The sequence below is a fragment of the Psychrobacillus faecigallinarum genome, assembly GCF_014836595.1.
Lineage (GTDB): Bacteria > Bacillota > Bacilli > Bacillales_A > Planococcaceae > Psychrobacillus > Psychrobacillus faecigallinarum.
On sequence record NZ_JACSQO010000003.1, the window covers coordinates 282,333 to 340,003 of the forward strand.

The window sequence follows — 57,671 nt, forward strand, 5'->3', positions numbered from 1 at the left end:
GACATTCCAAACTTTTGCAAATCCATTTTGCACTAGTGTTTGTGCTGCAAGATCGCTTCGCTTGCCTGTTCTACATATCACATAAACCGGCAAGTCTTTATCAAGTTCATCCATTCTTTCTTCTAACTCGCCCATTGGAATAGACTTAGCTCCATCTATGTGTCCAAAAGCAAACTCAGCAGTCTCGCGAACATCTAAAATTGTTCCTCCATCTGCCACTTTTGCTATTAGTTCATCCAAGGCAATGATTTCTTGATGCTGATTTTCTTCCATAGCCTCATTTGAACATTTACGAATGTAATGCTTTAGTACATCCCCATCTTCAATTGTTCCAATGTATTGATGCCCCACTGTTTTAGACCACGCGGCAAGATCTGCCTTAGAGCCCTTGTCCGTAGCTGAAACTTCTAAAATTTGACCATCTTCTAAACCAGCCATGACCTTTTTTGTCTTTACTATAGGCATTGGACAAGCCAAACCTTTTGCATCTAATTGAACATCTGCTTTTAAACTCATTTATACTCTCCTCCATACCTAATAGGGTATTATATTTTAGAAAAAATTTTTTTAGTTTATTTCACCTTCCCAAGCTAACATTCCACCAGTCATATTTGTAACATCATAGCCTTGGCTATCTAAAAACTGTGTGGCACGTCCACTTCTACCTCCAGATCGGCATACAATAACGTAGGAATCTTTTTTCGAGAGCTCATTCATACGAAATTCTAACAGACCTAGTGGGATGTGAATAATCCCTGGTATTGCTCCTTGCTCCACTTCATCTACTTCTCGCACGTCAATTAAATTTACTTTCTCACCCTTTACTAGTTTTTGTTCTAATTCTTTTGCTGTTATCTCTTTCATTTAAACTTCCTCCTCTTATCTCCATGCACTCATGCCACCACGGACATTTGTGACACGATCATAGCCTATTTTTTTTAATTGTTTACACGCATTACTACTACGCATACCACTTTGACAAATCACTACAATCTCTTTATCCTTCGGTAGCTCATCCAATTTAGATCCCAATGGGATATTTTTAAACTGTCGAATGTTTCTCCCTTTATATTCAGCCGGAGTCCTTACATCTATGAAGAATTTATCTTTGTCATTTAATATATTTTTCAGCTCTGTAGTAGTAATATTTTTAATACCTTTTGCAGGCAACATCTTCCATGCAAAAAATACTACTACCAATGCAACAAATATCCATTCCATTTGTCTCTCTCCTATATAAATAGATTTACAGTGCCATCTTCAGCGTCAGCCAAGTACGCTGCTACTCCCGCATACTGAACACCATCGAGTAATTCTTCTTGTTGTAATCCCAGCAAATCCATCGTCATAGTACAAGAAACTAATTTTATATCTTGCTCCTGTGCCATCTCTATTAACTGAGTTAAAGAAAGTGCATTATGCTTTTTCATGACATGCTTAATCATTTTAGGTCCCATACCAGCCATCTGCATTTTAGATAGTCCAAGCTGCTCTGCTCCCCTCGGCATCATTTTGCCAAACATTTTTTCTAAAAATCCTTTTTTAACCTCAATATGCTGTTGTTTACGTAGCGCATTTATTCCCCAAAATGTGTGAAATATTGTAACCTCATGATCGTAAGCTGCTGCACCGTTTGCAATAATGTATGCTGCCATCGCCTTATCATAATCACCACTGAATAAAACTATCGTAGTTCTTTTCTTTTCCATCTCAATCTCCTTCATACCTGACGGGGTATTATTTTATTTAAATAAAAAAGCCGGACTATCGGCTCTTTACAACTAAATTCATTGCCTCTTGAATAACAGAATTCATTTTATCTTTATTTCCTTCTGCTTCTTGCACACATTCTAAAAGATTGTTACTAACAATTACACCAATTGTACGATCTGCTGCAGAGCGAACTGCTGAAAGCTGGGTAACGACTTCCTTGCAGTCCTTGCCCTCCTCCATCATCCGTAAAATTCCACGAAGCTGGCCTTCCATTCGTTTAATACGATTAATAGTTTTTGCATCGTATGCCAACAAGCACACCTCCTTCTGAAAATTTGATGAATGTTATAACCGTTATATTATACCCCTCTAGGTATTTTGTCAACACCAATATAAAAAAGTAATTTTGTCCCTTAGTGATAATTTCCCTTATATATCTGCAAAAAGGTATGTGTACTAAACACTAGTTGATAAATTAATTATTTATTTTTAATCAAAAAAAGATGGATTGTTTAATTTACATATATGTTGTAAGATTCACTAGTTATATTAAAATATTTTTACTTACTTTAACACACTTAATCTAAAGGTAAGGTGAACTATAGATGAATACGAAAGCTTTTTTACTGGCGATTTTGACTGTAGCAATTTGGGGATCTTCTTTTGCAGCAATTAGCGCCAGCTTAAACGGAGGTTATCCTCCCGGTCATTTGGCATTATTCCGTTTTTTGATTGCCTCGCTTATATTTTTACTCATTGCACTCTGGCCAGGAAGTAAATTTAAACTACCCGAAAAACAGGATGGGTGGAAAATAATAATCTTAGGCTGGATTGGTATTAGTTTGTATCATATATGCGTCACTTTTGGACAGATGACTATTTCTGCAGGGACTGCAGGCATGTTAATTGGTTCTGCACCAATCGTTACCACTGTGATGGCTGTAATTATTTTAAAGGAACGTTTAGGTAAGGTAGGATGGGTTGGTTTAGCTTTCGGCTTTATCGGAATTATTCTTATTGCTTTTGGAACTGGGGATTCTTCCTTTGACATCTCTCCAGGAGTATTCCTAGTTTTAATAGCAGCTATTGCAACTTCTATTTTTTTCGTTTACCAAAAGCCTTTATTTAAAAAGTATAGCGCTATTGAACTTACTGCTTATTTTACATGGACAGGTACTTTGCCTTTTCTATTTTTTGCTCCAGGACTGTTTGATACACTCCAAAGTGCAACAAATGAAGCTAATTTATCGGCTATTTATATTGGAATATTCCCTACCGCACTTGCCTACCTCACATGGGCAATAGCTTTATCTCAAAGTAATGCAAGCTCTGTTTCAAATACATTATACGCTGAGCCGGTTGTAGCTATAGTCATCACTTGGATTTGGCTTCACGAGCTTCCATCTCCTCTCTCTATTGTTGGAGGAGTAATTGCTATTAGCAGCTTGTTGTTCGTCAACCTTTATGGAAAAAAACAACGGCTATCCCTTCAACAAAAAAAGTTGGTCAAGTCTCATACATGATTGGCAAGTGAGTAGGTAGTTCTTCGGCTAACGCTACTTTTTCTCGAGGGGCAAGTTGCTAGACAAATCTTTGCTTCTTGTCTTTTAAAAAGGTACCTAGTGACTGAAAATTCACTTAGATACCTTTTTTTTAGTTTTATCTACACGATGGTATTCAGATATTTGGACTACTCGGACATCCTCTGTATTTAACTCATGGTAAATTCCTCTACTATCTCGAAAGGAAATATATTGGTCTCTCTCACTTTGGATAAGGTCCTCAGCTTCTTCTTGAGAATCTAAGTGTATAAACCTCCTAATGTAGTGGTTTTCATCAAAAAAGTAGGTTACTTTAAATTCTTTCATATTTGTTCTCCTATTGCGGCTTGCTTCTTACATTAGCCATGATAAATTTGCTATGTGGGAGACTAGGTATACTCACCATACTATAACTTAAATCTTGATTTGGAATTTCATAATCAAGTTTATTTGAAAGATATTGAAGACTCACCTTCATTACTTCAATGGTTACCCATTCTCCAGCACAGCGATGTCCCATATTGAAGTCACCTCCGCCTTGTGGAATAAAGCTAAATGGACTCTCATCCCACCCCTCGAAACGTTCAGGATTAAAAACTTCAGGATTATCCCATAGGTTTGGGTCATGGTTGGTACCATATAAGTCCAATAGCGTTAACGTACCCTTTTCGAATTGAAAATTGTTCCATATAAAATCCTTCTTCACTCTTGCAACAGCCATTGGAAAGAATGGATAAAAGCGACGTACCTCTTGGACAAACATTTGTTGGAATTGTTCTTCATTCTTTAAAAGTCTTGATTTATTTTCTGGATATTGATGAACAGCTAATCCAGTGAAGGTAATATAGACGGAAATTGCTACAATTGGCCTGATAATATTCAGTACTTCCACAGCAACGATTTCTTTGTCCAAAAGTTTACCATCTATATCCCTATGAATTGAAAAGTTATACAAGGCAGAGCCTTCCCGTGGTGATAACTCCTTATTTCTAACTTGCTCCACCATTTCTCCAACCCAATCCTCTAATTCCTTCCTTGCATGCCTTCCCATCCAATGTTCGGGACCTAACGCAGACGCAGATTCAAATAATTTAGTCAGTTGCTCCGTCCGCTTTTTAAGTTCACTCTCATTTAAAGGAACGCCTGCCCATTCACATGCTAGTTGGCATAACAACTCTCTGGATTCATCGTATAAATTAATCTGTTCTTTTTGCTCCCATTCGCTACCCTTTAAATCCCAATACTTATGAGTCAGACTTTTTAAGTGCTCCAAATGTGAAGGTGTCATTATAGACATGAACATAGTTTTTCGGTTTCTATGCTCTTCCTCGTCTAAAGTTTGAACTCCCCCCTCACCAAATAACGTTTTTTGAAGTCTCTTTGGTGCAGCTCCATTCCTCATAAATTTGTCATTGTCATAAAAAAGTTTTGATGCTTCCTCTCCACCCAAACATATTGCCTTTTGTCCTAGGAGACGAGTTTCAAAAATATTAGAAGCGAAACTCTTCCGCCTATTAGCCAAGTACATATATCCTTCCCGTAATAATGTGAGGCTATGATCCAAACCCTCTTCTTTTGGCATTTGACTTGAATTCGTCATTTCAACCATCTCCTTATTAGCTACTATTGTTGGTTTACTTTTCCCTTTTTAATCTGATTAAAACTAGCAAGGGGCTAACACTAATGTTTTAAAAGATATAAGGTTGGTATGCTAAAATAAATGTACAGTCTCCAGAAGGGAAGAAACCATTATGAAATCACCTTTTACATACAAATACTTACCACCTAAAACTATCACTCCCAACCAACCATCTCTATTTTTACTGCATGGTATGGGTAGTAACGAAGAGGATCTGCTCCAGCTTGTAAAAGAATTCGAAGGAAGCCATCATATATTTAGTTTGCGTGGACCCATCGTGTTTAGTCCTGGATATGCATTTTTTACTATTGAAGAAGCGGGAAAACCACATAGAGAGGTTTTTGATAAGGTCGTGACTTATCTGCACCAATTCATCGCAGAGGCCATAGAAGAATATAATCTGGATCAAAACAAAATAAATTTATTAGGTTTCAGCCAAGGAGCTGTATTGGCTCAAACTTTAGCTTTTACTATGGGTAATGTTATTAATGGAGTAGTTGCTTTAAGTGGTTATTTACCCGATTTCGTTAAAGAGGAATACAGAAAGCATCCTATTGAACATTTGAACGTTTTCATATCTCATGGGGATTATGATTATGTCATTCCATCTCAATGGGGAGCAGAGAGCAAAGAGTACTTTGAGGAACAAGGAGCTAAGGTGACGTTTAAAACATACGAGGACGGTCATGGTGTTATTCCTGAAAATCAGCGTGATATCGTTACTTTTATAAAAGAACTATAAGAAAATTTCTATGAAAAATGCTCTAAGCTGATTATGTTAATAATCAGCTTAGAGCATTTTTATGTAACATCTACAATAAAAGCAATATTAAAAGCAAAGCCACAGAAATTTGGAATACCCCTACGCCTCCAGCGTATATAGTTAAATTCCATCCCGACTTTATAAGTTCTTTTATTTTTACCCCCATCCCTATCCCTGCTAGTGCGATAATTTCTAAATATCCTCCTAGCTCTTTTATAGGATTAGTAATGGTAGCAGATGGCTGCAATAAACTATTAATACAGCATAGTAGAAGGAATCCTGCCACATACCAAGGAATAATTTTACCAAAGCTAAACTTCTCTTTCGTCGCTACCTTATTTTCCTGTTTTCTAAATTTAATCTGCTTTAACACAAAAACCACTGCGACTAGAAAAATAATTCGACTTATCTTAAATACCGCTGCTTGGTCCTTTACCTCTTCTCCAACAATACTCCCACTTGCAACTACTTGTCCTACCGATTGTAGCGTACCTCCTATGAGAGCAGCAGATGGTATCACAGCATTAGAAAATACAAGATTTGTGATTACCGGTAAAAAAATCATTAGAACAGATCCAAGAAGGTTAACCAATGTCACAGATAAAGCAATATCAGAGGATTTGGCCTGGATTGCTGGCCCTGTCGCAGCAATGGCCGAGGACCCACATACAGCATTACCACTAGCCATTAGTAAGGAGAAATCTTCGCCAAATCTTAGCTTTTTACCAAGCCAGACAACAAAAATGATGGTTAAAGACATTTGAATAACGATAAAAGAAAGCCCTGACACTCCCATTTCCATGATTGTTTGGAAAGTTAAAGTCGCCCCCAATAAAACGATGGAGTAATACAAGAGATTACTTTCAGAAAATTTCACTCCAGCAGACCATCTTGGAGACGAACTAATTTTCAAATTCCCAATTAAAATACCGATTAAAATAGCAAACAGTCCACTTCCCAAAGCAGGAAATAACTCCCCGATAAACCTTGCTATAACCGCAATGATCATACATAAGAACAACCCTGGTAAAATTCGAGCAATTTTTTTCATATCTATCCCTCGCTACTAAGCTTCTAAATAAAAAGCGTTAGTTTTCTTTATACTAAACTTTAGAATAAGACTTTTATTATCGTAAGTAAAATGAAAAAAAGCTATTAAGTACTTAGTAGATACCTGACCTCCTAAATAGTTGGAAACCAAAAAATCCTCCAACTTGTAAGAGGGAGGATTTAGTATATGCTTTTTTAACTACCGTAAATAATCGTCACATCAGGATGATTCTTTAGACAGCTAGCTGGAAATTCCTCTGAAATACCTTCTTGCTGGATACGCTTAAGAGTTTCAGTTTTATTTTCGCCAAAAGCCAAGAGAATAATTCGCTTAGCTTCCATAATAGTTTCAATCCCCATGGTAATTGCAAGCTTGGGAACTTCTTTTTCTTCAGGAAAATATTTGGCATTATCCTGCCTTGTTTTCTCAGCAAGCTCTACAATATGGGTTCTTGTTTGAAAAGAAGTACCAGGCTCGTTAAACCCGATATGACCATTTACCCCAATCCCTAACAACTGAAGATCAATACCACCATTCTGCTCAATTAACTTATCATAATAGGCACATTCCTTCTCCAAATCCTCTGCTAAGCCATTCGGAAGATGAGCATTTTGTCGCGGAATATTAATATGCTTAAATAGGTGCTCGTACATATAATTATGGTAGCTAGTAGCCTCCTCCGCTGCAATTCCCACATATTCATCCAAGTTAAAGGTATTTACCTCCGCAAAGGAAATATCGCCCTTCATGTGGCATTGGACTAGTTCTTTGTAAAATCCTTCTGGGGTTCCTCCTGTAGCCATCCCTAACACACTTTGCGGCTTTTCAATTAGCTGCTTCTCAAAAATAGCGGCTGCCATTTTGCTCATTTCATCATATGTATTTACTTTTATCCATTTTATATTATTTGCTTTAACCATTAGAATAACTCAGCCTTCCTCTACAAAAAGTATATTGAACCTCAAAGGAATCGTTTAGCAATACAATGTCCGCATCTTTTCCAACTGCAAGACTTCCTTTTCGATTATCTATCCCTAATCTCTTTGCTGCGTTTGTCGACGTTATTTTCACTAGCTCATGTAAAGGTAGATTAGTTAAACTCTGAATCCTTCTCATACCTTCATTCATTTTAAGCACACTTCCAGCTAGAGTTCCATTTTCCAAGGTGGCAGTACGATCAACTACCTTAACCTTTTGATCACCAAGTGTATAGATTCCATCGGGAAGTCCCTTCGCTCTCATGGAATCTGTTATGAGGATGATTCTATCAGTGCCAATTACCTTCATTACTAATTGGAGCATATCATCGGAGAGGTGGATGCCATCAGCGATTATCTCACAGAAAAGCGAGTCATTCATGAAGCCCGCACCTACCATGCCTATTTCTCGATGATGAAGACCTGTCATCGCATTAGTAAAATGGGTTAAATGGGATAAACCATTTTGCACCGCGTCATTAACCTCCAAATAAGATGCCTTTGAATGTCCTGCGGAAGAAATTACCCCCTGTTCTTGTAAAAATTGAAGCATCTTAAATTCTTCGTCAAGTTCCGGGGCTAGTGTGACAACTTTTAATTGAGCAAGATGTTCTCCAAACCAGGTTTTCAACAATGAAACAGATGGTTTTTGTATATGCTGAATAGGCTGAGCTCCCGCCTGCTCCGGGTGAATAAATGGCCCTTCCAAATGGAAGCCTAGCATTTCTGCACCCTGTTCCTCATTAGATTTTTTTAAAAAGCTTGTGTTCACATCTACCGATTGCTGTATACGTTCCTGTGAATGAGTAATAGTTGTTGCTAAAAAAGATGTAGTGCCTTCTTGGGGTAAGTACGCAGATATTCGTTCTGTTGCATCTATCTCTCCGTCCATAAAGTCCGCCCCCACTGCTCCATGGATATGAATATCAATAAAGCCAGGCATTGCCACGTAACCCCTCCCGTCCAGTATAGCTCCCTCATATCCTTCTATTTTACCCTCAGATATACAAGCAATCTTTTCGTTCATTATTAAAATATCTCCATCAATCAATCGGCCATCTTCTGCGCAAATCTGAACGTTTTGAATAAGATAGTTACTCATTAGAAACACCTTTCCATTGAATATTTTGACCACTAAAAAATTATATATTTCTAAATAATCATACAATATATAACGAAAGATTAATATATCTTCAGAGCTTTATTTAAATAAGATCTTCTAATCCATATTTGTATGAATCCATTTCATGATTAAAAAAGACGAGCCATGGGAAGTTAATACAAGGTATGATTGATTTCCTATTTAGAAGACCCTTTCCGTTGCGGATGATAAGCTCACTGGAGTCGCTGTCTGCCGCTAAAAGAAACAGTGTAAAAAAGTTGGGATTTAATAGTAAAGTGCTATATATGTAATTAGCTCATATTACTCAAAATTATAATATATTCATTAAAAATAATTGTTTCATCAAAGTTTTAATGTATGATATATAAAAATAAGGAGGAATATTATGGCATACTCATTTTCTTTAAAATACCACCCATCTATTGATCAAATAATTATTCATACCTTAAAAAAAGAAGGGTTAGATGAAATATCATTAGATTCAAGGCTTAAGAATATGTCTAAAATTGAAGCAATGGATCGATATTTTGATTCCGAAGAGATACAAGTAAATACCGAATCAATTGCCCATTTTGTCCACCATGCTTTTTATATTGATTTAGACAAAGCTTATCTGTTAGACAAGGAAACTTCAGCAAAGCTAGAAGATCCTTCTCCAAAGGCTGCTATTACTTGGTGTTTGTCCAATCATCAACAAGAATGGACCGGCGAGCAAATTCGTGCTCTATTAATAAAGCTGTTTGGCATTAACACAAATGGTCTTGCATTCTTAGAAAATAAAGGAATCTCCTTATATTCTAAAAAGCAGTGGATTCTTCGACAGGACAGTGATTTGTTTATTGTATCTACTGGAGCTAATGACATAGATGTATACATAATAGCAACTGATTTTTTTAAACTTAAAACTGGATTAGACGGCTTACCAGAGAGTTTACATGAAAACTTAAATAGTCTTGGTTTTACCTATGACCATGAAAAAATGTGTTATTACTATTGTACTTCTGATAACCAGCCAGTACCTGACGCATTTAAAAAACAGGTCCTTGATAGTTTAATAGAAGTGATAAATACTAAGTACAGCCATGCCATGTAAATATAGAAGGAAAGCTCTTACCTGAGAAAAACAGATAAGAGCTTTATAATTTATTTTCCAAATGATGACAGGAATTTAACCCGATCTCCCATCGGCGGAATGTTGTTATCCACCAAAGATATCTCTAATATAGCCGGACCATTCATCTGAAGGAGGCTATTAACTACTTCCTCATTCAGGTCTCCCATTTCTTCTATACGAATACTAGGTATGTTCATTGCTGCAGCCATTGCAGCAATGTTAATCGGCTCTTGTGCAAATGTTGGATGAACACGTTTGTATTGCAGATTATGACCATGGTATACCATGCCTAATCGGGCATTGTTCATAACAACAAATAGAACAGGAATGTTGTATTCTTTAGCAGTCAAAATTTCCATCCCATGCATGAAGAAACATCCGTCTCCTGTAATTGAAACTGTAGGACGATCTGGCTCCGCAAGCTTTGCACCTATGGCAGACCCTATACCACTTCCCATAGCACCGAAATGAACATTTATATCAAATGTGCTATATTCAAGAACATCCATATGATGTATAACATAAGCCATAAATTCCCCAATATCTATTGTGTATCGAGTAGAAGAAGGAAGATAAGACTGCAACTGTAGCAATACATTCTTAGTGCTATATTCATCTAGAATTTGATCATTATTTTCTTTTCTATTAAACGCCATTTCTTTTCTCGTAAGCCCTAAAGACTTAAGCTCCTCTATTAATGCAGAAAGGCTTAGTTGAATATCGCCTAGGACAGGGATATCAATTGAATACTTGCGATTAAAGACGGTTTCATCGAAGTCCATTTGAACCGTAAAGCGCCCATCAGTAAGACTGCTGTTATAGTTATTAGTCGCTGTTTCTCCAAGGCTTGAACCAATAATTAAAAGTGACTTACCGTCTCCATCATTTATAAGATTAGTGGCTTGTTCTGTAGCTGCAAATCCAAATACCCCAGCAGATAATGGGTGATCTTGGCGAACATAGCCTTTTGCGACAGGAGTTGTCATTATTGGCCATTCCAGAATTTCGGCTAACTCAAATAATAGGTCTACAGAATTTCTAACTCCTTGCCCTACAAATATATAACCACTTTTTCTTTCCACTAGCTCTTTAGCTACCAGCTTAATCGTTTCAAGGTTTGGTATTACTTCTTCTCGTACTAGTATGGAAGGAATCTCTTCAATGCCACTAGGCCCTTGTTGAACATCAATTGGCATAGCAATATGAACTGGTCCAGGTACTCCAGAAACAGCAATTTTTGTAGCCTTTACAATCTCCTTTAACAAATCCTTTGAGTCTCTTACTGTCACACTATACTTCGTTACAGATTTATAAATAGGGTCCGCATCAAGCTCTTGAGAAGCATTTAAGCCTTCCGTACTCACTGGTACAGCTCCCGTTAAAAACAAAATCGGCAAGTGTTCTCTCATGGCATTTGCTGCACCTGTCACTAAGTTAGTGCCGCCAGGTCCACTGCTTCCAATACACACACTTAGCTGATTGGAGTACTTTGCATAGGCTGCCGCCATATAAGAGGCTGCCCCCTCATGCTTAGTTACAATTGGCGTTATCTCCGGCATATCATATAATTCATTGAAAAAAGCGTTCACAGAGCCTGCTGGTATTCCAAATACGTGTTGTACACCGATCCCCTTTAAATATTCCAACACAGAACGAACAGCCTTCATTTCATATCCCCCTATTAAATCAAATATTTTTCTTTTAATGCCTCTGCTTTTAAAGGAACACTAAAATAATATCCTTGCATTAAATAGCAATCCTTTGACAACAGAAAATCTAACTGTTCCTTTGTTTCGACACCTTCCGCAATTACATTAAGCTTCAAATTCTGTGCTAGTGTGATGATTGTATTGGTAATGGCTGAGTTACTATCATCATCTTCTCTAATATCCTGAATGAATGATTTGTCGATTTTTAACGCATCAATTGGAAAGTTCTTAAGATATCCTAATGACGAATATCCTGTGCCAAAGTCATCTATCGCTATCTTCACGCCAATCTCTTTTAGCTGCTCCATCATTTCAACCGTCAAGTCTTTGTTTTTAATGATTTGATTTTCCGTCAGCTCTAAATGTAAAAATTCGGGCGCCAAATTTACATCGATTAAAATCCTCTGAACTACTTCTACTAAATCATTTTCTTCAAATTGTCTACTTGATAAGTTAACGGAAACACTCAATGCATGATTCCCCTCTTCGTGCCATTTCTTCAATTGCTTACAAGCATTTTCCAATACCCATTCTCCGATTGGCACTATTAAACCAGTATCCTCTGCAATGGGAATAAAATCAGCTGGAGAAATCATCCCTTCTGTTGGGTGAATCCATCTCAAAAGGGCTTCAACTCCTATAATAGAGTTTGTCCTACTATCAATTTGTGGCTGATAATATATATCTAATTCATTTCGGTCTAGCGCTTTATATAAGGCATTTTCTAGCTTAATGCTCTCTAATGATCGGTTATTCATCTCACTCTCAAAGAAGTGATATCCAGTTCCGGATTTTTCCTTAGATTTATACATGGCAGCGTCTGCATTTTTTATTAAAACTTCTCCATCTTCACCGTCTTTAGGAAACATACTGATTCCTATGCTCGTTTTAATGTATACTTCATTTCCCATTAAGGAAAAAGGCTGAGAGAATATGTCCGAAATATGGTCTACTACAAGTAACACATCTTCTATACCATTAATGTCAGGCAGAACAACAGTGAACTCATCGCCCCCCTGTCGGGAAGCAATTGCTTCTTTTGGAATTATAATTTTAAGACGGTTTGCCACCTCGCGAAGCAACAAGTCGCCATAGCTGTGTCCTAAACTATCATTAACTAACTTAAAACGGTCTAGATCCAAGTACAAAACTGCCACCTGTTGTTCTTTGTTTTCTAGTATTTTTTTTAACTTATCGTTTAACAAAACTCTGTTTGGGAGATCAGTTAAACTATCATAATATGCCAGGTATCTAATCTCTTCTTCCATTTTCTTTCTTTCAGTGATGTCCTTAAATGTTACAACTTGCCCTATCACGTTTCCATCCTCTTCTATAGAAGAAAGTACATATTCTACAGCTAAAATTGTTTTATCTTTCTTACAAAACATTTGTACTGTCTCTCCAAATGGCGAATGGTCTGGCTCATGACAAATAACTGTAGACGATGGTGTTCCAATTAGTTCTCCCTTTTCGTATCCAAGCATTTTTTCACTAGCGGGATTACAAAATGTTATTCTTCCATCCAAATCTATTCCAAAAATTCCCTCCCCGGCAGAGTTTAATATTAACTCCTTTTCTTTACTTAAATGTTGCAGCTCATGAACTACTCTTTCCAATTCTGTGTTTTTAACTCGAATTTCCGATGTTCTCTCTTCTATGATGGTTTCCTGCTTGTCCATGAAAAGCAGATTAGATAGGCTTGCTGCAGTCGCATCTACGATAGATTGGGTGAGAAGAATGTCGGACTCCGAATACTCCAATCCTTCTTCATCTAGATTCACAACTGCGATTAACCCCAGCACCTCTCCCATTGTTACTAATGGAAATAGGAACATCCCTTTTATACCAAATGTTTTACAGGCCTCATGATTAGGACGATCGTCAGCAAATACGTCTGGAATCATTATGGCCTTTTTAGTTAAAATAACCTCCTGAAATACAGGGTCATTTTCGTCTACCTTTAAAGTTTTATGCGTTTTCATCCAGTCTTCTTCTGTCCAGTCACTATTCTGACTCAGGCTGGCTGGCTTAATATTTTTTTCAGCCATAGGATCCAATAAATGAACCCCGATGTTATAGTTGCCTAACACCTTACCGACATAAAAGAAACAGCGGTCTATGACTTCCTGCATGGTTGAACACATGGATAACTCTCGGGTATGATCCAAAAGTAATTGTTTTTCCGCTATAAGATTTTCCTTGCGCGTAAGATTTGTAGCATTTTGAATAGCTACTCCAGCCATATTGACATAAGCCTCTACTGTTTGGATTTCATCTTCCGTCAAATTCATAGGTGAACCGTAATCGAATAAGAACACAAGTCCAAAAAGTTCACTTTCAAATGAGATAGGTAAAGCTAATAGAGACTTTATCTGAAATGTTTTTACGGCTCTTGGATCTGGCCTTGAATCCTTCGAAGTGTCGGGTATGTAAATAGTTTTTTGCGTTTCTATCACTTCTTTTGCAAGTAGGTCATATTCCGTTTCGATCATATGCATATCTAACGTAAACCCATTGATAAAATCCGGTTTTCCAACGAAGCCTCTAAACTGTCCATCCTGCTGCGGCAAATAAATTCCTACAGAATCGCACCGAACAATCTCCTCGGATATAGCCTTGACGACTTGCTCCAATACTTCTCTTAGGTCTAATGTAGTATTAATCAACTTAGTTATATGTGCTAGACGAGAATATCTCGTTTGCTTTTTCATAAGGGACCTCCATTTTTGAATAATCTATAAGTCTTTCATTTTAGTTAAATTAATATCTATAATAACACCTTTTTTTGTCAATAAATCTAGTAATATTATTATTTATCGAGAATTAGGAAGAACTAAAACTTTCTCATCAAAAAATATATTGTAAATATTAATACTTTTCCCTATTAACAAAATATTAAAACCAAAAATATAGAGCTTAGTACCTAAATCTCCTGTTCTATATTTATAAGTGATTTATTAGCGAGTAATTATATAGGTGTATTATAAACTAAAAAAAGGATGAACTTAGAGTTCATCCTTAAAATAGTATAATAGGTTTTTCATTGTAGCGAGTAGATACCCATTGACTATATTGAAATAGACGCAATGAGAATATACTCCTCTTAATATTTCCTTGAAGATGCTCTTTGTGCAAGGTTCTGCGACTTCTCTGCAACATTGGGATCCTTTTGCGCAAGATTTGAACTCATCTCTGCAAAGTTCAGCGGCGTCTCCGCAAGGTTCGCCACACTCTTTTAGATTTATCACCAAACCATTCGCTGTTTACGCCTAACCTCCTTATTGTCTCTGTAATTCCTCTCTCCATCTTTACCAATTCCTAAATAATGTTCCTTTACCTCTGTATTCGACAGAAGACTTGGAGCGTCACCTTGCAAAACTACTCTGCCATTTTCCATTATATATCCATAATCCGCGATAGATAATGCCACATTGGCATTCTGCTCTACAACTAGGATAGAGGTACCTTCCTCCTTATTTATTTGCTTTATATTTTGGAATATTTCCTTCACCAATAAAGGTGCTATCCCTAAGGACGGTTCATCCAATAGCAGCAGCTTAGGCTTAGCCATAATCCCTCTGCCTATAGCAAGCATTTGCTGCTCACCACCTGAAAGGAAGCCAGCCTTTCGGGAAGATAGAGGTTGAAGCTTTGGGAAATATCCATATATTTTTTCTATATCCTTTTTTATATTTGAACGGTCTTTTCGAGTGAATGCACCCGCCATAAGATTTTCCTCTACCGTTAAATCTTTAAAAACGCGTCTACCCTCCATACACAAGAATATACCGTGTCTTACAATTACATCAGGAGTAAGTCCCTTTAATAACCTACCTTCAAATTCGATAGTTCCGTCTGTTAATTGCCCATCCTCGGCATAAAGCAGCCCCGAAATAGCTTTAAGTGTTGTCGATTTCCCTGCACCGTTACTACCTAAAAGAGCCACGATATCTCCGGTTGGAACCTGAAGGGTTGTTCCCTTTAAAGCTAAAATAATTTTTGAGTATACTGCTTCTACATTATTAACTTTTAGCATGCCAGTTCCTCTTTTCTATTTTAGTCCTTATAGCTAAAGTAATCCGTCAAAGGTTCCCATTTACCACCCTTCACAATTCCTAGACGAGTTTGCTCCGTACCTGTATGATTGTCAGCGCTAAAGCTTACAGGTGCTCCAAGTCCACCAAGATCAAATTCTTTTAAAGATTCAAGACCAGATCGGATCTCTTCTCCTGTTATATCACCATCTGGATGTTTTTTAGCAGCTTCTTCTATACCAGCAACCATGATTTTGGCTGCCGACCAGCCTTGGATAAATTTTTGATTGATATCCTCTATTGTTTTACCCTCAGATTTTAAATATTCCTCCACCTCTGTCATTCCTGGATGATCCTCATATGGTAAAGCGTGAGAAAGAATACCAATATAGCCCTCTGCCACTTCTTCTCCCACCATTGTAATAACTCCTTCACCAGAGGCCCAATTCAAGCCGATGAATTGAGTGTCTATATTTAGGGTTTTAGCATCCCGTAGAATTGTTGCCGTTGCGCCCCATGTTTCTTGGATAATTGCATAGTCTGGATTTTTCTTCTCCATATTCAGCAATTGAGATTGCGCCTCTGTAGCTTGAACATCCACAATTTGTTCATCTACTACCTTAATACCAATTTCCGCTGCGTAAGCTTTAATATCTTCAATTGGTGAACGTCCAAATGCTGTGTCATTATATAATAGTGCTACTGTTGGATCTGATCCTTTATGATTATCCTTAATCCACTTAAGAACAGATCTTCCTTGATCGGAATATGATGCTGCAACTAAGAAGTTATAAGGACTTTCCTCTAGATTTTTCAAGCTCTCTGAATAAGATGCAGAGAAGAATGGAAGTTTATCGCTTGCCACTTGCTGACGCAATGCTTCTGTATCTCCAGTTCCCCATCCAAGAACTGCAGAGACTTTTTCCTTATCACGTAGCTCTTGATAAATCTTTTGGGCTTCTGGAATAGAATAAGCATAATCCTTCCCGTTTAACACCAAATCAACACCCTCTATTTCTCCTTTATCCTTTGCATATTTAAAATATGCTTTCTCTCCTTCAGCGTATGGTGTTCCCACGTCCCCAGTTCCGCCAGTAATATCGTACAGGCCACCAACAACTACCTTTCTAGCACCATCACTGCCTTCGGATGCACCCTCCTCTGAACAAGCGCCTAATAGCAACAAGAACAGAATACCCATTATTGTGAATATAAATTTATTACTTCTCAACTTCATCCTCAATCCCCCTTGCTTCTAATGAAAAACTAACTAGCTAATATGAAAATGGCCAAAGCCTAAAGTACTTCTTTATATTGATCCATATATGTGCGAGTCCCCCTGGCTCAAAGATTAAGAACAAAATTATCACCGCCCCAAATACAAAGTCTTTAAAGGCTGAAAAAAGCTGATAGAAATCTGGCATAAATGCTGCCAAAATATCTATGAATGAGCCTAGCATTACAGGCAACAGCGTGATAAATGCCGCCCCTAAAATAGAACCGAACACACTTCCCAAACCACCTATTAAAATCATGGCAAGGTACTCAATAGATACATGGAAATTATAGAGCTCGGGACTTACAATCATCGTATAGTGTGCAAGCAATGCACCAGAGATTCCTACAAAAAATGAACTTATGGCAAAAGCCATCACTTTATATTTAAATAAATTAATCCCCATTATTTGTGCGGCAATATCTCTGTCTCTGACAGCTAGAAAAGCTCGGCCAGTCCTCGTTCTCAATAAATTAGTGGCATACATGATTGTGAGTAATAAAATGATGACACAAAGATAGTAATACTGTGTATTACTTGTCAAAGACACATTTCCCACCCTCGGCCGATTCAAGACCATCCCAGCAGTGCCGCCCGTCAAACTATCCCATCGACTAATGACGAATAAAATAATAACTTGTGCAGCCAAAGTAGCAATCGCCAAGTACAATCCCTTCAAGCGTAGGGACGGTATTCCAAACAGTCCCCCTATTAAAGCTGTAATAATGCCAGCTAGTGGTAGAGAAATCCAAAAGCTCAATCCATAGGTGGAAGTAAGAATAGCAGAGGTGTATCCCCCCACTCCTAAAAATGCTCCTACTCCTATAGAGATTTGACCTGTAAAACCGGTCAATATATTAAGTCCGATTGCCCCAACTGCCGAGATAGCACATAAAGTAAGCAAGCCTATCCAATAATTGGTGGTAACTAATGGGAGCAGGAGGACTATCGCTACTATTAATAGACCCTTGACCTTGCCAGAGGTCGTCCCAAACATTTTGGCGTCATCTAAATAGGAGGTTTTATAATTTCCACTTTCTCTAACAAACAGGTTTCTCACAGGTTCACACCCTCTCAATTGTTCTACTACCAAATAATCCGTATGGTTTTAACATTAAGATGAGTAAAACCACTATAAATGGAGCAACCTCCTTTAAACCTCCTCCAACGAGTGGATCTATGTATCCTCCCGCCAGATTTTGAAGAATACCAATTACAAAACCACCTACAATTGCTCCAAGAACACTGTCCAATCCACCTAGAATTACAACTGGAAGGACGGTCAAACCAATAGCTGACATAGTGGGGCTTAGTCCATTGATATTTCCTAGTAATATTCCACCTACCGCCGCAACTACAGCAGCTATAGTCCAGGTCGCTGCATACACATATTTCACACTGATGCCCATAGACATAGCAGCCTGTCGGTCATCCGCTACCGCTCGCATGGCGATTCCCATTTTAGAGAATTTGAACAGCAATAGGAATATCGTGAGTAGAATTATCACAATTGCGAAGGACCAAAGATAAACGGGACTAATAATAATCCCAGAAATATTTATAGGCGTCGTCGGGAATATTTTAGGGAACATTCTTGTTTGATGACCCCAAATCATATGAACTGCTCCTCCCAACAAACTAGACAGTCCAATAGTCGCCATAATAACGGATACGACAGGCGCATTTTGTATTGGTCTAATAACTAATCGCTCCACGATTAGCCCTAGGAGTGCGCTGAATATAAGTGTTATCAGCAATGCAATGAAAAATGGAATACGGTAAGCAGTTATCAAAACTAAGCAAATATAGGGACCTATAATAACAAACTCTCCATTTGCCAAATTTAGTGCACCACTTGCCCTATAAATCAACACGAATCCTAATGCTACAAGTCCATAGATACTTCCTACGACCACACCAGTGACAAGCATTTGAAGAAAAAATGTCATAAAGTCACCTCCTGCTCTCTATTTAGTTGAACCACTCGCAAAACCTCATTCTCACTCATCCCCATAGAGATGTTTTCTTTTTCTGTATACATACCATCTATTAGCATCTCATAACGATTTTCTATAAACTTCCTTCTAATTTTATAGGTTCGGGTGAGCTCTCCATCATCCACAGAAAACGGCTTGTGTAGAAGAGTAAATTTTTTTACCCTTGCAAAGGCAGGCAATTCATTCATTAGTAATGACACCTGTCGTTCAAGAAACTCTATTACTTGACTGTGTCTGGCCAACTCCGCATATTCTGTATAAGTTATTTTTTTCTTATCTGCCCATCTCCCCACGCTTATCCAATCCATATTTATAATGGCAGTAACATATGGCTTATTTTGACCAAAGCAAACTGCCTCTAGAATGTAGGGATTTGACTTCAACTTACTTTCTATCAATCTTGGATATATAACCTCACCATTTTGGTTAACAATAATATCCTCTATTCGATCTAATATATATAGATGGCCATCATCCTCAAGGTGACCGCAATCCCCTAAGGATATCCATCCGTCTAATCCCTGTTCATTTTCCCCATTTACGCTGCCGTTTGTAACAGCAGTATTTTTAATATAAACTGCTCCATCCTCGCCAATTTTAGCCATCGTATTTGGTAGAGCCTTCCCTGAACTCCCGGCTCTTACTTCTTTATCTCTTTGGACAAAGGCTATTCCAGCAACCTCAGTTCCCCCATAGGTTTGCTTAAGGTTTACTCCGATGCTGTGATAAAAGTAAAACGCTTCTGAATGTAATGCCGCTCCTGCAACATAGGCTCTTTTAACTCTTGCCAATCCTAAATGGTCTCGGATAGCACTAAAAATGACCATATCTCCTAATATATACATAGCTTTATCAATGAATCGAAGAGATTCTTGGTTTAATTCTGCATAAGCTACCTTGTCACCGAATTTCTTAAAGTATCTAAAAATAGTCTTTTTAAATTTGCTAGATGCTTCCATTCTGTTAGTAAAGCTAGACATAATAGATTGATAGACTCTTGGCGGCGCTAATAATGTGTGTGGCCCTATCTCTCTTAAGTCTCCTAAAACTGTTTGGGGTCTTTCAGGGAAGTTAACTACTGTTCCTTCTATTAATGGAGTTACTATTCCTAATATCTGTTCATGAACCCATGCAAAAGGTAGGAAGGAAAAATAATCATCCTTCGTTTTCACTTTATCTATTGCTAACAGACCCACTGCTGCCTGTATAAGATTTGCATGAGTTAAAATAACTCCCTTAGGCGTTCCGGATGTAGCTGCACTATACGCAATGATTGCTGGATCATCTGCGAAAACCTCTGGAAGTGGTTCTAAAGAGAATTTTGCTCTTTCTCTCAACAATGCTATCCCATCCGTTAATAAATCCTCAAAATCTACCAACTTCGGATGCTTATAATTCCTCATCCCCTGTTTGTTATAAAAGATTATTTGCTCAATTAACGGTATTTGCTCTTCAATTTCTAATAATTTATCTACTTGCTCATGATTTTCAACAACTACAATACGCGCTTGACAGTCATTTAAGTAGAATACAAGCTGTTCGGGTAAAGATTCTGGATAAATCCCTACTGCTACGCCACCTAAACTTTGAACTGCAAGCTGAGTATAAACCCACTCAGGCCTATTATCCCCAATAATCGCAAGACTTTCTCCTTTATAAAAATCAAAATATTCAGATAAAACAATAGACAGTTGATTTACCTTTTTAACATATTCTCCCCAAGTTACCTCATTCCATATTCCTAGATGCTTTTGTCTTAGAGCAATCTCTTGCTGATGGTTAGCAGACCTTTCCGCTAAAAGAGTGGGTAATGTTTTTCTATCCATTCCTAGTTTCCCCTTTCTAAATAACGGTTTCTTCTCCAATATAGGCCTTTATAACGTCTGGATTTTCTTGAATTTCTGCTGGAGTTCCAAAACCAATACGCCTACCAAAATCTAACACAGCTATATGGTCAGATAAATTCATTACAACACCCAAATCATGCTCAATTAATACTACCGTTATATCCATAACCTCATGCATTTCCAAGATAAAGTGAGACATAATATCTTTTTCAGCATTATTCATCCCGGCCATTGGTTCATCCAATAATATCAAGTCAGGACTTAATGCCAGCGCTCTTCCTACCTCCACTCTTTTTTGTAATCCATAAGGCAGCGTGCCGACTGGAATATGACGAATATCCTGTAACTCTAAAAATTCAATTACCTCTTCTACCTTCTTTCTATGCTCTATCTCTTCCCTTGCTGCTTTCCCAACGTATAACCCGCCACTTAGAGGACCTGAGTTCATCAATGAATGTCTTCCAAGCTTTAGATTATCAAGAACGGACATATGGGCAAATAATGCTATATTTTGAAATGCTCTAGCAATCCCTAGTGCAGTACGATTATAAGGCTTCATATTTATAATTTCCTGTCCATTATATAAAATGGAGCCACTAGTCGGATGATAGAGACCACTGATACAATTCAACATACTAGTTTTCCCAGCTCCATTTGGCCCTATTAATGAAAAAATCTCCCCTCTGTTTATATGGTAGCTGACATCCTCTAGCGCCTTCACTCCACCAAATTGTAAAGAAACATTTTTTATCTCTAATATAGGATCCACTAGGACTCCTCCTTTTATGTAAGGGTTTACAGTTAAGCTTTTTTTGAATATTACTGTACATTCAATAGCTTTGTCAATGAAATTAATGCGACTTATTTCCTAATATTTTGTCGTTATATGTTTGAAACTGTTGAATTAAAATGAGTGGTGGTAAATATCTTTTATTCATCAAAATAAAAACCCCCTATGTCTAGTCCCATAGGAGGTTTTGTAAAATCATTATTCGACAAATAATTTTTCTATTTTATAAAAACATTCCCGCTATTGCTGCACTCAATAATGACGCTAACGCTCCAGCGATAACCGCCTTAAATCCTAGGCGTGCAATATCCTCTCGTCGGTTTGGAGCCAATGAACCTAATCCACCTAACAATATTGCCATAGAGCTCAAATTTGCAAAGCCGCAAAGAGCAAAGCTTACAACAAGATTTGTTTTTTGGGAAAGTCCCGCCATCTCATCAGTAAATGACTTATAGGCAACAAACTCATTCAAAACTAGCTTTTGACCTATAAAGGACCCGGCTTCCACTGCCTCCGACCACGGGACGCCTATTGCAAAAGCTAGTGGAGAAAAGATAAAGCCTAAAATACCTTCTATAGTAACTCCCTTATAGCCGAATAGCCCAGTAATTCCTCCAATAAGGCCGTTTAAAAGAGCAATCAAAGCAATAAATGCTAATAACATTGCCCCCACATTCACTGCCAGTTTCATCCCATCTGCTGCTCCACTTGCAGCAGCATCAATAACATTTACTTTTGAATCATCCTTTTCCAGCTTAAAATTTGAATCATCTACTGTTTCAGTTTCAGGAAAGATTAATTTTGCCATTATCAGTCCCGCTGGTGCAGCCATGAAGCTCGCAGCAAGTAAGTATTCGAGTGGTACGCCTAATAATGAATATCCTACTAAAACAGATCCCGATACTGATGCAAGTCCTCCAGTCATAACAGCAAAAAGCTCTGATTTGGTCATATTTGCAATAAAGGGTCGAACAACTAAAGGAGCCTCTGTTTGTCCAACAAAGATATTAGCAGCAGCCGATACTGATTCAGCTCTACTAGTTCCTAAAAGCTTTGAAAGTCCTCCTCCAATAATTTTAATGAAAAATTGCATGATGCCCAAATAATATAAAACAGAAATCAAAGCTGAGAAGAAAATAATAATTGTCAAAACCTGTATAACAAAGATGCTACCAAACTGATCAACATCAGATAACGAACCAAATAAGAAGGAGATACCCTCGCTAGCATACCCAGTTAAATTTTGTACCCCTTCTGAAAGCATAAGCAATGCTTTCCGCCCTAAATCCCACTTTAATACGATAAATGCAAATACAAGCTGTATGGCTAAGCCAATTAATATAGTCCTTAAATTTATTGACCTTTTGGCATTGGAGAGAAGAAATGCTATCGCTAAAACAACAAGAATACCAGCCATTCCCCAAAGTATATTCATATGCAAAACACCTTCTTTTTTAGTGTGTAAATAGTTTTACTCAATTTAGACATATTCTAGCTATTCCCTATTATCTTCGAAAAAAACGGTAAATCATTTTATAATAATTTATATTGACACACATAAAAAAAAATCGAAATCTTAGAAATAAGATTTCGACGGAGTTAATATTAAATTGTCTTAAAGTTTAGAAATACTGACGATGTAAAACTTTTCAAAAAAGCCTGCTTTCTTTTTAAGAAAGCAGGCTTTTTTTATCTGAATATATTTTTTTTAAATAAATAGTCATAGGAAATATCAATAAAAATATACTCGCTGTTATTGATTGGAACTGAGAAAGTTCTCGTCATTTCTCCTGTTTCAATATCACTATAAACATCCGAGAACACTCCACTCTGATCATTTCTCATTTTAATGATGGTTTTCAAAAAGTATGGTCGCCAGCTCCAATTTTTGTTAATTGCTTCTTCTTGAATTCGCCATTGGGAATCAATTCGAACAATATTCGGTGATGTCTGGAAGCCCTCCTCATCACAAATATAAAGACGGAATGAGTATTCACCCAATTCTTCCGCCAATTGCAATAATTGATTTACATCCTCACTAGATGATTTAATCGCTTGGACCTTTTTCTCTAGTTTGTTTTGTAATTCCTTCAATGCATTAAAATTCTCTTCCAATATCCGTTTTTCAGTAGCAATAAATTGGCGACATCTATCCTTAAAGCTTTTCTTTAATTGATTACGAGGAATTAGTCCTGTACTTGCTTCAGCCAAATATTTCCCCTGATAGTATCTGCCACTATTCTTCCAAGCAAATTGAAGTTGATGGACAGTATCGATACCTTCGAACAACATATTTGCTCCAATTTTACGCGCCAATGAACTAAGTGATGTAAAGAGGTCATTTTGTACTCCCCATGATTCATAGCTTAGCTGTTCAATATTTACTTTAAGTATATTAGGTGCAAGCATTTGAATATAGTCTAAATGACTCTCAGAGCCTAGCTGGTTAATGGCTATTTTTATTCCATAAGTTTTGAAATAGCGCACTACATTATTTAATTGATGAAAATCACCTTTAAAATCATGTTCAGATATCACTAAAACCACTCGAGAAAGTTCTTCCTCAGGAATATAGTGCTTGATAATTTCAAAGAAGCTTTCTCCGTAATCTAGCACAAGCAAATTAGCATTACATGGCAGATAAATATCAAAGTTCTTTGGCTGATTAACAAGCTCTCCCAAAGCAATATGGAGGATTTTATGCTCCACATCATTTCTATATTCTTCGGGAACCTCCTCATCGTAAGCGAAACTATTTAGGTCGAGGAGCTTGTCATCGTATTTTAGTTTGCCAGAAACCTCGTATGCAACAACGACATGCTCGTCTGCGCTAAAGATAGGTTGAAAATAAACCTTTACATTATCTAAGTTAGTTAGAACATCGATTGCATCCATCCTGAACCCCCCTTATCTCCATAAATACATGATAAGTCGTAAAAAGGTATTATGCAAATGGACTTTTCGTATTTTTATACAAAAAAAAATATAATTATTAAAACTGAAACTTAACTGTAACATTTGCTTTAATCGTGATAACGCCCTGTTCAATAGGAGTTGCTCCGACAGCAGAATCCAGTGACATCATTCTATACGGCACTATAGGGCTTCCTTCGTTGTTTTCCACTATTTCTATTACTTGAGGAGCAACAGAAAGCCTCATCGTCTCTGCTATCGTCTTAGCCTTTGACTGTGCATAAAGTAATGCCTTGCTAAGTGCCATTTGATAGTATGTTTCTTCGTTATCTAATCGAAATTCTATAGAAGAAATTCGATTAGCTCCATTACTGACTGCTGTATCAATTACTTTTCCAACTAGGCCTACATCAGGTATTTTCACTGAGATGGCATTAGTCACCTCATATCCTCTGAAAACCTGTTTCCCATCTACAAAATCGTAACGAGGGAAAATATTATATACAGCGGTTTGAATATTCTCTCTCGGAATTTCTAACTCCAGTATAGATTGAATAACCTGATTCATGATTGCTGCATTTCTTTGTTGAGCTTCCTCTACTTCGTTGCCTTCCGTACTAACTTCTACCTGCAGGTAAGCATGATTCGGCGGAACCTTTACCGTTCCCTCCCCATTAACGGAAATAGTTCTAATTAGAGGACAAGGCTGTAAAGCATTTGTATACATAAGATCCCCTTCCATATTGCATATACAATAGCATATGCTCCTCATCCAAAAAACTTGTTTAAAATAATAATTTCACAAGCGGAGAATATTGGACTCTTGTTACATTTCTTTCTTGCAGTATCAATGTTTCTTTAGAAATGCCTCCACTACTTTTGTATAAATAACCGGTTGATCCTCATGCACTAAATGTCCTGCAAAAGGAATTATGGCCACATGTATATGCTTGTTTTCTTTCGGATAAATTGTTGCTCCCACGGTTTCATGAGCATTGTTTTCCCCTACTATGTAAAGTACAGGGAAATGGAATCGATACATTGATAACATATCCTCAAAAGGATACCAATCCTCTTTTTTCCCTAAGTAGATGAACCGCCTCCAATCAGATAAATGTAGTTGATTGAAATAATGGACGAACTCATCGTTTAGCAAAACCTTTTCCTGAGTCCTTACGTCCTGCATATGTAAATCAAGCCAGTTATTTGGTTTAACAGGCATAATGCCCGAAACAGTAAGTGTATGAACGCTATCTGGAAATAGCCTTGCAAATTGTACAGCCACAATAGCTCCAAGTGAACATCCAACCAAATGAACCTTAGCTAATCCATAATGCTCGATGGTTTCTAATAAATCATGTGCAGAATCTATAAAGAAGTCTTCAATTTCATCTGAAGCCGACTGACCGTGCCCTCTTAAATCTGGAGAGAACACCCGATAGCTTTTGCAGAAAAACTCCCTTTGATATTCAAAATCAGTATCCCCTGTCTGTAGTCCAGTATGTAAAAAAATAAGCGGCTCTCCACTTCCCTGAATATGTGTATGTAAAATCATTTAGTAGCCCCTCTCCAATCAATTGCTCATGTTTAGTTAAAGATGGATACATCCGAATAACCCTTACAAAATATGGTATATATAAAATTATACATAAATAGAAAAGTTAAATATATATATAAATTAAAAATATTTAGTTAATTTAAAGTGTGCTCCTATTTTTTCCTTCAATATTTCCAACTCGTATGTTTATATTAAATAGTTTTCGGGAAATTTTAAGCAAGGAGGCGATAGGGATGCCGTGGAGTAAAAATGATTATCCAGATTCAATGAAAAATCTTGAGCCAGACGTTCGAGAGAAGGCTATTGAAATAGCCAATGCATTATTAAGAGATGACACGGATGAAGGAAGAGCAATTGCTATTGCAACTGCTCAGGCTAGGAAGGCAGTGAACGGAGATGATAGCGGCCGACCAAGATATGAAGTAAAAGCCCGAGAGGATGACTGGGTACTACTAAAGGATGGTGGAGAACGCGCTATTTTCTCAGAGGATACCAAGGAAGCCTTGCTTGAAAAGGCAAAGCCTTACGTCAATGATCATAATGGAATTCTCGCTATTTATCAGGAAGATGGGGACTTAGATAGTACGTTGTATGAATAGTAATAGCTATAAAAAGAACTTCAGACAAATGAGGTTCTTTTTTTGTTTAACACTTCGTTATTTGTTCCTTCACTATTTCCGCCAATGCAATAACCGTATCAAATGAATCTCCGGGAAATTCAGAACGGACAAACTCTACCTTTAACTCTTCGCTAACAAGTTGTGTATCTCTTCCTATTTCAAAATAGGATTCCATGTCAGTTACTATGGATAAAAGCTCGCATGTTACAAATCCTCGAGAGCCCGCTGCTGCTAACGACCTGATAGTATCCTTGACATCTGGACCAAGCCATCCTACCTTACTGCTAGCACTGCGATAAGACATCATCCAGTTAGATACCCCAGCTTCTCTTGCAACAGCCTGAGCCATTGCTTGAAATTGTTCAATATAATCATCGTTTCCTTCTGGGTAGAGAGGTTGGCTATGGACGGTAAATAATACAAATGCATCATCCTGTACATGTGCCGGAAGCCACTTGTAGGCGCGCCTCACTCGATCGGCGTAAACAGAAATAATAGCTGGGTGAGTATTCCATTTTTTGATATGAATAAGCTTTTTATTTTCTCCTGATCGATTTAGGAAATCCTCTACTTCTTTTTGATACACACCAGCTCCACTTAGAGAAAATATAGGGTTTACTGAGAAAGTAACAACGGTATCTACCCCATCTTCTATCATTCTCTTAAGCGTCTCATCTAAATAAGGAAACGTATGCTTGTAGGCATTATATACTTTTATGTCTTTAGAATAGTTAGACAATAATTTCTCCAACCCTTGAGCAATGCGTTCGGAATGTGCACCCAATGGATCATTGGATCCGAACTCTCGATATCTTTTAACAAAGTCCCCTATCATCTTTATGGTTACCTCTTTCCCTTGAATAAGGTGGGCAAAAAAATCAGGTAAATCATCTTTTGATTTTGGAGCTCCATACGCATAAAAAATAATTCCAATCATTGTTCTTTTTACTCCCTTCTAGTCTAGTAGACATTATAAGAAAAATAAAAGAGCATCATAGCTTTTATCATTTGAACTCCAATATGATGAAATCTAGACAAAAGCATCTACTTTATTTCAAAAGGCCAGTCGTTTGACTGACCTTAATATATATATGTTTATTTTCTTTGTTGCTTGCGGCTAGTAAAATCTCTCTCTATTCCCTGCTTCCATGAACGATCTATGTTGGTACCTTTTCGATAGGAGGATACTACGTTACTAACAGATTCGTAGTTCAAGCGAGTTCCTTCTTTGTCTGCATGGTATTTTACTGCAAACTCCTCTGCAATCCCAAAATTAGCCGCAGTAGCAATTGCATCAATATTGGCGCCGAGAAATATGAATTCCCACCCATACTTTTCTTTCTGATGTGAAATCATTGCTCTAATTTTTTCATATGTGTACTCACAGCTAGAGTTTTCCATCCCATCAGTCGTAATAACAAATAATACCCTATCTGCACGTTCCTCGTGGCTAGTTCTTTTTTGTATATTCCCGATTTTCTGTATGGATGATCCTATTGCATCGAGTAAAGCTGTCATCCCCCCTACCTGATAATCTTGCTCCGTGATTGACGAAACGCCCTTAACATTTATCCGATCATGCAATAGGTCATAGTTATCGTTAAACAATACGGTTGTAACGATTGCATCTCCTTCTTCCTTCTTTTGGTTCGCAAGCATGGCATTGAACCCTCCAATAGTATCTGTCTCCAGCCCTGCCATTGAACCACTTTTGTCTAATATAAAAACTAGTTCTGTTAAATTATTTTTCATTATATTTCCTCCATTTGTTTTTTGTTTACAAATGTAGAATATCAATTACTACTATATAAAAGGTCGCTTTCGAAGGGACATTCATATTTCTCCCCACAAATTGGCAATCATTTTTTTCGAGCAAAAACATTGTCATAATTACTGTTCCAATGTAATATAATCCTATCAGTTTAGTATGAATTAAAAAGAAGGCGGGATAAGCGTGATACAAATGCTCATTACAGGCTTATTTTGTGGAGCCCTATTGGGATTCGTCATGCAACGTGGTAGATTTTGCTTGACTGGCGGTTTCCGTGACATGTACTTAACAAAAGACAATCGCATGTTTTATGCGTTATTAATAGCAATTGCCGTTCAAAGTGTAGGTGTCTATACATTAATAGAGTTAGGCGTTTTTGAATTTAATGCTGGGACTCTACCATTATTAGCAATTATAGTAGGTTCATTTATTTTTGGTATCGGTATTGTGTTAGCAGGAGGATGTGCGACAGGTACTTGGTATCGTGCTGGAGAAGGCTTAATCGGAAGCTGGATTGCTTTAGCAGGATATATGCTAATGGCTACAATCATGAAAACTGGGGTATTGGTACCTTTAAACGATAAAATAAGCTCTCCTCAGCTATCAACTAACTCAATTCCCGAAACACTTGGAATCAATGTATGGATTTTAATAGGAATATTAGTTGCTATTGTAGGATGGATTGTTTATAAAGAAGTAACGAAACCAAAAGTCTTCATTCCATCATTGAAAGCTAAAAGAACTGGGTTAGCACATATTTTATTTGAAAAACGCTGGCATCCATTTGTAACAGCAGTTTTAGTTGGGGCTATTGCAGTTTTAGCATGGCCATTAAGTGTGGCAACAGGACGTATAGGTGGGCTAGGGATTACTACTCCTTCCGCTAACATCCTCCAGTATTTAACTACCGGTGACACTGCGTTTATCAATTGGGGCGTATTTTTAGTGCTTGGTATTTTCATCGGCTCATTTATCGCAGCAAAAGCCAGCCGCGAGTTCCGCTTCAGAATGCCCGATGTTAAAACGGGTATTAATAGTTTTGTGGGTGGTAATTTAATGGGCTTCGGCGCTAGCTTAGCTGGTGGATGCTCTATAGGTAATGGTTTAGTTATGACTGCCATGATGACTTGGCAAGGTTGGATTGCTTTAGTATTTATGATTCTCGGAACATGGACTGCGGTATACTTCGTATTTGTCCGTGGACGCCAAAAAAACAAAGCAATGAAAGCAAGTGTAAAAACAGCTTAATAAGTGCGAGAGACTGCTCCTCAACCACCAATTTTAAAAATTACTTATCATAAAAAAGGAGAGATTTTATATGAAACAAGTATTAGAAGTTATGGGAATGGTTTGTCCTTTCCCTTTAGTAGAAGCAAAAGAAGCTATCGCTGAATTAAACTCAGGTGACGAGCTTGTAATTGAGTTCGATTGTACACAGGCTACTGAAAGCATCCCTCGTTGGGCAGCAGAAGAAGGACACAACATCACTAACTACGAACAGCTAAGTGATGCAGCTTGGACAATTACAGTTAAAAAGAAATAATATATTAGGGGATCCAGACACTAGTCAGGATCCCTTTTTTTCTTTTATGCTCCTAATATTACTTGGTCAAAACTAAACAGGGCCTCATTAATCTCGAATATATTATAGTTTTCTTGTTGGATAAAATACTCAATAATAACATCAAATTTATGACTTCTAGATAGCGTATAGCCTGCTTTTCCTAGTAGTTCATTTGTTTCTTTTAGATCTAATTGTAGAGCAATAGCAAAGGCAACTACAGTTTTCTTTAATGGGGTATAATCTTTGTTATTTCTGATTTTAGAAAACAGACGACGATCAATATTCGCTCTTTTGTATACTGCCACATCACTCATACCCTTCGCGTCTATGTAGCAAAGAAGCGTCTCGGAGAAGGACTTATCCATATGCTCTACCATTTCCTCTAGAGTCTGATTGGATTGCACCTCCATTAAATCTTCTTGTAGATACCTTTCCCTTCTATTCCTCCCGAAGCTTAAATCCATCTCGTCTACATAATGCTCATCGATAAATTCTTCGATAGACCTAAACAGTTTCTCACTTAATTTAAACGCTTTTTTATCAAACACAACGATATAAACAAGCATTTCATGTTTCATTAAGAAGGAACTTATCGTAGAAATTGCAACTTGTAGTGCCTGCTCCTTTGGATAACCGTATATACCGGAAGAAATTAAAGGGAAAGCAATAGATTCACATCCATATGATGAAGCTAAATCCAATGAGTTTTTGTAGCATGCCTTTAGTAGCTCCTCTTCTTTATTTGAACCACCTTCCCATACTGGTCCTACTGTATGAATAATATATTTAGCTTTTAATTGAAAGGCTTCGGTCATTACAGCTTCGCCTGTTGGACAACTCCCTAGATTATTACAAGCCTCTTGTAGCTTCGTCGATCCAGCCTCCTGAAAAATCGCTCCGCAGACACCACCACCCATTTGTAGCTCCCGATTTGCTGCGTTAACAATAGCATCTACATGCATTTTCGTAATATCGTTTCGAACGATTTCTAATGGCATACTCTCTATCCCCTTTCCCTCACGGTCATTTTCTATTAAGTTAAATGATAGACAAAACAGAACAAGTTGAAAAGTATGACATATTTTTTTATTTTATTGCAACTTTTTAAATACTCCATACGAGGATAAAGTGAAAGGTGGGAAGAAATGGACATTGAAATGCTTTATTCACAGTATGTGAACGATATTTATCGTTACATCTATTCTCTGTGCAAAAATAAAGCTATCGCAGAGGACTTAATGCAGGACACGTTTTATAAAGCCCACATCGCTTTACTTTCCAATGAAATTAGAGATATCAAGCCGTGGTTATTTAAAGTGGCCTACTATACATTTATAGATTACATACGGAAGGAAAACCACACACAGCCTTCTAACAATATTGAAACCCAAACTATAGTTACCCCCGAGACAGTTGTATTGGAGGAAGAATCATACCGAGCGCTCTTAAAGTTATTGGATCAGTTATCTCCATATGAAAAGCAGGCAATAATGCTTTGTGACGTACATGAATGCACTTATGAGCAGGCAGCTAATATATTAGACTTGAAATTAAATACAGTGAAGAGCCATTTACTTCGTGGGAGAAAGAAAATGAGGTTGTTACTGACAAAGGAGGAAACGAAAAATGGATGAATATGAGAAATTACTTGCGAACTCCAAAAGAGATTGGGAGAATGCAACTGATACAAATAAATTACAAAAATCTATGAGAAGAAGTATTTCTTCATCTAGGTGGAAATTGATTCTTGCAACCCTTACGACTGGATTACTCATTGTGCCAATCAGTTATCTTTTAACCTTTATCTACTATGCATTTGGTACAAGCTCTACAACACTAATGGATGTTGCGAGCAACACATTATACGTGACGGAACCCAACACTTCACTAGAGGAAATGGAATTTGACATGGAATTTACCCCCTTTTCTATGAAGCTAGGATTCGACCAGTATAAACGTATCGGAGAAGAGGATTATATAGCGAACACTTACAACTTACAATTTACGCTAGGTAGCCTTTCTAAAAAAGAAGTGGATACATCTCTTGAGAGAGTAGGTGCTAAACATCCTACAGAAACAAATCCTTGGCTGACCCACCCAGATAATCGCAATGAAATTGATAATTCTCGTGAATGGAAGGTTCTCGAAGGCTTACCTGATGAAACAGTAGCAGAGGCCTACATTTCGTTAAACGATGTAGTAGATGTAGAAGAAATAGAAAAACTAATGCCTAATGTAGATATCGTGTGGGCAGCTATTGATACTGGTGTAGAAGACAAAAATTTAAGTAAGGATGGAGATGTTGTTTCTCCAATTGGTTATCCTATACAGCTTGATCAAACTTATTGGTCACCTTTTAGAGATGTGGCTTCCAATGAAGAAGCTTTTATCGATATTCTCCAGTTTATCGTTAAGCATGAAGAGTTAGCGACAGAAGTGTCTAGCGCTAAGAATTTAGCTCTATCTGAACGCATTGAATTTATAGAAAAAAATGGTGTGAAGACATACGCAGTAGTAGTGACAGGTCCAAAACAAGACCTGCTTGGATTAAAGGATCTAAGCGTTATACGGACATTAAAAATTGGTGAGGTGAAATTATGGAATTGGTCACATTAAAACGTTTCGATCGAATATTAAACATTGCAGGCTGGATTGGAATTTTAAGTGGATTGGCTGCTCTATTTTTTCTAAACATCGGGATTTTAACAAACTTTGCTATTGATATAAATAGCCTTTACTCAATTGCAGTTGGACTTACGATTATTTTAAGCGTTTTGGCTCTATTTTCAAGAACTAGCCGATCACTAGGTGTATGGGGTATTGGTTTGGGAGTATTTCTCATGCTATTTCAAACAGTTATTTTCTTTTTAGGCTGGATGGTTATCCCGTTTCCGTAAGAAATGCTAAACTAGTTTCATGAGGAGGGATTTAATATGCAGAAGCTACAATGGGAAAAGTCCTGGGACAAAGCAGTAGCTACCCAGGATCGAGAACAAATTGAACTCATTTTTCTGAAAACGAAAGACCTGATGATCGAGGATATTCTTTTCACTCCTATTCGAGAAGCAATCAATCATAAAAAAGAGTTTCTTGTAACTGTCCTGGTACATAATTTTACCGATCAGGAGCTCATCTTTGACCAGACTCGGTTAGTCTATGCCATTGGCAACGAGATAATGGCAAGACACCTATTCACAATACCGATGCTTATAATCCCTCCTAAAGCTAGTATGCCTTGGACATTTATATTTCCAGAAGGAAGTTATATCGCTGCAAGCTTTTTAGAAAATGGAAGATTACAAATACATTCTATTTAAAAAGGATGATTGTGACTTAAATCACGACCATCCTTTTCAATTATCTTCGTGAGTAGTTATTTCATACTCAAAATGGCTAACATTATCAAATCCTTTAACACGATATAAGAATCTTCCCATATGATCCTTGCCAGTTATATCTAAAATAACCACAATTTTTCTAGGATTGTACGAGGCTAGATAAGCGAGACTTACCTGTTCTTCTCTCATTTGGTTGTTGAGATACTTTAAATATAAGCTACGATCATTACCAACCTTATTTATAGCAGGAATATAAAGACTTCTACTCTCCTTAGGTTCCAAACTTCTGATACTACCTAAATCCTGGAAGAGTGGGTTAATAATAAAACTTAAATTGGTTAGTTCTTCATCACTTGAATTAGTCACCTCAATTGTCACGCCATCTTCGTAATGATAATATTCCCCCTGAAATAACCGTTCATTTAAATAGAGAGCTCCCCATACAAAGAGCACAAACGATATGAGAGCTACTAAAAGGATGTAAATTTTTTTCTTCAACAAGACCCTCCACTCTAGTTACATATCTTATATTTTTCTTTTAAGACAATTTTTTATAAGCTCGTCTCGTTGCATATTCTGAGCAGCCATAACAAAGTTTCAGCTTCTTTCCCTCTGGACTTTTAAACAAACGGTAAGGGCCTGCTTTTCTATGACAAATGGAGCATTTTGTAGAAAATATTTTAAACATTTTGTTCCTCCTAAAACTATATCTCTGTTAATCTCTTACTTTTACTTTTTCTACACCCTGTGTAATTTTTTAATGTTGTTTCTCCAAATAATCCAATAACCCCATAGCACCAACCTCGGTGTCAATTTGGATGATTTGATATACTTCATGGTCATCAGGAATCTCTTGCCCTCTTAAATGATCCTTTACTAATGCCTGAAGTCTTTTTGCCAGCTCCTCATGGTCTTTTTGTTCTCTTTTAACGTCCTTTGCCGTTTTCAAGAATAACGGAAGCCATTCAGAAACCTGCGCTAGTCCTGCTTCTACATCAGCAGTCATTCCAAAGTGACCATAGTAAATATAGCTTAGTTTCATATTTTGGAATCGCTCGATAGCTTTTTGCATCGCCTCTGGATTGAATTGATTTGGTGAAGTGGAAGGTAGCACTAGATCAACACCATCTTTAGCTAGCTGCTCGTAACGAACTCCAACCGTGTCTCCTGTAAACATGCCATTACTGACCGGATCATAAATGCCAAAATGATGATTGGCATGACCCGGAGTATCAAAGAAGGTCAGTGTACAATTTTCTCCAATCTGTAACGTTTCTCCTTCTGCCCTGGTTAACAGTCTTTCCTCTGGAATCGCAACAATAGGATCAAACAAGTCATCAAATTCTGAACCATATACTGCTCTTGCGCCTGCAATAAGTCGTTCAGGCTCAGCCAAATGTCTGGCACCCTTTGGATGCACAACTACTTTCGCATTAGGACATTCCTGCAATAACAGGCCTGCTCCCCCAGCATGATCTAGATGAATATGTGTCACAATAATATATTTAACCTCATCTAAGGAGAATCCCAGTTCCTGTAAACCTTCCTTCAAATGCTTGACCGAGGGACTTGGTCCTGTTTCCACTATTGTTAATTTCTCTTCCTGAATGACATATGTACCTGTTCTTTCTGTTAATCCCATATCATAACCATCGATTAAATATATTCTGTCATTCAGCTTTAATGGATATTTGTTTTTCATCTTACTTCCTCCTTTTTCACTCTTAATTGTCCATCGCGGAAACTAATGGCCACATTCTAACCTCCATACTTTTTGAATAATGTAGGACTGGCTCATCGCCTTCCACTTGGATTCCCTGCTCGGAAAGCATGGTATTTACTCGAATTTCCGCCTCCGCCTGCTGTAATGGCCACTTCCTATGAAGTATGTCACAACGGAGTGGCTCCCCTTTTTTACTTAACGTATATAAGCAATAGCGCTCTGTCAGCCACTCCTCAAAACTGCCTTCTTCTGCATAGAATGGTTGGGAGATAGGACGGTAACTGCATTCTAGCTTTGCATTTACACCATGTCGCCGCTTGCTTGAATATTCGATGGTCGATTGGCTTCTAACTACCTTCATATCTGCATGCATATAAGGTAAATGGTATACCGTTTGGGCCACCTTCACGGCAAGTAAATTTTCCGCATCCAAACTAAAGAAAAACACGCCTGGCTTTCCATTTATCGTGACATAAGTTCGAACATTCAACTCAGCAAAACGATCGGTCCCAGGAACTCTTGGTGTTCCACGCAGCCTAATGTTTGTCATATGGAAAGGAACGACGCCAATCCAACCTTTGCCATTAAACGAATCTAAAGGCAGTACGTCAGGTACGATTTTTCGTAAAACATTTAGATCAATAGGATAATGTACAAACAACAGGTCATTCCATGTCTGGGTCATCGTCCAAGGTAGTTTAGGGAGTGGCCAGGACCGGTGACTAGCATCCCATTTATCTTTTTTGTCCTCCATAGCTTTACTCCTTTTCTTTTACAATGTCTATTATCTCCATTGGCTGTTTTAACTTAGGAAATCCGTAGAGTTGATCGCTTACGCTAGACGGTAAAAACCATGTAGCCTGGTAAGGTCTCATCCCCACCTCAATTGCTCCCCTTAGCTCATCGGAACCCCCATCTCCTATAAATAAACAATGCTTAGGATGCACATTTAGATTGTTGCAGGCAATTAGGTAGATTGCTGGATTTGGTTTACGCTCTCTCACTTGGTAAGAGAATACTACGTCATCAAAATAAGACGGCAACAAACACTTATTCCAGGCTTCTACCTCCTCTGAAGTACAATTACTAATAAGTCCAATTTTAATATCCAAGGCTTTAAGATTTTCTATCATTTTTATAATAGATTCATCAATATTCTCAAAGGCGACCGACTTAACAAATACCCTTTGCTCATGTATTATTTTGATGGCCTGTTCATCAATTGGTAGGCCGTTTTCTTTTAATGTTTCTCTTAAAACAGTAGGATGATCGAGATAAGTTCCGTCCATTCTTTCATTAACTCTCGCATGCCATTCTCTTTTATAGAGCGATTCCTCCAATCCAAGAGATTCTACAGAGTAGCTTGCTTTCTTACCTCCCTCTTTCCATTCCGTAATAAGTGTCTCAAACAAATCAAAAAACACCGCTTGAATCAAAAAGGTCACCCCTAAATTTTGTGAGTTACAGGTAACCTTCTACAGATTATAAGCAAAAACCTTCCTACTGGGAGATTTGAGGCCAATTATTTTGAATTTACAATGCATTCCTTTAGGGTATATATATAGTTGATTTAATGAAAAGGAGATGTTACTTAATGGGAAATACTTCTATGTTTGATTCATACACATTACCATCTGGCGTTACATTAAAAAATCGAATTTTAATGGCTCCAATGACAACTTATTCATCCGAGAAAAATGGCGATATATCAGATGACGAACTAATCTATTATGCTCGACGTGCTAAAAGTGGAATCGGGGCAGTTATTACAGCGTGTGCTTATGCAGAGCCACTTGGTGCTGGATTCGAATACTCAATAGGTGCTGAATCTGACGATAGAATTCCTAGTCTGAAAAAGCTAGCAAATGCTATTAAAGACAATGGAGCAAAGGCTATACTACAAATCTTCCATGCCGGGCGACAATCGAATTCGAAGGTGTTAAATGGTGAACAGCCTGTATCTGCCAGTGCTGTTGCTGCTCCACGCGACAATGCAGAATTGCCACGCGAAATGACAGCAGAAGAAATTGAAAAAACAATTGCTTCTTTTAAAGAAGCAACGCGAAGAGCTATTGAGGCAGGATTTGATGGAGTAGAAATCCATGGGGCGAACACTTACTTAATCCACCAGTTCTTCTCTCCACACTCAAATCGTAGAACAGACAAATGGGGCGGAAGCTTAGAAAAGCGCATGAAATTCCCGCTAGCAATTGTTGAGGCTGTTCAGACGGCAGCTAAACAGTATTCAACAGAGCCATTCATAATAGGATATCGTTTTTCACCAGAGGAGTATCAGGATCCTGGATTTACAATGGAAGATTCTTTGGAGCTTGTACATGTTTTATCTGAGAAAAATCTAGATTATATTCACGTTTCCCTTGGACATTTCTTTGGTTCCTCTAATCGTGATGAAAACGATACTACTCCACGCATTAAACTTATCCAGGAAGCAATTGGAGACAAAGTTCCTGTAATCGGCGTTGGTACTTTGGAAACTAGAGAGGACGTTGAAAAAGCATTAGAGGTGACTCCCCTTGTTGCGATTGGGCGTGCACTAGTAACTGACCCTGAATGGTTTTCAAAACTGGAAAAAGGAGAAGACGACACCATCTTCCCAGCTGTGTATGTAAGCAAAAAAGAGGAACTGGACATTCCAGATCCATTATGGGATAAAATTATGCAGGTTAAAGGTTGGTTTAAGGTTGCAGACTAACATTTAAAAACGGCTCCGGAGATTAATTCTCCGGAGCCATCATTTATCATCGCATATAAAACAAACCACCGCTAATAATCTCAATACCAACTCGAGCCGCATACTGCTCCTCGAGCGCCTTTTTCTCCATTTCGTAGCACTCTGGCTTCTCTTCTACACCTTCATAAAAGTATTCAAGTACCTCTAGGCTCTTTCGCCATCGTTCTTTTGCTTCTTCCGCCCATGTATGATCGTCGTTAGTAATAACACCGTCAATCACTGCATCTAACCGCTCTAAACCACGTAATGGCTTAATGATATAAGGCAGATTAAATACATTGTCTGGCATAGCCACATCAAAACTAATTTCTTTCATCGAATCGTGGAAATCCTCCCTAACAATTCCAGTCATTAAATTTAACCCCAAGGAAAAGAGTGTTTCCTTTGTCTGATCACTATAGTAGGTAATCTTATAATTGACCCCTAACCAAGGTGTAAATATGACTTGGGTATCACTTACTACCTTTTCATACATATGGACAAATGACCCGAGCTCCTGTGCCGCTCGGAACATTTGGTTAAGCCTGTTCGAACCAAAATGGATTATCTCTCCTTTTATATCCTCTTGCAGCTTCGTTTTGTCTGTAATGAATGTCAGCTGCATAGGACTCGACTCGGCACCAGTTGCTTCTACATATTGCCAATAATACGGTCGATTCATAAGCTTTTTATCCATCTCTTCGGTCAATTGAACGACCACGTAATGGTCGCTCTCACTTAATATCGGGCAATTATTTTCTTTAAAAAATTGAAGTAAAAAATCGTGAACTTGTTTTGGGTACATGCATACCCTCCTTCCATACCCTACCTGCACTATATTGTTTTTTTATAAGTCGTTAGAATATCGTCTAGTTTGCCGACTACCTTTTCAAATACATCGATTTTGGTGTAAAGCAAATCTAGAATATGCTGCTCAATCGTATCCTGAATAGCCAAATTATAGATGTGGACATCATGCTCTTGCCCTAATCTATGCACACGCCCAATTCGTTGCTCTAGCTTCATCGGGTTCCAAGGAAGATCATAGTTGATAACATGATGACAAAACTGGAGATTGATACCTTCTCCACCCGATTCGGTTGCTATTAGCACCTGTGCCTGCTCCTTGAACAAATGCTTCATCCAATCACGCTTGTTTTTGTTGAACTTTCCGTTAAATAAAACACTTGTAATTCCCTTCGTGCTTAAATACCATTGCAGATAAATTTGACTTGCACGGTATTCCGTAAAAATAATCACCTTGTCATTTGCTTCTGCAATAATCTCATAAGCTTTTTCTGCTTTAGAGTTAACTTCAAGAGACATGAGCTTCTGCATCACACTTTGCACATAAGCAACCTCTTCGCGGTTGGTACATTTCTCCACCATGTTATTAAGTGTTAAACAGGTTGCTTCCTTGCTGCTACACATTTCCTTTTGAAGTGTAATCATAGAAAAAGCACCAGAAAAAACAGAGGAAATATTCTTTAAATCGGAAATCATCTCATATGCTTCCTTTTCCTCTTTTGTAAATTCAATTGGAATTATATTCACCTTACGAGTTGTCCATTCAATTCCAGTATCCTGCCTTCTGTTTCTTACCATTACCTGATTCACCAGTTCCCTTAAATACTCATCATGCTCTAGGCTATGCTTGCTTGCAGAAAAAGACTCCTGGAATGTCTCATAATTACCCAAATGACCTGGCTTCAATAGAGAAATGAGATAAAATAATTCAAATACATCGTTTTGAACAGGCGTCGCTGTTAACAGCAAGCAGAATTTCTTTTTTAACCCTTGAACGAATTCATATATTTTCGTTTTATGATTTTTCAGCTTGTGCGCCTCGTCAATGATGATCATGTCATAATTTTGAGCATATATGAGTTCTTTATGCGGACTTTTTTTGGCTGTATCCATGCTCATAATGACAATGTCATTGTGGTCAAGGGAATAACTCTTTTTGTATGGGATGGCAGGTATATGAAATTTGAAATTCATCTCTTCCACCCATTGATTAATCAAAGATGCTGGCGCTAGTATTAGAGCCTTTTTAACAAGTCCCCGTACCATATATTCTTTCAATATTAAGCCTGCCTCAATCGTTTTACCCAGACCTACCTCGTCCGCTAAAATTGCTTTCCCATTCATACGTTCAATAACTGTCTGCGCCACCTCTAATTGATGGTTTAAAGCCTGAAGATTTGGCAAATACTTTGGAGACTGAAGTCCCGTAAACTCAGTTATTAAATTATTTTTTACTATGTCATAGCTCATATTATAGAGATTCCAATTATCCCATGACTCTTCATTTTCCAATCGTTTCGTTAAGCCTTCCCTCCAGGAAGACGATCTTTCGATCAACATAAAAAACACCTCACAGCAAATCATTTTTCTTAGATTGCCCAAATGTGAGGTGTGTATGATTTATTTTCGAGAATATAAAATATAAAGACTCTCAAAATGGAAAATTCATTCTTTAAGTAAACTATCTATCGAGTTTTCTCTTCCCTTTAAAGCTTCCCATATTCTATGTACTGTAAAGTTTTGAGCTAAAACGTTAGATCTTTTGGTTATCTCATCTGGATATCCAAGTATTTCTAGCAATTTTATAGCATTTCTTGAAATAGAAGGCCCATCATGAATTTTATAATCAAATTGTACTTCTCCACCTTCAACCTTTTCCCTAAAGTGATAATTATCATATATACTTTCCGCTATTTCGGTCAGCTCGATGTCATGGGTTGCCAACAAATTTATACCTTTATTTAGAGATAGCCACTCCATAATGGAGGCCGACGCTGCTATTCGTTCAATAGTGTTTGTCCCTTTTAGAATTTCATCTATAAACGAAATACAAGGTTTTCCTCCAGTTATGAGGCGAATAATTCGCTGTAATGATTTTATCTCAGCAATAAAATAGCTGTCACCATTCAACACATTATCCTGAACAGCCATAGAAGTTACGATATAACTAGGCTTCATAGTCCAGCTTTTTGCAATTGCTGTATTGATAGTTTGTGCTAGGATTGCATTAATAGCCACAGCTTTAATATATGTAGACTTCCCAGAAGCATTAGAGCCTGTGATAAGCGTAGACTTCCTTAAATGAGAAGAATTTAAAACTGGCTTTACTAGAAGAGGATGAGCCATTTTTTCAAATGTAAGTACCTCTTGGTCTGTAAAAGTAGGTGTACAGTATGTATCTAATGTATTACGGTAATAACTGACTGCTATTGCCGCATCAAGCTTTCCTACTAAAGTCCAAACTTCTTCATATTCCTTTTGGTGAGCAGAAATTGTTTTGAAAATCTTATTATAGGAAATAAAATCTAACAAAAAGAGGATACGCACGTATTCTAACAATAAATCAAACTCACCACTTCCTCCACTTCCTAAGGTTGCAATCCTGTTAAAGGTAACTACCTTTTTTAAAGGCTGAACACTTTTTTTTAGTCCATCTATATATGGCATTAGCATCAAATCTTTAAGAGAAGCTATTCGCTTACCAGCAAATATAATAGCAGCAGCATACCCCACCGAATGAAGGTTATTTTCTATCTTTGTCTTGTTTCGATAATAAATGATTCCATTTAAGATCAGTGAGCCTATAAAACTTATTATTCCATATTTAATACTTATAAATAGGAAAAGTAGAGAAGCTATGGGCAGAAGTGCAAGGATTACGTACATATAAGTTTTTTTTATTTCAATCTCTTTGAAGTCAAAGAAATAGGAAGATGAATTTGTATAGTTTTCTTTGCCAAGATCAGAAAGTATTAGAAGTATTTTTTCTCTCAAGTTTACGTTTTCTGTAAATAGTGAATACAATGCTTCATTGCTTTCTTTCTTGTTTGGGTCGATTGCTCGAAGCTCATTAAATAAGTATTCCTCCCCTACAGATGATTGAGTGTAATTTAGCTTTTTGAAAACCTCATTCATTCCTAAATCAGCCCACGTCAGCTCATCCACACCATCATAAACTTTCAATTGTTTTTTCTTATTAAACCAATAGGAGGATATGGAGTTCAAATCTGCTTCTGGCGAGGAAAATATACCAGAAGCCCATTCTTCTCTAAACTTCTTTAATTTCTTTCTTTCTCTAGTAAGTAAATGATAAGAAATGAAGGCAATTACCACGATTGCGATAATGAAAAATGTACTCATTAATAGCCCTCCTATTAAGACTGTTCAGACCTCAGCTTATTCACTTCATCTGTCCAAGCTTTAATTTTTTGATGGATGCGATTATATTCGTTTTCCACCGTCTGTTTTTTTGATTCACTTAAATCATCATTCCACTTGGATAATGTGTCTTTTCGTTCCTGCACCTTAGTTTGTAGTGCTTCTGCTTGTTGTGCTGATATTATTTCTTCCGTTTCCATCCATGTCACCATTTGACTCAATCGATTCCGTTCATTGGAAATGGCAAAAGAAAGGGAAAGCGAAATCTTACTAATATCATACTGCGCATTAGAAATAGCAAAACCATTAGGTGCATTTAATTGAATATAAGACACATCTAAGACACTTGGTATAACCCACTTTTCTTCGATACTTATATTCAATTCGTCGCTATTTTCAGCAGAAATATATTCTCCTTTTCCCGCTTCAGCTACAGCCTTTAATTGATCTTGACCTTTTTGGTCTACATTAAAGCCAATAATATTTACTTGACGGTTTTCATTTCCTTTAGCAAACTCTTCGGCCTCTTTAATAGGATCCCCGTCGCATGTCTCTGCTCCGTCACTAACAATATAAACAGTTAATGCACCTTCATAATTCTTACTTGCTTCATTTGCTGTTTTTATTGCGGCAGCTAATGGAGTCCATCCTTTTGCCGCGACATCATCAACTACAGGATCAAATTTATCCGTACTATAAGACTGCATTGGATAAATCTCATCTACCTTTGTACAAGAAAGCTCTTTATCTTTATCCTCCTGTGTACCTGCATGGCCATAGACAAAAAGAGAAACTTCACTAGAAGCTCCAATCGTCTTTGCAAAGCGCTTCATAGCAGTTTTTGCTATCCCCATCTTTTGTTTGCCATCTACGGACAATAGCATACTTGAACTTGCATCGAGTAATAGCATCGACTTTGGTGTAACTTCCTCATTACTTCCACCTGAGATTGTTTCTTTAGTAGGCTCAGGTAAATATGGTTCATTTAAAACGGCTACATAATTCATCTGTTTATCTAACAGATCACTATACACAGTGCTACCGAAATAATAGAGAAGCATTTTAAAAAATGTTTCCTCATCTTTTATCATGTCCGTAGTATTTTTAAGCTCTTCTTGTTCATCTAGTGTTAGCTCTCTTGCATCCTTTGGCCAACTGGATGTTTCGTGTTCAAAAGAATAGTCTAGTGAGAACAAACCTGGCTCAGAATTCTTCCATTCCTCTAAATTTGTCGGAATAATAATTTGTTCAATTGCGAGGAGTTTTTCTTTTTCAATGTTCTCCTCTTCTGTTACTATTTTTTGATTGTCATTTATTTTTTTATTTTCTTCACCTGCTTGGGATTCATTCGAGCAAGCTGATAGGAACAATACGAGCAATATAGTTAATAAAGTAAATAGTCGATTCATGAAATTCCTCCTTGCTTTTAAACTTACTTATAATTCCATACGTAACATAATGGAAAAATGTTTCATTTAAGAGAAGAAACAACTTTTATTATTACGGATATAACCTTAAAATTTCTTTTAGAAGAAAAAGGAGGTTGCTTTTATTTTTTAAAAATGGTATACTAGTTCTTGTCTTGTTGCTAGTACAGTAACATTATATGGAGGAATACCCAAGTTCGGCTGAAGGGATCGGTCTTGAAAACCGACAGGCGGGTCATACCGCGCGGGGGTTCGAATCCCTCTTCCTCCTCCATTTTTATTTACGTTGTTTGTAAGTGTAAAATATAGTATACTAGTTTATATATTAACACCGATGCAGGCGTTAGCCGAAGCAGGTGTCTTACTTTCTTTGAGCGTAGTTGATTTAAATTTCAACTCTTTCTTATTGTCGCGGGGTGGAGCAGTTCGGTAGCTCGTCGGGCTCATAACCCGAAGGTCACAGGTTCAAATCCTGTCCCCGCAACCAAATGGTCCCGTGGTGTAGCGGTTAACATGCCTGCCTGTCACGCAGGAGATCGCCGGTTCGATCCCGGTCGGGACCGCCATTTTTTTGTAAGCAAGCAGTTCCTATGCAACTAAGTGATATAACATACATATTTTGTATTATACTTAACTGACTATGAGATACTAAGCTTCGTTTACTTGATACAAATTTAGGCTCAGTAGCTCAGTCGGTAGAGCAAAGGACTGAAAATCCTTGTGTCGGCGGTTCGATTCCGTCCTGAGCCACCATTTATGTTTTAATATGCGGGTGTAGTTTAGTGGTAAAACCTCAGCCTTCCAAGCTGATGATGAGAGTTCGATTCTCTTCACCCGCTTCCAATAAAAAGAAGACCTATTGATGCAAAGATCAATGGGCCTTTTTTTTGTCGTTTCTTTTTCAATTTCTTTCATTCGTTGGAATAATAACTCCTTGTTAGGACAAGATAGTAGGAGAAAATGATGAGAGGCGGTAATGACTATGACTACAGAATGGTTTGACAGAGTAACAGAGGAGCTACAGGATCATTTGAATTCGATTTGCGAGCAGTACGATCAAGTCGGCCACATGAACATTAATCGCGCCTCTAAACATCCGCGAATTGAATTTTTTGTTAGTACGTTAGAGGATGAGCGAGACTATTTTTGCACTATTCTATTTGATCCTTATAATGAAGAGTTCTATGTTGAAAGTTTCGATGTTGAACTTCTCCAACCTACCAGAATAATGTTAGATGACATTACTGATATTATAGAAGCTGTTCATGAAAGCTTTCACGAATTTCTTGAAGATGACAGTGAAAGTGAATTAATTTATTTGGATGATGATGGTGACAACGATGACAATGATGATGACGATGAAATCATGTTAGAAGAAATTGATGTGGATTGGGAAACACCTGAGGTTACTGCATTTTTAATAGATGATAATATTGAGGTAACATATCAGTTCGGTATAGACAGTGCCAATGGCGATGGTGTTCTCCGTAGAAGAAATCGTAGCTGGGTAGATGATGAGGAGTTCGTCGATGAAAGTACCTTTACTTTTAAAAAAGATGAGGCAAGTACAATTATAGCTATGATCGCAAGCCATATGGATAAATTAATCGGATATGATGAAATTATTGATCTTTAATTATTTTACATCTTCAATTGGACAAGCGCCAATTGAAGATGTTTTATTATGTGTGAAATCAACCACTGGAGATAAATGTAGTCTTACTTGTAAACTATTTACCGACAAAAGAATATTCTCAAATATATTTACACCTGTGCCAAGCAGATTAACTTTATTGTCACTCAATTATCACTTCAAAGGAATAGATTGTCATTGATTTGTACTCATTCCCTGCTAACAGAATAACATTGAAAAAGCCTTCTAAATGAAAGAAGGCTTTGATAACGAATAAATTGTCTATTTCCAAGTGTATTTAGTAGTCACTAAAATATATAAATTTTTAGCACCGCAATTGCTGTGCTTTTTTTAGGTGATGAATTGTACTATCAGTCCTTTAATACCCCTCATATAGCACCCCATAAATAAAATACAATTTATCTAAGTATTTCTATCACTTCACCCGTTTTAATAGATTCCAAACAAGCTTCTATCACTCGCATGTTCTCCACACTAAATCCCCCAGTCACTTCGGGGTTTGTGTTGTTTAAGATGGCATCCGAGAAATGTTCCACTTCTACACGGTAAAGGTCACCATGTATATTTTCTTCTTGTGTCATGTTATTTTGTTGGATTAAAATTCTTCCTAAACCATCATTCTGGTCTGGCCGAAATGCGAATGGTACTTTAATCGTCCCTAAAGATCCCACTATTTCATATTCATTTCTTCCTGCCATGTCAAAGCTACAATTGAAGGTAGCATGAATACCATTATCTAATTGTAAAGTTCCAAAAGCACTTATGTCTACTTCGGTTTCACTATCTAGTTTTGCCAAGCAATGGACCTTCACTGGTTCAGCACCCGCCATGTATCGAATTGCATGAATACAATAACAGCCTACATCAAATAGACTGCCTCCCCCCATTTCTTTATTCATTCTAAATTGGCTTTTACGATTGTCCATATAAAATGAGTGACTTGATGTGATTAGTTTAATTTCTCCTATCGCACCGGACGAAATCAGTTCTTTCACACGATTATGCTGTGGATGGAGCTGATACATGAAAGCCTCCATGAACTTCACATTTTGTTCCATACAGACTTCTACCATCTCTGACGCCTCTTTTGCTGTAAGAGATATTGGCTTTTCACAAAGTATATGCTTTCCTGCCTTAGCTGATTTAAATACCCACTCCTTATGCAAATGATTAGGTAGCGGAATATAGACCGCATCAATCATTGGATTAGCGAGAAGCTCCTCATAGCTTTCATAAGCAATAGGAATATCTAAAGCTCTCGCTACATCGTGAACATTACTTCCTCTACCCGCAATAGCAACCAATTCTGCATTGCTCGCCCTTTTGATAGCCGGAATAAGCTGCTCTTGCGCAATTCTTGCTGTACTTAAAATTCCCCAACGAATTTTGTTCGCCACTGTACTCGCCTCCTTGTATTTCATAGAGTATTTCTTAATGCTTTGTTCGGCAAAGTCTGAGTATTTTCCTCCTACACAAAAATATACTTTTAGAAAGCCCTCTCCTAAATTCTTTTTCTGTTAAAATGAGTATAGTTGTTTATCAAATAGAACTGGAACGGTGAAGAAAACTTGAAAACTTTTAAGAAGATGTATATTGAAATTACAAGTGTTTGTAATCTTGCATGTAGCTTTTGTCCACCAACTGCTCGCAAGGCCAACATCATTAAATTGGATGCCTTTAATAACATCCTCGATCAGATAAAGGACCATACGAGATATATTTACCTGCATGTTAAAGGAGAGCCATTGCTCCATGCTAGGATTGACCAGCTTCTAGACGCAGCTCATGCCAAAGGGTTTAAAGTGAATATTACTACAAACGGGACCCTTATTAAAAAGAACCGAGAGAAATTATTAGGAAAACCTGCACTACGCCAAATAAACTTCTCTCTTCACAGCTTTGATGGCCATGAGGGATCTGAGAATCGAGAAAAGTACCTAGGAGATATTCTTGAATTTGTTCGTGATTCGAGAGAGAATAATACTATCATTTCCTATCGTTTATGGAATCTCCAACAAGATCAGGTGTCTGATCTGGTACAACGAAGAAATCGAGAAACCTTAGAAATTCTAGAAAACGAATATAACCTAGATTTCAAGATCGAAGAAAAGGTACAGCCAGGCAAAGGGATTAAAATTGCACCAAACGTTTTTCTAAACCAAGACCATGAATTTCAGTGGCCAAGCCTTCAAGCCCCTGAGGACGACGGCAAAGGATTCTGCCACGCCCTTCGTAGCCAAGCGGCCATCTTAGTAGACGGAACAGTTGTCCCATGCTGTTTAGACGGTGAAGGTGTCATTAACTTAGGCAATGTCAATAAAACCCCCTTCTCCGAAATCATTGAAAGTGAACGAGCAAATGCACTTTATGATGGATTCACAAGAAGAGAAGCCGTTGAAGAAATGTGCAGAAAATGTGGATATAGACAGAGGTTTGGGGTTTAATTTTGTTCATCTATATAAGAAATAAGTAGCAGCCCATCGAGAACTTGTCTCCGATGGGTTTTTATCTGTCTTAAATATAGAAGTGATAGAATTTTTCAACTAAAGTTACTATTTTAATATATATAAATAAATGTAAAATCCGGACGATATCTTCTTAGTGACAATAAATAAAGATTGGAATTGATTTAATGAATAAAATTTTCCTTATTATAACTATAATAATTTTTAGTCTCACGATTACTGCTTGTTCGAGTTCCCAAATAGACAATCAAAGCAACCAAATGAAAATAGGTATCATGCTTTCAGAAGCTGGTTTAGGCGACCAATCTTTTTCAGATTTAGGATTTGCGGGTCTTGAAAAGGCACGAGATGAATTAAATATTTCTTTTGATTATCGAGAAATCCAAGATAGTGAAACCTATGAAAATGGTTTAGAGGAATTAGTAAAACAAGAGAATGATTTAATCATTGGTTTAGGATTCTCTATGCTAGAACCTATGGAAACAATAGCAAAAAAGTATCCAGACAAGACTTTTTTATTAATTGATTCTCAGTCAGATCTTCCTAATATTTATAATATTACTTTCAAAGAAGAAGAAGCTTCTTTTTTAATAGGGGCACTAGCTGGTATGAAAACCAAGACTAACGTAGTTGGGTTCGTCGGTGGAGAAAACAATCCTCTCATACAAAAATTTGAAAAAGGCTTTATCGAGGGAGTTAAATCTGAAAACCCTAATGCAGAAATACTAAGCCAGTATGCCAATACTTATGATGACGATAAATTAGGAGAAAAAATCGCTGAGCAATTTATCGCAGATAAAGCAGACTTTATCTATCCCGCTGCAGGATTTACTGGTGTAGGCGTTATAAATGAATCCCAACGTTTAGGTACATATTCTTTCGGAGTAGATAGTGACCAGTTTTACTTAGCTGAAAAAGCAGTTGTCAGCTCCATGATTAAACAGGTGGATCAAGTAATATTTAATACTGTAAAAGAAATTGTTGAATCCGGAAAAATTGCTAACAAGAATAGTGAATTAGGTTTAAAAGAGAACGGTGTAGATATTGCACCTATTCGCATTATCGACCTGTCACCTTCTGAAGAGGAAAGATTAAAGAAATTACGAGAAGAAATTTCAAATGGGAATATCACAATATTAAAATAGAAATTAAGGTGACGATAGATTGAAACTTAAACAAAAAATATTACTCATTTCCATTATTCCCTTAATGCTCTCCACTTGCATTATCGGTTTTAATATTATTCAGTTAAAATCTTTAAATGCTTCTACGGAGACAATTGTTCAAACACTTCTTAATGTAGAGGAACTTAATAGCTCAACCAAAAGCTTACAAAAATCATTAAGTGCATATTCTCTCAACACATCAGAGAGCAATAAAAATGATATACAGGTAGACTTAGACTCTATCCAATCCACTTACGATATATTAACTCCTAGTTTAACTAGTGAAAAACAAATAGATATTTCTCAACAAATATCTAAGAAATATAATGAAGTCTTAAAAGAGACAGAAGCTGCTATAACAAATAACAATCAAGCCGAGGTCAAACGTCAATCTCTACGAACAAAAGGGTTAATAAATGACGTCATAGAACTAAAAAGAAATATAAACAAAGAATATACGGACATGCAAATGAGTTTGCATGCAAAAATAGATAGTATCGTAAGTATTTCTATTGCTTTAGCATTGGTTTTATTAATAGGTAGTATCGCAATTGTTGTATTTTTCACAAATCGCATTGTTTCTCCAATTAAACAAATTACTAAAAATGCAGAAGAAATCGCAAACGGGAATCTAGTAGTTGATATGAAGAAAATCCATTCTCGTGACGAAGTAGCTACATTACAAGTAGCTTTTGAGAAAATGACTTTAAATTTAAAAGAAATCATTTCTCATGTCTCAGATAGCTCCAACCAAGTTGCAGCTTCAGCCGAAGAATTGATGGCTAGTGCTGATGAAACGATGAAGGGCACCGAATTAATCTCTACTACTATTCAACAAGTGTCAGATGATACCGAACATCAGAAACGCATTTCAGACGAATCTGCTGTTTCAGCTGAAGAAAGCTCAGTTGAAATAACACATATTGCAGCACAGGCTAATTCAGCTTTACAACTAACAATTTCTACGAATCAAATGACTATAGAGGGTTCAAATTTTGTGTCAGAAACCGTTACACAAATGAATCGTATAAGCGAGGCTGTAGAAGATACGGATAGCGCACTTGTCATCCTTAATAATCGAACAGCCGAAATTGTACATGTATTAAAATTAATAACAGATATCGCAGAGCAAACGAACCTACTTGCATTAAACGCAGCGATAGAAGCAGCCAGAGCTGGTGAAGCAGGAAAAGGATTTGCCGTAGTGGCTGGTGAAGTGAGAAAGCTTTCCGAACAAACAAGAAAATCTGTATCAGATATTACAGGTATTGCTGTTGAGATTGAAGGTGACACAAAAAAAACCATTCAATCCATTAATGATGCAAAGGAAAGAGTTAAATCTGGTATAAGGATTGCTCATTCAACGAAGGTGACATTTCATGATATCCTAACAGCTGTTGAGCAAGTTAAAGACCAAGTAAGTAATATCTCACTGATCTCCAACAAAATTCAAACTCAGGTTACTCAAGTTACTATAAGAGCACAAGAAATGTCCGAAGCAACAAAAGTGACATCAGACAATTCTGCATCTGTAGCCTCTGCGTCCGAGGAGCAATTAGCTTCTATGGAGGAAGTAACTGCAGCAGCTGTTTCCTTAGCAAATCTTGCAGAAGATTTACAGATAAAAATTTCTAGATTTACAGTGTAACTATCACATGCAGCAACATTAAATGACAACGCGAACTAACCCATCCGATAAACACTCGGATGGGTTATTAATTTAAAATGTAACTTATTCATTTAAGGCCTCTCTATATTAATTAGACTGCACCCTTCTCGGCAAGTTCGACTAACTTTTTCTGTGGTATTTTCCAAAGTTCAATCCATTTCCTGATAGAGGTTACGAGTATAATAAAACCAAGGATTAGCATAATTACAGACAGTGTCCCATTTAAAAAGCTAAATCCAGGATTGTCTGAATTCCAGTACACATTTTTTACCATCCAATATCCCGCTACATTTACAGTGACATACAGATAAGAAAGAGGTATCAGGCATGTAAGTATATACCATCGTTTATCTGCAATCTTTAGTACAATAGTGGCTCCAATTATTAAACCAATAGAAGCCATCAGCTGGTTAGAAACTCCGAATAGTGCCCAAACCGAACTAATATCCCCGGAATAAAGTAAATAGCCCCATAAAAAGCACGCTAAGGCGCTGGCAAAAATATTTGCCCATAACGAATCCGTCCTTTTTAAAGGTTTAAAGAATGTACCCCCAAAGTCTTGGATCAGATAACGAGCAACTCGTGTTCCCGAGTCGATCGCCGTTAGGATAAAGACTGCCTCGAAGAGGATAACAAATTGATAAAAATAAGAGGCCATTTTTTCAAAGATAGGAATTTCCGTAAAGATATATGTCATACCTACAGCAAGCGTAACAGCCCCGCCTGTTCTTCCTTCCAAGTCCATTCCAATTTCCTCACTAAGCTTATCTAGATAAACTGTTTCCATTCCTAATGTAGCGTATTTCTCTGGTGTGGAGTTTATAGCAAAATAATCTCCTGGCATTAATGATACAGCAGCAATCAAAGCCATAATTGCAACTAAACACTCTACAAGCATTGCGCCAAAGGCTACCCCTTTAATGTCGCTCCAGCGATTAATCATTTTTGGAGTTGTCCCTGAACCAACGAATGCGTGGAACCCTGATATCGCTCCACAAGCAATGGTAATGGAAACGAATGGCCAAACCGGACCAGCAATAATTGGACCACCACCATTGATAAACTCTGTTAATGCAGGAAATTGAACTGCTGGGTTTACATAGAACACACCAATGATTAATGCTGCAAAAACACCAATTTTCATAAAAGTACTTAAATAATCGCGAGGTGCTAGCAATAACCAAACTGGTAGTGCTGCTGCAAAAAATGCATAGATTGGTAAGGCTAAAGCGATTGTACTCTTTTCTAATGTTAAGAAATCACCAAATGCAGTTCCTTGAATATTAGGTCCCCAAATAATAGCCACCATAATAAGTCCAAAGCCTACGATCGTAGCTACTTTCAAGTTTCCTGTTTTCTTATGGTACAACCCAACTGCCATTGCAATGGGAATTGTAATTCCTACGGCAAAGGTTCCCCACGGATTTCTCTCTAAGGCGCTCAACACGACTAAAGAAAGACCCGCCATCGTTATTGTAATAATAAATAGCATTGCTAATCCTGCACAAAAGCCTGCCACAGGACCGAGCTCTTTTTTCGCGATTTCAGATAATGATTTCCCATCCTGACGCATGGATGCAAATAGCACAACCATGTCATGAACTGCTCCCCCTATTACCGCACCTATTAGAAGCCAAAGCAAGCCAGGTAAATAACCAAACTGTGCCGCTAATATCGGTCCAACTAATGGTCCCGCCGCAGCAATCGCAGCAAAATGGTGACCAAACGTGACCCATTTGTTCGTGGGTACATAATCTTTCCCATCCTCCAGTTCATGTGCCGGGGTTGGTTTGGAATCATCTAATTTTAATACTTTTGCAGCCATAAATGTGCCATACAAACGATAAGCAATTAATAAAATACAGATAGATCCAATTACTATAGTAACCGCATTCATTATTTTTTCTCCTCCATCCTATTAATCTACAATAATCATACTAATAAAGAGAATGATAAATTCGTATAATAAATTGAATAATATAAATATATATACATTTCAATTATTTATATGATACATGAATAAATAATTGAAAAAAACCATGAAATAATAACTAAATGATTATTGTTGATAATTATTTATAGATCTGAGCAAGAAAAACTGAGGATTCAATTGTTTGGTTAAGTCTATTGAAATCATAGTTTATCGTGATTTTTTAAGAAAAGAGGACGTTAAATTTAATGGAACCTAACTACTTGAAAAGAATTCTGTCCAAACGTATACTTAAAGTAACAACTGAGTACATTAAAAAAGACTGATTGATGTTAGTGCATCAATCAGCCAAATATAATAGTTGGTTCCCAAAGGGATTGGCTGGTAAATAGGATTAACCCATCAGAGCTCTCAACTCAAGGATGGGTTATTTTTTATGGTTAAATGACAATATTACAACGACCAATGTTGCAAATGCTACTGCGAACATTAATGCTTCGAATACCGACAAGGCACCACCCCCTTCCTATCGAGAGTGAGCCAACCACCCTTGAGCTACCGCACTATTATCTCTTTATTATACCACACATACGTTCTATTTTAACGAATAGTAAAAGGTAAAAGTTAACCATTAGAGAGTATTCTTCTCTAAATTATTATCCTTTTACCTTGTCTTTGAACAATTCAGTTTAAAACATTATTTCCACTCACTCCAAAAACTATTATCAACCTTATTCACTAATATAAATCATATAGCTACTTCCAGAAACCTTTGCAAGAAAGATATCAGGATCCTCAAGAATAGAATAAATCTCAGTACCAACCTCTAAGGCATTTGAAGAATAGTCGCTGCTTGGTACAACGTCTGAAGCAACTTTTTCTTGTACTTCTCCAACCTTTTCTCCAATGGTAAATTCACTCCCAGCAGATTCTCTAACCTCAGTAAATCTATTGCCATTTGCAATCAACATCGCTGGGCTATCTGCATGGACTTGTATCACTTCGCTTTGTACAGTCATTTGGTCATATTCCGTACAGCCTGTAATGATCGGTAAAATACAGCATATCACTAGAACCATCCATGATTTTCGCATTTTAATCACCTCTCGATTAGCTATAAACTTACAGCTTTGTAAAATCTCTGTGTACAGAAGTATAACCAACTATTACAGATATATGATTCACCATCTTTAACATCCATTAATTACCACTAAAATACTATCTCTTTTTAATTACAAAGTTTTATTATATTAACTAATACCCTTTTTTTCATAAAGATAACAGATAATAACATTTGGAATAGAAATTTAACTACTAATGTAAAGCTTAATTAAAGGCTATGTTAAATGCTAGGGTTGATTTATGATGCAAATAAATCTCTAAATCAAAGAGTAGAATTGATTTCCGCGACAGCCGGACGCTTTCCGCGGGGTGAACGATAAGCCATCATCCATCGCTTACGCGCGTGGTTGTGATGTCTTATCTGTCTCCCTCATCCCGTTGGAGTCGCCGTAATCACTCCAATCAATAAATGGAGAACGTATTTATTTCATACATAAAGCTCTATTTATGAAATTAACTCACATAAAAAAAGCAGGAAAACTAACTCCATCCCATTTTCTTAGTCTATTTATGTTCATAATAGTCATTTGAATTTTCCCTTTGTAATGTTTACAAGTCAAAATCAACCAATAACTTTAACAAAGCTTAATTAAAAAAACAGCCGAAATTTAATTTCGACTGACTACTTCTCATCCTTCTTCATTGGTAACTAAGTTTCTCCCTCTCATTTTCAGAATCATTGGTATTACTACCCAAAGAACAGCAAAAATAAGAAATACTAGAGAAATAGGACTCTGTAAGAAGACTATGAAGTCACCATTTGAGCCTGTTAACGCACGTCTCATATTGTTTTCAATCATTGGTCCGAGTACTAAACCTAATACTAGAGGAGCAAGTGGATAATCGTTCTTTGCAAAAAAGTAACCTACCACTCCGAAAAAGAGAAGTAACATTAAATCAAACACCGTGTATTGGACCGCATAGACACCAAAGATTGAAATTGCAATAATACTTGGCAGAAGATATTTCTTAGGTGTTTCAATAATTTTTGAAAATACCTTTACTAAAGGCATGTTAAGTACTAGAAGCATAATATTTCCTAAAAACATGCTAGCGATTAGCCCCCATGCTACTTGTGGATGATCGTCGAATAGAAGTGGACCTGGCTGAACATCATACATGATTAATGCTCCCATCAAAATAGCAGTAGTACCGGATCCCGGTATTCCAAGAGTTAATAAAGGTATTAAAGCTCCACCAGATGCAGCGTTATTAGCAGATTCTGGTGCTGCCACTCCCTCAATTGCACCTTTTCCGAACTTCTGTGGATTTTTGCTTACTTTTTTCTCCATGATATAAGAGAAAAAAGATGCCAATGTTGCTCCTGCACCAGGCAGAACTCCTATAAAGAAGCCTAATAACGATCCACGAGCAATTGCACCTGAGCTATCTTTTAAATCCTTTCGTGTGGGTAGGATTCTACCTATTTTTATCAATTCAGTACCCTCGTTATCTTTTTCTAATATTGTTTTAAATACTTCTCCAAGTGCGAACATTCCTACCGCAATTGTTAAAAATTCAAGACCCGAATATAAATTAGGATTATTAAATGTAAAACGGCCAACTCCAGACACTGCATCTATCCCTATCGTAGCTAACAATAATCCCAATACTGTCATCGTAAGAGATTTTGTCATTGAATTGCCAGCAAGTCCACTAACCGCACACAATCCTAATAACATTAAAGAAAAATATTCAGCTGGTCCAAACTTTAATGCAATGTCGGATAATGGTTCTGCAAGGAGCACAAGACCGATTAATGAAACAATCCCAGCAATAAAAGATCCGATAGCTGCAATGGATAAAGCAGCCCCGGCCCGGCCGTTCTTCGCCATCTGGTATCCATCCAATACCGTTACAACAGAAGACGACTCACCTGGTGTATTCAAAAGAATAGATGTCGTAGAACCACCATACATGGCTCCATAATAAACTCCTGCTAACATAATTATAGAACTAGTAGCGGCAGATTGTGGGTCTAGCCCGCTTGTAATAGTGGCCGTGACCGGGATTAATAAGGCGACCCCGCTCATAGGTCCAATTCCAGGCAGTACTCCAACTGCTGTCCCTATCAATACTCCAAAAAAGGCAAATAGTAGATTATGCCATTGAAACGCAACCGAAAATCCATCAGCAAGAAAATGTAGTGCTTCCACTATTATCACCTCTCAATAAAAAATTGTTGGAAACTCTGGTAAAGAACCTTCTAGTATTTTCACAAACACAAAATATATTCCAAGAGAAAACCCTCCAGCTATTAGGATAGTTTTAAGCCAACCACCCTTTTCCATTACCTGAAATCCAATGACTAAAAATAAAAATGTAGTAATTACATATCCTAACTTTTCAAGCAACAAGACATATAAAATAGCAGAGACAAAAATAATTAAAAACCTTTTATATTCTATTTTTACTTTTTGAATTTTCTCAGAAGAATGATTACAAGTTTCAAAAAAGAGGCGAAAGCTAAGGAGAATTAATATTACCCCTAAGGCTGTTGGGAATACGTCTGGTCCTACATTACTCCCATAAGCTGTTTCTGGAATTTTTAAGCTTCCAGCTATAAATGCAACCCCTATAAGTAAAAATAAAATACTTATCATACGATCAAAACTTAGATTCACTTTGCCATCACCTCCGAAAAAAATTAGGGGAAAGAGATACTCTCTTTCCCTCTGCATGATTATTTAGCCATATCAAGCGCATGAAGCAGTTCAGCTATTTGATTACTTTGCTCATCTAAAAATAATTTGAAATCATTTGAGTTTTTATAATCACTTTCCCACCCAGCGCTTTCCATTGATTTCTTCCACTCTTCTGTTTCTACCATTTGCTGAATTTTATCGTCCCAAAAGCTAAGCGCTTCCTCACTCATCTCTTTTGGTCCGAATATCCCTCGCCAAATCATAAATTCTGCATCTATACCTAACTCTTTCATAGTCGGCACATCACTAAGCTCTCCTTCTATTCGCTCTGGTGCCGCAACTGCTAGTACTTTTACTTTTCCTGCCTTTACATACTCTATGACAGATGATGCATCTGTTGCAATAGCTCCAGCATTACCACCTAGTAAAGCCGTCATTGCTTCACCGGTGCCATCATACGAAACATATTTTATAGATTTATGATCAATTCCAGACTTATACGCTGGTAAAATAGAGACTAAATGATACATGGATCCTGGTCCCGATCCTCCAGCGAATGTTACGGAAGTTGGATCCTCTTCTAAATCCTCCAATAAAGCTGGGAGGTCGTTATACTTAGAATCTGACCTAACAACAATGGATCCATAGTCTTTCGTCAATTGAGCTAGAGGTGTTGTATCTTTATGTCCAAAAGGACTATTACCTTCCTTTTTTAAATTATTTATTAATACAGGAGGGGAGCCAGTAAATAGTTTATAATCGTTTTTAACATCTTGTGTGGCATAACTAGCAATAAATACTGTTCCTCCGCCACCGGGTTTGTTTTCAACTGTCATCGTCTTATCCAATAATTTAGATTCCGCCATCACCTTTGAAAAGGTCCTTGCTGTCCGATCCCAGCCTCCACCTGGACCTGACGGTGCTACAACAACAATTGGTTTCTCTGGATAAGTTCCATTACTTTTTCCAGCTCCACTCGCAGTATTATTTCCATTCCCACTACAACCCGCTAAAGTCAAAACTAATGCAATCCCTACCAAAACACCTTTCCATTTTGCAGTTTTCTTCATAACTTCTTCACCTCTTCGAATAGTATGAAAGCGCCTACATTTTTATTTAAATGAATTCTCCTCGGCTTCCAGACACGAGGAGAATATATGCTATTTGGCTAATTCTGTTCTTTCCCTATTAATATAATTAGCTGCTGATGCTCCTGCCAACTTCCCAAATACAGCACCCGACATTAAACCTGACCCGCCAGGATAGTTTTCGTAAAAGATTCCACCAATCATTTCACCTGCTGCAAAAAGTCCATTTATCGGCTCTTCTCTTGCATCTAATACATGACCTGTCGTATCTACGTGTAGTCCGCCAAACGAAAAAGTGATGCCACACGTAACTGGAAAAGCATAGAACGGACCTTGTTCTATTCGAAGTGCCCAATTGGATTTAAGAGGGGTAATTCCCTTCGTTCCCTTCCCGTCCTTCTCCGCTGGCTTGTATTCGCCTTCCTCTACTGCTCGATTGTATTCGCTCACCGTATCTAAAAATTGCTTTTTATCCACTGGTAACAAATTTACTAGTTCTTCTAAAGTATCCGCTTGAAAAAAAGTAGC

Annotated in this window: 55 protein-coding genes and 5 tRNA genes (2 of these 60 cut by a window edge); 20 read left to right on the forward strand and 40 right to left on the reverse strand. The window is 37.4% G+C overall.

From position 1 onward, the window contains the following. The 5 genes in view from H9650_RS08925 to H9650_RS08945 are tightly spaced (at most 55 nt apart) and all read right to left on the reverse strand, a layout consistent with a single transcriptional unit that may run on beyond the window. Positions 1-516, reverse strand: partial view of a sulfurtransferase TusA family protein gene (locus tag H9650_RS08925; protein ID WP_144538466.1) — the 5' portion only. 48 nt of this gene lie to the left of the window's left edge; only the first 516 of its 564 coding nucleotides appear in the window; the start codon lies at positions 514-516; its stop codon lies beyond the left edge, outside the window. A gap of 51 nt (positions 517-567) precedes the next feature. Beyond that, the gene (locus H9650_RS08930; protein WP_144538465.1) at positions 568-864 is read right to left on the reverse strand and encodes a rhodanese-like domain-containing protein; all 297 of its coding nucleotides are present in this window, start codon (positions 862-864) and stop codon (positions 568-570) included. A gap of 15 nt (positions 865-879) precedes the next feature. Next, complete coding sequence (locus tag H9650_RS08935; protein WP_144538464.1) at positions 880-1,221, reverse strand: rhodanese-like domain-containing protein; 342 nt, start codon at positions 1,219-1,221, stop codon at positions 880-882. An 11-nt stretch (positions 1,222-1,232) separates the two neighbouring features. Next, positions 1,233-1,709 carry a DsrE/DsrF/DrsH-like family protein gene (locus H9650_RS08940; RefSeq protein ID WP_144538463.1) on the reverse strand — a complete coding sequence of 159 codons (477 nt, stop codon included), beginning with the start codon at positions 1,707-1,709 and terminating at the stop codon, positions 1,233-1,235. A gap of 55 nt (positions 1,710-1,764) precedes the next feature. Beyond that, positions 1,765-2,025 carry a metal-sensitive transcriptional regulator gene (locus H9650_RS08945; protein WP_144538462.1) on the reverse strand — a complete coding sequence of 87 codons (261 nt, stop codon included), beginning with the start codon at positions 2,023-2,025 and terminating at the stop codon, positions 1,765-1,767. A 293-nt stretch (positions 2,026-2,318) separates the two neighbouring features. Between H9650_RS08945 and H9650_RS08950 the strand changes: the two genes are divergently transcribed. Continuing rightward, entirely contained in the window at positions 2,319-3,236 is a 918-nt protein-coding gene (locus tag H9650_RS08950; protein ID WP_144538461.1) for a DMT family transporter, read from the forward strand. A 111-nt stretch (positions 3,237-3,347) separates the two neighbouring features. On the opposite strand, the gene H9650_RS08955 is transcribed toward H9650_RS08950, so the two are convergent. Together H9650_RS08955 and H9650_RS08960 are read right to left on the reverse strand one after the other, a co-directional pair. Beyond that, entirely contained in the window at positions 3,348-3,581 is a 234-nt protein-coding gene (locus H9650_RS08955; protein WP_144538460.1) for a hypothetical protein, read from the reverse strand. Positions 3,582-3,591: 10 nt separating this feature from the next. Continuing rightward, positions 3,592-4,854, reverse strand: a complete 1,263-nt coding sequence (locus H9650_RS08960) for a cytochrome P450 (protein WP_144538459.1) — start codon at positions 4,852-4,854, stop codon at positions 3,592-3,594. 151 nt (positions 4,855-5,005) lie between these two features. On the opposite strand from H9650_RS08960, the gene H9650_RS08965 reads away from it, so the two are divergent. Further along, on the forward strand, positions 5,006-5,635 hold the full coding sequence (locus H9650_RS08965; RefSeq protein WP_144538458.1) for an alpha/beta hydrolase: 630 nt from the start codon (positions 5,006-5,008) through the stop codon (positions 5,633-5,635). A gap of 70 nt (positions 5,636-5,705) precedes the next feature. Here the strand turns inward: H9650_RS08965 and H9650_RS08970 are convergent, their stop codons facing one another. The 3 genes from H9650_RS08970 to nagA all read right to left on the reverse strand — a co-directional run bounded on the left by H9650_RS08970 (position 5,706) and on the right by nagA (position 8,786). Continuing rightward, the gene (locus H9650_RS08970; protein ID WP_144538457.1) at positions 5,706-6,707 is read right to left on the reverse strand and encodes a YeiH family protein; all 1,002 of its coding nucleotides are present in this window, start codon (positions 6,705-6,707) and stop codon (positions 5,706-5,708) included. Positions 6,708-6,901: 194 nt separating this feature from the next. Then, positions 6,902-7,609, reverse strand: coding sequence for a glucosamine-6-phosphate deaminase (gene nagB, locus H9650_RS08975; protein WP_186318166.1), 708 nt, complete (start codon positions 7,607-7,609; stop codon positions 6,902-6,904). 10 nt (positions 7,610-7,619) lie between these two features. Further along, positions 7,620-8,786, reverse strand: a complete 1,167-nt coding sequence (gene nagA / locus H9650_RS08980; RefSeq protein ID WP_144538455.1) for an N-acetylglucosamine-6-phosphate deacetylase — start codon at positions 8,784-8,786, stop codon at positions 7,620-7,622. Positions 8,787-9,192: 406 nt separating this feature from the next. On the opposite strand from nagA, the gene H9650_RS08985 reads away from it, so the two are divergent. Continuing rightward, the gene (locus H9650_RS08985) at positions 9,193-9,900 is read left to right on the forward strand and encodes a hypothetical protein (RefSeq protein ID WP_144538454.1); all 708 of its coding nucleotides are present in this window, start codon (positions 9,193-9,195) and stop codon (positions 9,898-9,900) included. A gap of 50 nt (positions 9,901-9,950) precedes the next feature. Here the strand turns inward: H9650_RS08985 and H9650_RS08990 are convergent, their stop codons facing one another. The 12 genes from H9650_RS08990 to H9650_RS09045 all read right to left on the reverse strand — a co-directional run bounded on the left by H9650_RS08990 (position 9,951) and on the right by H9650_RS09045 (position 26,042). Continuing rightward, a complete protein-coding gene (locus H9650_RS08990; RefSeq protein ID WP_144538453.1) occupies positions 9,951-11,588 on the reverse strand; it encodes a thiamine pyrophosphate-binding protein in 1,638 nt (545 codons plus the stop codon). A gap of 14 nt (positions 11,589-11,602) precedes the next feature. Continuing rightward, a complete protein-coding gene (locus tag H9650_RS08995) occupies positions 11,603-14,341 on the reverse strand; it encodes a bifunctional diguanylate cyclase/phosphodiesterase (RefSeq protein WP_154311795.1) in 2,739 nt (912 codons plus the stop codon). Between the two features lie 533 nt (positions 14,342-14,874). After that, positions 14,875-15,666 (reverse strand): ABC transporter ATP-binding protein, encoded by a 792-nt coding sequence (locus H9650_RS09000; protein ID WP_144538451.1) that lies wholly within the window; start codon positions 15,664-15,666, stop codon positions 14,875-14,877. A 20-nt stretch (positions 15,667-15,686) separates the two neighbouring features. Next, positions 15,687-16,901, reverse strand: coding sequence for an ABC transporter substrate-binding protein (locus tag H9650_RS09005; protein WP_151111578.1), 1,215 nt, complete (start codon positions 16,899-16,901; stop codon positions 15,687-15,689). A gap of 37 nt (positions 16,902-16,938) precedes the next feature. Continuing rightward, a complete protein-coding gene (locus H9650_RS09010; RefSeq protein ID WP_151111579.1) occupies positions 16,939-18,000 on the reverse strand; it encodes a branched-chain amino acid ABC transporter permease in 1,062 nt (353 codons plus the stop codon). A 4-nt stretch (positions 18,001-18,004) separates the two neighbouring features. Next, on the reverse strand, positions 18,005-18,889 hold the full coding sequence (locus H9650_RS09015) for a branched-chain amino acid ABC transporter permease (RefSeq protein WP_144538448.1): 885 nt from the start codon (positions 18,887-18,889) through the stop codon (positions 18,005-18,007). After that, on the reverse strand, positions 18,886-20,763 hold the full coding sequence (locus H9650_RS09020) for an AMP-dependent synthetase/ligase (RefSeq protein ID WP_151111580.1): 1,878 nt from the start codon (positions 20,761-20,763) through the stop codon (positions 18,886-18,888). The genes H9650_RS09015 and H9650_RS09020 overlap by 4 nt, the downstream gene beginning before the upstream one ends. A 16-nt stretch (positions 20,764-20,779) precedes the next feature. Then, positions 20,780-21,553: an ABC transporter ATP-binding protein gene (locus H9650_RS09025; RefSeq protein ID WP_151111581.1), complete on the reverse strand. Its 774-nt coding sequence runs from the start codon at positions 21,551-21,553 to the stop codon at positions 20,780-20,782. A 244-nt stretch (positions 21,554-21,797) separates the two neighbouring features. After that, complete coding sequence (locus H9650_RS09030; RefSeq protein ID WP_191697016.1) at positions 21,798-23,009, reverse strand: NupC/NupG family nucleoside CNT transporter; 1,212 nt, start codon at positions 23,007-23,009, stop codon at positions 21,798-21,800. Positions 23,010-23,263: 254 nt separating this feature from the next. Beyond that, entirely contained in the window at positions 23,264-24,469 is a 1,206-nt protein-coding gene (locus H9650_RS09035) for an EAL domain-containing protein (protein ID WP_191697017.1), read from the reverse strand. Between the two features lie 97 nt (positions 24,470-24,566). After that, on the reverse strand, positions 24,567-25,214 hold the full coding sequence (locus tag H9650_RS09040) for an SIMPL domain-containing protein (RefSeq protein ID WP_151111584.1): 648 nt from the start codon (positions 25,212-25,214) through the stop codon (positions 24,567-24,569). A 120-nt stretch (positions 25,215-25,334) separates the two neighbouring features. Next, complete coding sequence (locus tag H9650_RS09045) at positions 25,335-26,042, reverse strand: alpha/beta fold hydrolase (RefSeq protein WP_151111586.1); 708 nt, start codon at positions 26,040-26,042, stop codon at positions 25,335-25,337. A gap of 236 nt (positions 26,043-26,278) precedes the next feature. Between H9650_RS09045 and H9650_RS09050 the strand changes: the two genes are divergently transcribed. Then, positions 26,279-26,644 carry a DUF2188 domain-containing protein gene (locus H9650_RS09050; protein WP_151111588.1) on the forward strand — a complete coding sequence of 122 codons (366 nt, stop codon included), beginning with the start codon at positions 26,279-26,281 and terminating at the stop codon, positions 26,642-26,644. A gap of 46 nt (positions 26,645-26,690) precedes the next feature. Here the strand turns inward: H9650_RS09050 and hemH are convergent, their stop codons facing one another. Then, positions 26,691-27,602, reverse strand: coding sequence for a ferrochelatase (hemH, locus tag H9650_RS09055; RefSeq protein ID WP_154311809.1), 912 nt, complete (start codon positions 27,600-27,602; stop codon positions 26,691-26,693). Between the two features lie 158 nt (positions 27,603-27,760). Beyond that, on the reverse strand, positions 27,761-28,417 hold the full coding sequence (locus H9650_RS09060) for a vWA domain-containing protein (RefSeq protein WP_191697018.1): 657 nt from the start codon (positions 28,415-28,417) through the stop codon (positions 27,761-27,763). A 211-nt stretch (positions 28,418-28,628) separates the two neighbouring features. Here H9650_RS09060 and H9650_RS09065 point away from each other — a divergent pair, with 211 nt between their 5' ends. Together H9650_RS09065 and H9650_RS09070 are read left to right on the forward strand one after the other, a co-directional pair. Further along, positions 28,629-29,684, forward strand: a complete 1,056-nt coding sequence (locus H9650_RS09065) for a YeeE/YedE family protein (protein WP_151113794.1) — start codon at positions 28,629-28,631, stop codon at positions 29,682-29,684. A 70-nt stretch (positions 29,685-29,754) separates the two neighbouring features. Then, positions 29,755-29,979: a sulfurtransferase TusA family protein gene (locus H9650_RS09070; RefSeq protein ID WP_144538438.1), complete on the forward strand. Its 225-nt coding sequence runs from the start codon at positions 29,755-29,757 to the stop codon at positions 29,977-29,979. 44 nt (positions 29,980-30,023) lie between these two features. Here H9650_RS09070 and H9650_RS09075 read toward each other — a convergent pair whose 3' ends face one another. After that, positions 30,024-30,998: a macro domain-containing protein gene (locus H9650_RS09075; protein ID WP_151111594.1), complete on the reverse strand. Its 975-nt coding sequence runs from the start codon at positions 30,996-30,998 to the stop codon at positions 30,024-30,026. 147 nt (positions 30,999-31,145) lie between these two features. Here H9650_RS09075 and H9650_RS09080 point away from each other — a divergent pair, with 147 nt between their 5' ends. The 4 genes from H9650_RS09080 to H9650_RS09095 are packed head-to-tail and all read left to right on the forward strand — an operon-like array spanning position 31,146 to position 33,317. Next, positions 31,146-31,634, forward strand: coding sequence for a sigma-70 family RNA polymerase sigma factor (locus H9650_RS09080; protein WP_144538437.1), 489 nt, complete (start codon positions 31,146-31,148; stop codon positions 31,632-31,634). After that, the gene (locus H9650_RS09085) at positions 31,627-32,616 is read left to right on the forward strand and encodes an anti-sigma factor (protein WP_144538436.1); all 990 of its coding nucleotides are present in this window, start codon (positions 31,627-31,629) and stop codon (positions 32,614-32,616) included. Before H9650_RS09080 ends, H9650_RS09085 begins: the two co-directional genes overlap by 8 nt. Beyond that, positions 32,598-32,897, forward strand: a complete 300-nt coding sequence (locus tag H9650_RS09090; RefSeq protein ID WP_144538435.1) for a hypothetical protein — start codon at positions 32,598-32,600, stop codon at positions 32,895-32,897. The genes H9650_RS09085 and H9650_RS09090 overlap by 19 nt, the downstream gene beginning before the upstream one ends. A 36-nt stretch (positions 32,898-32,933) precedes the next feature. Next, on the forward strand, positions 32,934-33,317 hold the full coding sequence (locus H9650_RS09095; RefSeq protein WP_151111596.1) for an SLAP domain-containing protein: 384 nt from the start codon (positions 32,934-32,936) through the stop codon (positions 33,315-33,317). Between the two features lie 36 nt (positions 33,318-33,353). On the opposite strand, the gene H9650_RS09100 is transcribed toward H9650_RS09095, so the two are convergent. From H9650_RS09100 to H9650_RS09115, 4 genes are all read right to left on the reverse strand, one after another. Further along, positions 33,354-33,836, reverse strand: a complete 483-nt coding sequence (locus H9650_RS09100) for a hypothetical protein (protein WP_151111598.1) — start codon at positions 33,834-33,836, stop codon at positions 33,354-33,356. Between the two features lie 259 nt (positions 33,837-34,095). Further along, positions 34,096-35,040 (reverse strand): MBL fold metallo-hydrolase, encoded by a 945-nt coding sequence (locus tag H9650_RS09105; RefSeq protein WP_191697020.1) that lies wholly within the window; start codon positions 35,038-35,040, stop codon positions 34,096-34,098. 22 nt (positions 35,041-35,062) lie between these two features. Next, entirely contained in the window at positions 35,063-35,815 is a 753-nt protein-coding gene (locus H9650_RS09110) for a YqjF family protein (protein ID WP_151111602.1), read from the reverse strand. Positions 35,816-35,819: 4 nt separating this feature from the next. Then, positions 35,820-36,497, reverse strand: coding sequence for an HAD family hydrolase (locus H9650_RS09115; protein ID WP_191697021.1), 678 nt, complete (start codon positions 36,495-36,497; stop codon positions 35,820-35,822). A gap of 158 nt (positions 36,498-36,655) precedes the next feature. On the opposite strand from H9650_RS09115, the gene H9650_RS09120 reads away from it, so the two are divergent. Then, positions 36,656-37,774 carry an NADH-dependent flavin oxidoreductase gene (locus H9650_RS09120; protein ID WP_191697022.1) on the forward strand — a complete coding sequence of 373 codons (1,119 nt, stop codon included), beginning with the start codon at positions 36,656-36,658 and terminating at the stop codon, positions 37,772-37,774. A gap of 46 nt (positions 37,775-37,820) precedes the next feature. Here the strand turns inward: H9650_RS09120 and H9650_RS09125 are convergent, their stop codons facing one another. The 4 genes from H9650_RS09125 to H9650_RS09140 all read right to left on the reverse strand — a co-directional run bounded on the left by H9650_RS09125 (position 37,821) and on the right by H9650_RS09140 (position 43,386). Next, the gene (locus H9650_RS09125) at positions 37,821-38,597 is read right to left on the reverse strand and encodes a YqhG family protein (protein ID WP_191697023.1); all 777 of its coding nucleotides are present in this window, start codon (positions 38,595-38,597) and stop codon (positions 37,821-37,823) included. A gap of 29 nt (positions 38,598-38,626) precedes the next feature. Beyond that, positions 38,627-40,159, reverse strand: a complete 1,533-nt coding sequence (locus tag H9650_RS09130) for a DEAD/DEAH box helicase (RefSeq protein ID WP_191697024.1) — start codon at positions 40,157-40,159, stop codon at positions 38,627-38,629. 105 nt (positions 40,160-40,264) lie between these two features. Continuing rightward, positions 40,265-41,959 carry a MutS-related protein gene (locus tag H9650_RS09135; protein WP_191697025.1) on the reverse strand — a complete coding sequence of 565 codons (1,695 nt, stop codon included), beginning with the start codon at positions 41,957-41,959 and terminating at the stop codon, positions 40,265-40,267. Positions 41,960-41,973: 14 nt separating this feature from the next. Then, positions 41,974-43,386, reverse strand: a complete 1,413-nt coding sequence (locus H9650_RS09140; RefSeq protein WP_144538425.1) for a vWA domain-containing protein — start codon at positions 43,384-43,386, stop codon at positions 41,974-41,976. Between the two features lie 199 nt (positions 43,387-43,585). Between H9650_RS09140 and H9650_RS09145 the strand changes: the two genes are divergently transcribed. The 6 genes from H9650_RS09145 to H9650_RS09170 all read left to right on the forward strand — a co-directional run bounded on the left by H9650_RS09145 (position 43,586) and on the right by H9650_RS09170 (position 45,040). Then, positions 43,586-43,678 (forward strand) — tRNA-Ser (locus H9650_RS09145). Positions 43,679-43,814: 136 nt separating this feature from the next. Beyond that, positions 43,815-43,891 (forward strand) — tRNA-Met (locus tag H9650_RS09150). A 3-nt stretch (positions 43,892-43,894) separates the two neighbouring features. Further along, positions 43,895-43,970: transfer RNA gene (locus tag H9650_RS09155), tRNA-Asp, on the forward strand. A 111-nt stretch (positions 43,971-44,081) separates the two neighbouring features. Then, positions 44,082-44,157 (forward strand) — tRNA-Phe (locus tag H9650_RS09160). A 15-nt stretch (positions 44,158-44,172) separates the two neighbouring features. After that, positions 44,173-44,243, forward strand: a tRNA-Gly gene (locus tag H9650_RS09165). A gap of 143 nt (positions 44,244-44,386) precedes the next feature. Further along, positions 44,387-45,040: a hypothetical protein gene (locus H9650_RS09170; RefSeq protein ID WP_154311832.1), complete on the forward strand. Its 654-nt coding sequence runs from the start codon at positions 44,387-44,389 to the stop codon at positions 45,038-45,040. Between the two features lie 416 nt (positions 45,041-45,456). Here the strand turns inward: H9650_RS09170 and H9650_RS09175 are convergent, their stop codons facing one another. Further along, on the reverse strand, positions 45,457-46,455 hold the full coding sequence (locus H9650_RS09175; RefSeq protein WP_318245399.1) for a Gfo/Idh/MocA family protein: 999 nt from the start codon (positions 46,453-46,455) through the stop codon (positions 45,457-45,459). A gap of 171 nt (positions 46,456-46,626) precedes the next feature. On the opposite strand from H9650_RS09175, the gene H9650_RS09180 reads away from it, so the two are divergent. The 3 genes from H9650_RS09180 to H9650_RS09190 all read left to right on the forward strand — a co-directional run bounded on the left by H9650_RS09180 (position 46,627) and on the right by H9650_RS09190 (position 50,337). Next, a complete protein-coding gene (locus tag H9650_RS09180; RefSeq protein ID WP_151111619.1) occupies positions 46,627-47,502 on the forward strand; it encodes a radical SAM/SPASM domain-containing protein in 876 nt (291 codons plus the stop codon). 188 nt (positions 47,503-47,690) lie between these two features. Then, a complete protein-coding gene (locus H9650_RS09185) occupies positions 47,691-48,668 on the forward strand; it encodes a BMP family lipoprotein (RefSeq protein WP_191697027.1) in 978 nt (325 codons plus the stop codon). A gap of 19 nt (positions 48,669-48,687) precedes the next feature. After that, a complete protein-coding gene (locus tag H9650_RS09190; RefSeq protein WP_151111623.1) occupies positions 48,688-50,337 on the forward strand; it encodes a methyl-accepting chemotaxis protein in 1,650 nt (549 codons plus the stop codon). Between the two features lie 112 nt (positions 50,338-50,449). On the opposite strand, the gene H9650_RS09195 is transcribed toward H9650_RS09190, so the two are convergent. The 6 genes from H9650_RS09195 to tcuA form a co-directional block, all read right to left on the reverse strand. Beyond that, positions 50,450-52,255 (reverse strand): carbon starvation CstA family protein, encoded by a 1,806-nt coding sequence (locus H9650_RS09195; RefSeq protein ID WP_151111625.1) that lies wholly within the window; start codon positions 52,253-52,255, stop codon positions 50,450-50,452. A 764-nt stretch (positions 52,256-53,019) separates the two neighbouring features. Continuing rightward, entirely contained in the window at positions 53,020-53,382 is a 363-nt protein-coding gene (locus H9650_RS09200) for a hypothetical protein (RefSeq protein WP_144538418.1), read from the reverse strand. A gap of 657 nt (positions 53,383-54,039) precedes the next feature. After that, positions 54,040-55,566 (reverse strand): tripartite tricarboxylate transporter permease, encoded by a 1,527-nt coding sequence (locus H9650_RS09205; RefSeq protein WP_191697028.1) that lies wholly within the window; start codon positions 55,564-55,566, stop codon positions 54,040-54,042. Between the two features lie 12 nt (positions 55,567-55,578). Beyond that, a complete protein-coding gene (locus H9650_RS09210) occupies positions 55,579-56,034 on the reverse strand; it encodes a tripartite tricarboxylate transporter TctB family protein (RefSeq protein ID WP_144538417.1) in 456 nt (151 codons plus the stop codon). A gap of 59 nt (positions 56,035-56,093) precedes the next feature. Further along, positions 56,094-57,125 (reverse strand): tripartite tricarboxylate transporter substrate binding protein, encoded by a 1,032-nt coding sequence (locus tag H9650_RS09215; RefSeq protein ID WP_144538416.1) that lies wholly within the window; start codon positions 57,123-57,125, stop codon positions 56,094-56,096. 90 nt (positions 57,126-57,215) lie between these two features. Then, positions 57,216-57,671: the 3' portion of an FAD-dependent tricarballylate dehydrogenase TcuA gene (tcuA, locus tag H9650_RS09220; RefSeq protein WP_191697029.1), read on the reverse strand. It continues 1,053 nt past the right edge of the window; 456 of the gene's 1,509 nt are visible here — the last part of the coding sequence; its start codon lies beyond the right edge, outside the window; its stop codon occupies positions 57,216-57,218.

What these genes read in the sequence shown, in the direction of transcription:
- H9650_RS08990 (WP_144538453.1), bottom strand. Translation starts at nt 11,588, where the DNA reads ATGAAGGCTGTTCGTTCTGTGTTGGAATATTTAAAGGGGATCGGTGTA.
- H9650_RS08930 (WP_144538465.1), bottom strand. Translation starts at nt 864, where the DNA reads ATGAAAGAGATAACAGCAAAAGAATTAGAACAAAAACTAGTAAAGGGT.
- nagA (WP_144538455.1), bottom strand. Translation starts at nt 8,786, where the DNA reads ATGAGTAACTATCTTATTCAAAACGTTCAGATTTGCGCAGAAGATGGC.
- H9650_RS08985 (WP_144538454.1), top strand. Translation starts at nt 9,193, where the DNA reads ATGGCATACTCATTTTCTTTAAAATACCACCCATCTATTGATCAAATA.
- H9650_RS09110 (WP_151111602.1), bottom strand. Translation starts at nt 35,815, where the DNA reads ATGGAGGACAAAAAAGATAAATGGGATGCTAGTCACCGGTCCTGGCCA.
- H9650_RS09045 (WP_151111586.1), bottom strand. Translation starts at nt 26,042, where the DNA reads ATGATTTTACATACACATATTCAGGGAAGTGGAGAGCCGCTTATTTTT.
- H9650_RS09080 (WP_144538437.1), top strand. Translation starts at nt 31,146, where the DNA reads ATGGACATTGAAATGCTTTATTCACAGTATGTGAACGATATTTATCGT.
- H9650_RS09215 (WP_144538416.1), bottom strand. Translation starts at nt 57,125, where the DNA reads ATGAAGAAAACTGCAAAATGGAAAGGTGTTTTGGTAGGGATTGCATTA.
- H9650_RS09030 (WP_191697016.1), bottom strand. Translation starts at nt 23,009, where the DNA reads ATGAATATACTTTGGGGAATGGCTGGTATTCTTGTTGTTTTAGCGATA.
- H9650_RS09060 (WP_191697018.1), bottom strand. Translation starts at nt 28,417, where the DNA reads ATGAAAAATAATTTAACAGAACTAGTTTTTATATTAGACAAAAGTGGT.
- H9650_RS09020 (WP_151111580.1), bottom strand. Translation starts at nt 20,763, where the DNA reads ATGGATAGAAAAACATTACCCACTCTTTTAGCGGAAAGGTCTGCTAAC.
- H9650_RS09105 (WP_191697020.1), bottom strand. Translation starts at nt 35,040, where the DNA reads ATGAAAAACAAATATCCATTAAAGCTGAATGACAGAATATATTTAATC.
- H9650_RS08950 (WP_144538461.1), top strand. Translation starts at nt 2,319, where the DNA reads ATGAATACGAAAGCTTTTTTACTGGCGATTTTGACTGTAGCAATTTGG.
- H9650_RS08995 (WP_154311795.1), bottom strand. Translation starts at nt 14,341, where the DNA reads ATGAAAAAGCAAACGAGATATTCTCGTCTAGCACATATAACTAAGTTG.
- H9650_RS09120 (WP_191697022.1), top strand. Translation starts at nt 36,656, where the DNA reads ATGGGAAATACTTCTATGTTTGATTCATACACATTACCATCTGGCGTT.
- H9650_RS09170 (WP_154311832.1), top strand. Translation starts at nt 44,387, where the DNA reads ATGACTACAGAATGGTTTGACAGAGTAACAGAGGAGCTACAGGATCAT.
- H9650_RS09130 (WP_191697024.1), bottom strand. Translation starts at nt 40,159, where the DNA reads ATGTTGATCGAAAGATCGTCTTCCTGGAGGGAAGGCTTAACGAAACGA.
- H9650_RS08940 (WP_144538463.1), bottom strand. Translation starts at nt 1,709, where the DNA reads ATGGAAAAGAAAAGAACTACGATAGTTTTATTCAGTGGTGATTATGAT.
- H9650_RS09195 (WP_151111625.1), bottom strand. Translation starts at nt 52,255, where the DNA reads ATGAATGCGGTTACTATAGTAATTGGATCTATCTGTATTTTATTAATT.
- H9650_RS09090 (WP_144538435.1), top strand. Translation starts at nt 32,598, where the DNA reads ATGGAATTGGTCACATTAAAACGTTTCGATCGAATATTAAACATTGCA.
- H9650_RS09185 (WP_191697027.1), top strand. Translation starts at nt 47,691, where the DNA reads ATGAATAAAATTTTCCTTATTATAACTATAATAATTTTTAGTCTCACG.
- H9650_RS08965 (WP_144538458.1), top strand. Translation starts at nt 5,006, where the DNA reads ATGAAATCACCTTTTACATACAAATACTTACCACCTAAAACTATCACT.
- H9650_RS08970 (WP_144538457.1), bottom strand. Translation starts at nt 6,707, where the DNA reads ATGAAAAAAATTGCTCGAATTTTACCAGGGTTGTTCTTATGTATGATC.
- H9650_RS08935 (WP_144538464.1), bottom strand. Translation starts at nt 1,221, where the DNA reads ATGGAATGGATATTTGTTGCATTGGTAGTAGTATTTTTTGCATGGAAG.
- H9650_RS08955 (WP_144538460.1), bottom strand. Translation starts at nt 3,581, where the DNA reads ATGAAAGAATTTAAAGTAACCTACTTTTTTGATGAAAACCACTACATT.
- H9650_RS09075 (WP_151111594.1), bottom strand. Translation starts at nt 30,998, where the DNA reads ATGCCATTAGAAATCGTTCGAAACGATATTACGAAAATGCATGTAGAT.
- H9650_RS09040 (WP_151111584.1), bottom strand. Translation starts at nt 25,214, where the DNA reads ATGTATACAAATGCTTTACAGCCTTGTCCTCTAATTAGAACTATTTCC.
- H9650_RS09005 (WP_151111578.1), bottom strand. Translation starts at nt 16,901, where the DNA reads ATGAAGTTGAGAAGTAATAAATTTATATTCACAATAATGGGTATTCTG.
- H9650_RS08960 (WP_144538459.1), bottom strand. Translation starts at nt 4,854, where the DNA reads ATGACGAATTCAAGTCAAATGCCAAAAGAAGAGGGTTTGGATCATAGC.
- H9650_RS09015 (WP_144538448.1), bottom strand. Translation starts at nt 18,889, where the DNA reads ATGACATTTTTTCTTCAAATGCTTGTCACTGGTGTGGTCGTAGGAAGT.
- H9650_RS09095 (WP_151111596.1), top strand. Translation starts at nt 32,934, where the DNA reads ATGCAGAAGCTACAATGGGAAAAGTCCTGGGACAAAGCAGTAGCTACC.
- H9650_RS09000 (WP_144538451.1), bottom strand. Translation starts at nt 15,666, where the DNA reads ATGCTAAAAGTTAATAATGTAGAAGCAGTATACTCAAAAATTATTTTA.
- H9650_RS09125 (WP_191697023.1), bottom strand. Translation starts at nt 38,597, where the DNA reads ATGTACCCAAAACAAGTTCACGATTTTTTACTTCAATTTTTTAAAGAA.
- H9650_RS09065 (WP_151113794.1), top strand. Translation starts at nt 28,629, where the DNA reads ATGCTCATTACAGGCTTATTTTGTGGAGCCCTATTGGGATTCGTCATG.
- H9650_RS09135 (WP_191697025.1), bottom strand. Translation starts at nt 41,959, where the DNA reads ATGAGTACATTTTTCATTATCGCAATCGTGGTAATTGCCTTCATTTCT.
- H9650_RS09070 (WP_144538438.1), top strand. Translation starts at nt 29,755, where the DNA reads ATGAAACAAGTATTAGAAGTTATGGGAATGGTTTGTCCTTTCCCTTTA.
- H9650_RS09050 (WP_151111588.1), top strand. Translation starts at nt 26,279, where the DNA reads ATGCCGTGGAGTAAAAATGATTATCCAGATTCAATGAAAAATCTTGAG.
- hemH (WP_154311809.1), bottom strand. Translation starts at nt 27,602, where the DNA reads ATGATTGGAATTATTTTTTATGCGTATGGAGCTCCAAAATCAAAAGAT.
- H9650_RS09140 (WP_144538425.1), bottom strand. Translation starts at nt 43,386, where the DNA reads ATGAATCGACTATTTACTTTATTAACTATATTGCTCGTATTGTTCCTA.
- H9650_RS09200 (WP_144538418.1), bottom strand. Translation starts at nt 53,382, where the DNA reads ATGCGAAAATCATGGATGGTTCTAGTGATATGCTGTATTTTACCGATC.
- H9650_RS09035 (WP_191697017.1), bottom strand. Translation starts at nt 24,469, where the DNA reads ATGGATGCAATCGATGTTCTAACTAACTTAGATAATGTAAAGGTTTAT.
- H9650_RS09085 (WP_144538436.1), top strand. Translation starts at nt 31,627, where the DNA reads ATGGATGAATATGAGAAATTACTTGCGAACTCCAAAAGAGATTGGGAG.